The sequence below is a fragment of the Oxalicibacterium solurbis genome, assembly GCF_014635845.1.
Lineage (GTDB): Bacteria > Pseudomonadota > Gammaproteobacteria > Burkholderiales > Burkholderiaceae_D > Oxalicibacterium > Oxalicibacterium solurbis.
This window is the reverse complement of record NZ_BMDP01000001.1, coordinates 572,625-628,372: the sequence shown is the minus strand read 5'-3', so window position 1 is coordinate 628,372 and position 55,748 is coordinate 572,625. Positions and strand designations below refer to the sequence as shown.

57 protein-coding genes, 2 tRNA genes and 1 riboswitch (2 of these 60 cut by a window edge) are annotated in these 55,748 nt (G+C 59.1%); of the genes, 28 read left to right on the top strand and 31 right to left on the bottom strand.

The features are described from left to right. A protein-coding gene (gene clpA / locus IEV40_RS03035; protein WP_188419469.1) for an ATP-dependent Clp protease ATP-binding subunit ClpA crosses the window boundary here: on the top strand, nt 1-1,256 show its 3' portion. 1,048 nt of this gene lie to the left of the window's left edge; 1,256 of the gene's 2,304 nt are visible here — the last part of the coding sequence; the start codon falls outside the window, past its left edge; the stop codon is at nt 1,254-1,256. Between the two features lie 92 nt (nt 1,257-1,348). On the opposite strand, the gene IEV40_RS03030 is transcribed toward clpA, so the two are convergent. The 3 genes from IEV40_RS03030 to aat all read right to left on the bottom strand — a co-directional run bounded on the left by IEV40_RS03030 (nt 1,349) and on the right by aat (nt 3,962). Further along, the gene (locus IEV40_RS03030) at nt 1,349-2,389 is read right to left on the bottom strand and encodes a quinone-dependent dihydroorotate dehydrogenase (protein ID WP_188419468.1); all 1,041 of its coding nucleotides are present in this window, start codon (nt 2,387-2,389) and stop codon (nt 1,349-1,351) included. 83 nt (nt 2,390-2,472) lie between these two features. Continuing rightward, on the bottom strand, nt 2,473-3,207 hold the full coding sequence (locus tag IEV40_RS03025; RefSeq protein WP_188419467.1) for an arginyltransferase: 735 nt from the start codon (nt 3,205-3,207) through the stop codon (nt 2,473-2,475). Continuing rightward, nucleotides 3,204-3,962 (bottom strand): leucyl/phenylalanyl-tRNA--protein transferase, encoded by a 759-nt coding sequence (gene aat, locus IEV40_RS03020; protein ID WP_188419466.1) that lies wholly within the window; start codon nt 3,960-3,962, stop codon nt 3,204-3,206. The genes IEV40_RS03025 and aat overlap by 4 nt, the downstream gene beginning before the upstream one ends. 182 nt (nt 3,963-4,144) lie before the next feature. On the opposite strand from aat, the gene IEV40_RS03015 reads away from it, so the two are divergent. Continuing rightward, on the top strand, nt 4,145-5,347 hold the full coding sequence (locus tag IEV40_RS03015) for an ammonium transporter (RefSeq protein WP_188419465.1): 1,203 nt from the start codon (nt 4,145-4,147) through the stop codon (nt 5,345-5,347). Between the two features lie 86 nt (nt 5,348-5,433). On the opposite strand, the gene IEV40_RS03010 is transcribed toward IEV40_RS03015, so the two are convergent. Continuing rightward, a complete protein-coding gene (locus IEV40_RS03010) occupies nt 5,434-6,018 on the bottom strand; it encodes an NUDIX hydrolase (protein WP_188419464.1) in 585 nt (194 codons plus the stop codon). 161 nt (nt 6,019-6,179) lie between these two features. Here IEV40_RS03010 and IEV40_RS03005 point away from each other — a divergent pair. From IEV40_RS03005 to typA, 9 genes are all read left to right on the top strand, one after another. Further along, nucleotides 6,180-6,256 (top strand) — tRNA-Met (locus IEV40_RS03005). Nucleotides 6,257-6,411: 155 nt separating this feature from the next. Continuing rightward, nucleotides 6,412-7,323, top strand: a complete 912-nt coding sequence (scpB, locus tag IEV40_RS03000) for an SMC-Scp complex subunit ScpB (RefSeq protein ID WP_188419463.1) — start codon at nt 6,412-6,414, stop codon at nt 7,321-7,323. After that, nucleotides 7,301-8,869, top strand: a complete 1,569-nt coding sequence (gene rluB, locus IEV40_RS02995; RefSeq protein ID WP_188419985.1) for a 23S rRNA pseudouridine(2605) synthase RluB — start codon at nt 7,301-7,303, stop codon at nt 8,867-8,869. Before scpB ends, rluB begins: the two co-directional genes overlap by 23 nt. A 294-nt stretch (nt 8,870-9,163) precedes the next feature. Next, the gene (rimP, locus tag IEV40_RS02990; RefSeq protein WP_188419462.1) at nt 9,164-9,649 is read left to right on the top strand and encodes a ribosome maturation factor RimP; all 486 of its coding nucleotides are present in this window, start codon (nt 9,164-9,166) and stop codon (nt 9,647-9,649) included. After that, nucleotides 9,646-11,205, top strand: a complete 1,560-nt coding sequence (nusA, locus tag IEV40_RS02985; RefSeq protein ID WP_188419461.1) for a transcription termination factor NusA — start codon at nt 9,646-9,648, stop codon at nt 11,203-11,205. The genes rimP and nusA overlap by 4 nt, the downstream gene beginning before the upstream one ends. A gap of 46 nt (nt 11,206-11,251) precedes the next feature. Continuing rightward, nucleotides 11,252-14,032, top strand: a complete 2,781-nt coding sequence (gene infB, locus IEV40_RS02980) for a translation initiation factor IF-2 (RefSeq protein ID WP_188419460.1) — start codon at nt 11,252-11,254, stop codon at nt 14,030-14,032. 98 nt (nt 14,033-14,130) lie between these two features. After that, nucleotides 14,131-14,517 carry a 30S ribosome-binding factor RbfA gene (rbfA, locus tag IEV40_RS02975; RefSeq protein WP_188419459.1) on the top strand — a complete coding sequence of 129 codons (387 nt, stop codon included), beginning with the start codon at nt 14,131-14,133 and terminating at the stop codon, nt 14,515-14,517. Between the two features lie 76 nt (nt 14,518-14,593). Beyond that, nucleotides 14,594-15,526 (top strand): tRNA pseudouridine(55) synthase TruB, encoded by a 933-nt coding sequence (gene truB, locus IEV40_RS02970; RefSeq protein WP_188419458.1) that lies wholly within the window; start codon nt 14,594-14,596, stop codon nt 15,524-15,526. A 193-nt stretch (nt 15,527-15,719) separates the two neighbouring features. Then, complete coding sequence (gene typA, locus IEV40_RS02965) at nt 15,720-17,558, top strand: translational GTPase TypA (protein ID WP_188419457.1); 1,839 nt, start codon at nt 15,720-15,722, stop codon at nt 17,556-17,558. A 103-nt stretch (nt 17,559-17,661) separates the two neighbouring features. On the opposite strand, the gene aptA is transcribed toward typA, so the two are convergent. Further along, nucleotides 17,662-18,984, bottom strand: coding sequence for an omega-aminotransferase AptA (gene aptA / locus IEV40_RS02960; protein ID WP_188419456.1), 1,323 nt, complete (start codon nt 18,982-18,984; stop codon nt 17,662-17,664). 190 nt (nt 18,985-19,174) lie between these two features. Here aptA and dusA point away from each other — a divergent pair, with 190 nt between their 5' ends. From dusA to IEV40_RS14760, 3 genes are all read left to right on the top strand, one after another. Beyond that, nucleotides 19,175-20,191, top strand: a complete 1,017-nt coding sequence (dusA, locus tag IEV40_RS02955) for a tRNA dihydrouridine(20/20a) synthase DusA (protein WP_188419455.1) — start codon at nt 19,175-19,177, stop codon at nt 20,189-20,191. A gap of 254 nt (nt 20,192-20,445) precedes the next feature. After that, nucleotides 20,446-20,886, top strand: coding sequence for a BON domain-containing protein (locus IEV40_RS02950; protein WP_188419454.1), 441 nt, complete (start codon nt 20,446-20,448; stop codon nt 20,884-20,886). A 69-nt stretch (nt 20,887-20,955) separates the two neighbouring features. After that, nucleotides 20,956-21,273, top strand: a complete 318-nt coding sequence (locus IEV40_RS14760; RefSeq protein ID WP_443093932.1) for a hypothetical protein — start codon at nt 20,956-20,958, stop codon at nt 21,271-21,273. A gap of 25 nt (nt 21,274-21,298) precedes the next feature. Here the strand turns inward: IEV40_RS14760 and IEV40_RS02940 are convergent, their stop codons facing one another. The 12 genes from IEV40_RS02940 to IEV40_RS02885 form a co-directional block, all read right to left on the bottom strand. Continuing rightward, nucleotides 21,299-21,550 carry a hypothetical protein gene (locus IEV40_RS02940; protein WP_188419452.1) on the bottom strand — a complete coding sequence of 84 codons (252 nt, stop codon included), beginning with the start codon at nt 21,548-21,550 and terminating at the stop codon, nt 21,299-21,301. Between the two features lie 67 nt (nt 21,551-21,617). Next, nucleotides 21,618-21,833: a hypothetical protein gene (locus IEV40_RS02935; RefSeq protein WP_188419451.1), complete on the bottom strand. Its 216-nt coding sequence runs from the start codon at nt 21,831-21,833 to the stop codon at nt 21,618-21,620. 170 nt (nt 21,834-22,003) lie between these two features. Continuing rightward, a tRNA-Lys gene (locus IEV40_RS02930) sits at nt 22,004-22,079 on the bottom strand. A 233-nt stretch (nt 22,080-22,312) separates the two neighbouring features. Continuing rightward, nucleotides 22,313-23,032: a tol-pal system protein YbgF gene (gene ybgF, locus IEV40_RS02925; protein ID WP_188419450.1), complete on the bottom strand. Its 720-nt coding sequence runs from the start codon at nt 23,030-23,032 to the stop codon at nt 22,313-22,315. Nucleotides 23,033-23,044: 12 nt separating this feature from the next. Continuing rightward, on the bottom strand, nt 23,045-23,542 hold the full coding sequence (gene pal, locus IEV40_RS02920; protein WP_188419449.1) for a peptidoglycan-associated lipoprotein Pal: 498 nt from the start codon (nt 23,540-23,542) through the stop codon (nt 23,045-23,047). A 48-nt stretch (nt 23,543-23,590) separates the two neighbouring features. Next, nucleotides 23,591-24,886, bottom strand: a complete 1,296-nt coding sequence (gene tolB, locus IEV40_RS02915; protein WP_371870024.1) for a Tol-Pal system beta propeller repeat protein TolB — start codon at nt 24,884-24,886, stop codon at nt 23,591-23,593. A 5-nt stretch (nt 24,887-24,891) separates the two neighbouring features. Then, nucleotides 24,892-25,764, bottom strand: coding sequence for an energy transducer TonB (locus tag IEV40_RS02910; RefSeq protein WP_188419448.1), 873 nt, complete (start codon nt 25,762-25,764; stop codon nt 24,892-24,894). 22 nt (nt 25,765-25,786) lie between these two features. Beyond that, nucleotides 25,787-26,224, bottom strand: a complete 438-nt coding sequence (locus tag IEV40_RS02905; protein ID WP_188419447.1) for an ExbD/TolR family protein — start codon at nt 26,222-26,224, stop codon at nt 25,787-25,789. Between the two features lie 9 nt (nt 26,225-26,233). Next, nucleotides 26,234-26,920, bottom strand: a complete 687-nt coding sequence (tolQ, locus tag IEV40_RS02900; protein WP_188419446.1) for a protein TolQ — start codon at nt 26,918-26,920, stop codon at nt 26,234-26,236. A 206-nt stretch (nt 26,921-27,126) separates the two neighbouring features. Then, nucleotides 27,127-27,549 carry a tol-pal system-associated acyl-CoA thioesterase gene (gene ybgC, locus IEV40_RS02895; RefSeq protein WP_188419445.1) on the bottom strand — a complete coding sequence of 141 codons (423 nt, stop codon included), beginning with the start codon at nt 27,547-27,549 and terminating at the stop codon, nt 27,127-27,129. 23 nt (nt 27,550-27,572) lie between these two features. Next, nucleotides 27,573-28,328 carry an SDR family NAD(P)-dependent oxidoreductase gene (locus IEV40_RS02890; protein ID WP_188419444.1) on the bottom strand — a complete coding sequence of 252 codons (756 nt, stop codon included), beginning with the start codon at nt 28,326-28,328 and terminating at the stop codon, nt 27,573-27,575. Nucleotides 28,329-28,382: 54 nt separating this feature from the next. Continuing rightward, complete coding sequence (locus tag IEV40_RS02885; protein WP_188419443.1) at nt 28,383-29,906, bottom strand: leucyl aminopeptidase; 1,524 nt, start codon at nt 29,904-29,906, stop codon at nt 28,383-28,385. A gap of 40 nt (nt 29,907-29,946) precedes the next feature. On the opposite strand from IEV40_RS02885, the gene lptF reads away from it, so the two are divergent. From lptF to IEV40_RS02870, 3 genes are read left to right on the top strand one after another with little or no spacing between them, the layout of a single operon-like run. Further along, nucleotides 29,947-31,077, top strand: a complete 1,131-nt coding sequence (gene lptF / locus IEV40_RS02880) for an LPS export ABC transporter permease LptF (protein ID WP_188419442.1) — start codon at nt 29,947-29,949, stop codon at nt 31,075-31,077. Then, complete coding sequence (gene lptG / locus IEV40_RS02875) at nt 31,074-32,222, top strand: LPS export ABC transporter permease LptG (protein ID WP_188419441.1); 1,149 nt, start codon at nt 31,074-31,076, stop codon at nt 32,220-32,222. The genes lptF and lptG overlap by 4 nt, the downstream gene beginning before the upstream one ends. After that, complete coding sequence (locus tag IEV40_RS02870) at nt 32,222-32,599, top strand: sirohydrochlorin chelatase (protein ID WP_188419440.1); 378 nt, start codon at nt 32,222-32,224, stop codon at nt 32,597-32,599. Before lptG ends, IEV40_RS02870 begins: the two co-directional genes overlap by 1 nt. 31 nt (nt 32,600-32,630) lie before the next feature. On the opposite strand, the gene cobA is transcribed toward IEV40_RS02870, so the two are convergent. Genes cobA through IEV40_RS02835 form a run of 7 tightly spaced genes read right to left on the bottom strand, consistent with a single transcriptional unit; the run spans nt 32,631 to nt 39,439 of the window. Next, on the bottom strand, nt 32,631-33,386 hold the full coding sequence (cobA, locus tag IEV40_RS02865; protein ID WP_188419439.1) for a uroporphyrinogen-III C-methyltransferase: 756 nt from the start codon (nt 33,384-33,386) through the stop codon (nt 32,631-32,633). 30 nt (nt 33,387-33,416) lie between these two features. Next, nucleotides 33,417-34,736, bottom strand: a complete 1,320-nt coding sequence (locus tag IEV40_RS02860; RefSeq protein ID WP_188419438.1) for a sulfate adenylyltransferase subunit 1 — start codon at nt 34,734-34,736, stop codon at nt 33,417-33,419. Beyond that, the gene (gene cysD / locus IEV40_RS02855; RefSeq protein ID WP_188419437.1) at nt 34,736-35,671 is read right to left on the bottom strand and encodes a sulfate adenylyltransferase subunit CysD; all 936 of its coding nucleotides are present in this window, start codon (nt 35,669-35,671) and stop codon (nt 34,736-34,738) included. The genes IEV40_RS02860 and cysD overlap by 1 nt, the downstream gene beginning before the upstream one ends. Nucleotides 35,672-35,688: 17 nt before the next feature. Then, a complete protein-coding gene (locus IEV40_RS02850) occupies nt 35,689-36,447 on the bottom strand; it encodes a phosphoadenylyl-sulfate reductase (protein WP_188419436.1) in 759 nt (252 codons plus the stop codon). Beyond that, nucleotides 36,444-36,968, bottom strand: coding sequence for a DUF934 domain-containing protein (locus IEV40_RS02845; protein ID WP_188419435.1), 525 nt, complete (start codon nt 36,966-36,968; stop codon nt 36,444-36,446). The genes IEV40_RS02850 and IEV40_RS02845 overlap by 4 nt, the downstream gene beginning before the upstream one ends. After that, nucleotides 36,961-38,655, bottom strand: coding sequence for a nitrite/sulfite reductase (locus IEV40_RS02840; RefSeq protein WP_188419434.1), 1,695 nt, complete (start codon nt 38,653-38,655; stop codon nt 36,961-36,963). The genes IEV40_RS02845 and IEV40_RS02840 overlap by 8 nt, the downstream gene beginning before the upstream one ends. A gap of 10 nt (nt 38,656-38,665) precedes the next feature. Next, nucleotides 38,666-39,439 (bottom strand): sulfite exporter TauE/SafE family protein, encoded by a 774-nt coding sequence (locus IEV40_RS02835; RefSeq protein ID WP_188419433.1) that lies wholly within the window; start codon nt 39,437-39,439, stop codon nt 38,666-38,668. A gap of 138 nt (nt 39,440-39,577) precedes the next feature. On the opposite strand from IEV40_RS02835, the gene IEV40_RS02830 reads away from it, so the two are divergent. The 5 genes from IEV40_RS02830 to IEV40_RS02810 all read left to right on the top strand — a co-directional run bounded on the left by IEV40_RS02830 (nt 39,578) and on the right by IEV40_RS02810 (nt 42,943). Beyond that, complete coding sequence (locus IEV40_RS02830; protein WP_188419432.1) at nt 39,578-40,519, top strand: CysB family HTH-type transcriptional regulator; 942 nt, start codon at nt 39,578-39,580, stop codon at nt 40,517-40,519. A gap of 24 nt (nt 40,520-40,543) precedes the next feature. After that, on the top strand, nt 40,544-41,197 hold the full coding sequence (locus IEV40_RS02825) for a class I SAM-dependent methyltransferase (protein WP_188419431.1): 654 nt from the start codon (nt 40,544-40,546) through the stop codon (nt 41,195-41,197). Between the two features lie 17 nt (nt 41,198-41,214). Further along, the gene (locus IEV40_RS02820; RefSeq protein WP_188419430.1) at nt 41,215-41,481 is read left to right on the top strand and encodes a hypothetical protein; all 267 of its coding nucleotides are present in this window, start codon (nt 41,215-41,217) and stop codon (nt 41,479-41,481) included. A 7-nt stretch (nt 41,482-41,488) separates the two neighbouring features. Next, entirely contained in the window at nt 41,489-41,821 is a 333-nt protein-coding gene (locus IEV40_RS02815; RefSeq protein WP_188419429.1) for a DUF6572 domain-containing protein, read from the top strand. A gap of 141 nt (nt 41,822-41,962) precedes the next feature. Continuing rightward, nucleotides 41,963-42,943, top strand: a complete 981-nt coding sequence (locus IEV40_RS02810; protein WP_188419428.1) for a Bug family tripartite tricarboxylate transporter substrate binding protein — start codon at nt 41,963-41,965, stop codon at nt 42,941-42,943. A 209-nt stretch (nt 42,944-43,152) separates the two neighbouring features. On the opposite strand, the gene IEV40_RS02805 is transcribed toward IEV40_RS02810, so the two are convergent. From IEV40_RS02805 to IEV40_RS02780, 6 genes are all read right to left on the bottom strand, one after another. Next, complete coding sequence (locus IEV40_RS02805; protein WP_188419427.1) at nt 43,153-43,821, bottom strand: PqiC family protein; 669 nt, start codon at nt 43,819-43,821, stop codon at nt 43,153-43,155. Next, a complete protein-coding gene (locus tag IEV40_RS02800) occupies nt 43,818-45,476 on the bottom strand; it encodes a PqiB family protein (protein ID WP_188419426.1) in 1,659 nt (552 codons plus the stop codon). Before IEV40_RS02800 ends, IEV40_RS02805 begins: the two co-directional genes overlap by 4 nt. Then, a complete protein-coding gene (locus IEV40_RS02795; RefSeq protein WP_188419425.1) occupies nt 45,473-46,096 on the bottom strand; it encodes a paraquat-inducible protein A in 624 nt (207 codons plus the stop codon). Before IEV40_RS02795 ends, IEV40_RS02800 begins: the two co-directional genes overlap by 4 nt. Further along, nucleotides 46,093-46,722 (bottom strand): paraquat-inducible protein A, encoded by a 630-nt coding sequence (locus IEV40_RS02790; protein WP_188419424.1) that lies wholly within the window; start codon nt 46,720-46,722, stop codon nt 46,093-46,095. Before IEV40_RS02790 ends, IEV40_RS02795 begins: the two co-directional genes overlap by 4 nt. 25 nt (nt 46,723-46,747) lie before the next feature. Further along, the gene (gene xth, locus IEV40_RS02785; protein WP_188419423.1) at nt 46,748-47,512 is read right to left on the bottom strand and encodes an exodeoxyribonuclease III; all 765 of its coding nucleotides are present in this window, start codon (nt 47,510-47,512) and stop codon (nt 46,748-46,750) included. Between the two features lie 136 nt (nt 47,513-47,648). Further along, a complete protein-coding gene (locus IEV40_RS02780; RefSeq protein ID WP_188419422.1) occupies nt 47,649-48,053 on the bottom strand; it encodes a group III truncated hemoglobin in 405 nt (134 codons plus the stop codon). A 104-nt stretch (nt 48,054-48,157) separates the two neighbouring features. Continuing rightward, a riboswitch (ZMP/ZTP riboswitch) is annotated at nt 48,158-48,281 on the top strand. Between the two features lie 126 nt (nt 48,282-48,407). Between IEV40_RS02780 and glyA the strand changes: the two genes are divergently transcribed. Both glyA and nrdR read left to right on the top strand, forming a co-directional pair. Continuing rightward, a complete protein-coding gene (gene glyA, locus IEV40_RS02775; protein WP_188419421.1) occupies nt 48,408-49,652 on the top strand; it encodes a serine hydroxymethyltransferase in 1,245 nt (414 codons plus the stop codon). A gap of 144 nt (nt 49,653-49,796) precedes the next feature. After that, on the top strand, nt 49,797-50,270 hold the full coding sequence (nrdR, locus tag IEV40_RS02770) for a transcriptional regulator NrdR (RefSeq protein ID WP_188419420.1): 474 nt from the start codon (nt 49,797-49,799) through the stop codon (nt 50,268-50,270). Between the two features lie 87 nt (nt 50,271-50,357). Here nrdR and IEV40_RS02765 read toward each other — a convergent pair whose 3' ends face one another. Continuing rightward, nucleotides 50,358-51,335, bottom strand: a complete 978-nt coding sequence (locus tag IEV40_RS02765) for a DUF72 domain-containing protein (protein ID WP_188419419.1) — start codon at nt 51,333-51,335, stop codon at nt 50,358-50,360. Nucleotides 51,336-51,549: 214 nt separating this feature from the next. Between IEV40_RS02765 and IEV40_RS02760 the strand changes: the two genes are divergently transcribed. The 4 genes in view from IEV40_RS02760 to IEV40_RS02745 are tightly spaced (at most 19 nt apart) and all read left to right on the top strand, a layout consistent with a single transcriptional unit that may run on beyond the window. Beyond that, a complete protein-coding gene (locus IEV40_RS02760; protein WP_188419418.1) occupies nt 51,550-52,032 on the top strand; it encodes a MarR family winged helix-turn-helix transcriptional regulator in 483 nt (160 codons plus the stop codon). Nucleotides 52,033-52,051: 19 nt separating this feature from the next. Beyond that, nucleotides 52,052-53,581, top strand: a complete 1,530-nt coding sequence (locus IEV40_RS02755; protein WP_188419417.1) for an efflux transporter outer membrane subunit — start codon at nt 52,052-52,054, stop codon at nt 53,579-53,581. Continuing rightward, on the top strand, nt 53,578-54,870 hold the full coding sequence (locus IEV40_RS02750) for an HlyD family secretion protein (RefSeq protein ID WP_188419416.1): 1,293 nt from the start codon (nt 53,578-53,580) through the stop codon (nt 54,868-54,870). Before IEV40_RS02755 ends, IEV40_RS02750 begins: the two co-directional genes overlap by 4 nt. A gap of 2 nt (nt 54,871-54,872) precedes the next feature. After that, nucleotides 54,873-55,748: the 5' portion of a DHA2 family efflux MFS transporter permease subunit gene (locus IEV40_RS02745; RefSeq protein WP_188419415.1), read on the top strand. Its footprint extends 684 nt past the window's final position; 876 of the gene's 1,560 nt are visible here — the first part of the coding sequence; the start codon lies at nt 54,873-54,875; its stop codon lies off the right edge, out of view.

Here is a 55,748-nt window from a genome sequence, read left to right as displayed (position 1 = left end):
TCAACGAGCCGAGCGTCGAGCAGACCGTGCAGATCCTGCGCGGTCTGAAGTCGCGCTTCGAGGAGCATCACGGCGTCAAGTATTCGTCGTCTGCGCTGACGTCTGCGGCGGAACTGGCTGCGCGCTATATCAATGATCGGCATCTGCCTGACAAGGCGATCGACGTGATCGACGAAGCCGGTGCGGCGCAGCGCATCCTGCCGAAGTCCAAGCAGAAGAAGACGATCGGCAAATCCGAGATTGAGGAAATCATCTCGAAGATTGCGCGTATTCCGCCACAGACCGTCAATCAGGACGACCGCTCGAAGCTGCAGACGATCGAGCGCGACTTGAAGAATGTCGTGTTTGGCCAGGATCCGGCGCTGGAAGCACTGGCGTCGGCGATCAAGGTCGCGCGTGCGGGTCTGGGCAAGGCGGACAAGCCGATCGGTGCTTTCCTGTTTTCCGGGCCGACGGGTGTCGGCAAGACCGAGGCTGCCAAGCAACTAGCCTTCATCATGGGTATCGAGTTGATCCGCTTCGACATGTCGGAATACATGGAACGTCATGCGGTAAGCCGCTTGATCGGTGCGCCGCCGGGATATGTTGGTTTTGACCAGGGCGGCCTGCTGACCGAAGCGATCACGAAGAAGCCGCATGCAGTGCTGCTGCTCGACGAGATCGAAAAGGCGCATCCGGATATCTTCAATATCCTGCTGCAGGTGATGGATCACGGCACGCTGACTGACAACAACGGTCGCAAGGCGGATTTCCGTAACGTGATCATAGTCATGACGACCAATGCCGGTGCGGAAAGCCTGCAAAAGCGTTCGATCGGCTTTACCGAGAAGAAGGAAGCCGGCGACGAGATGGCCGACATCAAGCGGATGTTTACGCCGGAGTTCCGCAATCGTCTGGATGCGATCATCAGCTTCCGTGCGCTGGACGAGGAAATCATCCTGCGTGTGGTCGACAAGTTCCTGATGCAACTGGAAGAGCAGTTGCATGAGAAGAAGGTCGAGGCGATCTTCAGCGAGAACCTGCGCAAGTTCCTGGCGCGCAAGGGTTTCGATCCGCTGATGGGCGCGCGGCCGATGTCACGCCTGATCCAGGACATGATCCGCAAGGCGCTGGCCGACGAACTGTTGTTCGGCCGTCTGGTTTCCGGCGGCAAGGTGACGGTCGATCTCGACGACAAGGAGCAGATCAAGCTGGATTTCAGCGAGAGCGATACGGCACCGCCGACCGCGGCACCGGAAACGGTGGAAGTGGAATAAGTCGGACGAGCAAACTGCTTGCATGCAAAAAAGCCCAAACAGATGTTTGGGCTTTTTTATTGTTGCCGTCGAAGGCAGCGATTCGAAAACGGTTACATGCCGTGCAAGGCCGCCGCACATTCGCGCACCAGTGCAGGTCCCTGATAGATCAATCCCGTATAAAGCTGGACCAATGAAGCACCGGCTTCGATTTTCGCCTTGGCATCGGCACCGGACAGAATGCCGCCGACGCCGATGATCGGCAATGCATCACCCACTTCCTGTTTCAGCGCGCGAATCACGGCATTCGAGGATTCGAAGACCGGCGCGCCTGAGAGACCGCCGGTTTCTTCGGCATGTTTCAATCCCTGCACGGCTTCACGGCTGATGGTGGTATTGGTCGCGATGACGGCATCCATCTTGTGATGCAGCAGCGCTTGCGCGATCGTCTGAATCTGTTCCTGATCGATATCCGGTGCAATCTTCAGCGCGATCGGCACGTAACGTTTGTGCTGATCGGCCAGGCGCTGTTGTGCATCCTTCAGGCGGGAGAGCAGACCGTCGAGTTCGGATGCGCCTTGCAGTTGCCGCAGGTTTTTCGTGTTCGGCGACGAAATGTTGACGGTCACATAGCTTGCATACGGATAGACCTTCTGCAGGCAGATCAGGTAATCGTCGACTGCGCGTTCGATGGGCGTATCGGCATTCTTGCCGATGTTTAAACCGAGCACGCCTTCCTTGTTCTGATAGAAGCGCGAAGCCTGAACGTTGGCGACGAAGGCATCGACACCGCCATTGTTGAAGCCCATGCGATTGATGACCGCTTTTGCCGCCGGCAGACGAAACATGCGTGGCATCGGATTGCCCGGCTGTGGGCGTGGGGTCACGGTACCGACTTCGATGAAGCCGAAGCCCAGCGTCGCCAGTCCGTCGATGTAGGCGCCATCCTTGTCGAGTCCCGCGGCCAGGCCGACCGGATTCGGGAAGGTGATGCCCATCATGGTGCGTGGATCGTCGGTCGGGCGCGTGAATGATGATGTCAGCCCCCATGATGCGGCGCGGCGCAGGGCAGGCAAGGTCAGGTTGTGTGCAGCTTCCGGATCGATGGAAAACAGGAAGGGGCGAGCAAGAGAGTAGAGAAATTTTTCGGACACGATATATGCGCTGTCTAGCAATGAGCGGATCAGCTGCCGGGCGGCAGCCGCAAAGCATGCATTTTAGCGCGGACGGCCCAGGCTTAGTCAGGCAGCAACGGTCGCCATTCTCCATGTCGCAGCGCCTCCAGAGGCTGGAAGTTGATCTTGTACGACATCTTGGGGCTTTCCGCGATCCAGTAACCGAGGTAGATGTAAGGCATGTTCAGCAGACGGGCCTGTTCGATCTGCCACAGGACATTGTAGGTGCCGTACGAGGCGCCAGCAGAATCGGGATCGTAAAACGTGTAGACGGACGACAGACCGTCGCCGAGCACGTCGATGATGCTGATCATGCGCAAGGTGTCGTCTTCTATATCGCGAAATTCGACAAGGCGTGTATTGACCTTGCTCTGCAAAAGAAACTGCGCATACTGCTCGCGGCTGTCCTGATCCATGCCGCCGCCGGCATGGCGTGCCGTCTGATAACGCAGATACAAGTCGTAATGTTCGGGCAGATAAAGCAGCTTGGTAACGGAAGCTTGCAAATCGCCATGCTTGATCCATGCGCGCCGCTGGCTGCGGTTTGGCGTGAAGTCATCGACGCGGATGCGAACGGGCGTGCATGCCTGGCAGCCGTCGCAGTAGGGGCGGTAGGTGAAGATGCCGCTGCGCCGGAAACCGTTTCTCACCAGTTCGGCATAGACATCCGCATTGATCAGATGCGAGGGCGTGGCAACCTGCGAGCGCGCCTGTCTGCCATCCAGATAACTGCATGGATAAGGTGCGGTCGCGTAAAACTGCAGCGTCGAGAACGGTAATTCCTTGGGATGCGTCATGATTGCTTGCGCGAGGAGTATGTCCAGTTGACCGGCAGCGGCGCAATTGGTTTCCAGTCTTCTATCTGCGGCGCATCGACCAGATGTCGCAGCAACGAAACGAATTCGGCGCGCGGAATCGGCCGCGCGCCGAGTGAAGCCAGATGCGCAGTTTGCTGCTGGCAGTCTATCATTGAAACGCCGCGACTTTGCAGGAAGCGAACCAGGTAAGCCAGCGCAATCTTGGAGGCGTCGCTGACGCGTGCGAACATCGATTCGCCGTAAAACATCCGTCCAATACTGACACCGTAAGCACCGCCGACCAGTTTGCCGTCGAGCCAGACTTCTGCCGAATGGGCGTGGCCGCTACGATGCAAGGCGCTGTAGCCAGCGATGATCTCGTCAGATATCCAGGTTCCCGCTTCACTGCGCCGAGGTTCTGCGCAATTGCGCATTACATCTTCGAACGCATGATCGAAGCGCACCTGCCATGGTCCTGCATTCGTCATGCTTTGCTCCACCTTGCGCAAAACCTTGCGCAGGCTGTCGGAAATCCTGAACTCGTTGACGAACAACACCATGCGCGGGTCCGTGCTCCACCACAGGATTGGTTGGCCTTCCGAAAACCACGGGAAGATACCGGCGCGATAGGCCATCAACAGGCGTTGCGGTGACAGGTCGGCACCGGCGGCCAGGAGGCCCGCCGCGCCGTCTGCTTCGGTCAGGGCGGTGGAAACGTCCGGAAAAGAGTCTTCTGCTTCCAGCCAGGGAATCATGCGTACTCCCCAAGTTGGTACGCTATTTTGCCCGGCTGTGGTGCGTCCGCTGAAAATTTGAGAAGGGCGGAAAAATAATCCTTATTAATCATGTGCTTGTAAACGTCACCAAAAAGGAACGATTTTTGCTTTTATGGTGCGTCATTTTGTTTGCGATGCACATTAATTGGGAGATTTTCCGCATGGATGCACTTAAAAACGGCACCGATGCCCTGTTCATCATGCTCGGCGCCATCATGGTGTTGGCGATGCATGCCGGGTTTGCTTTTCTGGAACTGGGCACGGTACGCAAGAAAAACCAGGTCAACGCACTGGTCAAAATATTAGTCGATTTTGCCGTGTCGACCATCGCCTATTTCTTCGTCGGTTACGCGATTGCCTACGGCACCAGCTTTTTCAGCAATGCGGAGGTGCTGTCGCAACGCAACGGGTTTGAGTTGGTGAAGTTCTTTTTCCTGCTGACTTTTGCTGCGGCGATCCCGGCGATCATTTCTGGCGGGATCGCCGAACGTTCACGCTTTCATCCGCAATTGCTGGCGACGGCGCTGATCGTCGGATTCGTCTATCCGTTTTTCGAAGGCATTGCATGGAACCAGCATTTCGGCATTCAGGCGTGGTTACATGCGACGTTCTCGGAAGACTTCCATGATTTCGCCGGTTCGGTAGTCGTGCATGCGGTCGGCGGCTGGATCGCGTTGCCGGCTGTGCTGTTCCTCGGCGCGCGCCGCGGGCGCTACACGAAGGAGGGCGCCATCGCCGCGCATCCACCATCAAGTATTCCCTTTCTGGCACTGGGTGCATGGATTCTGACGGTCGGCTGGTTCGGCTTCAACGTGATGAGTGCACAGACGATGGAGCAGATGAACGGCTTGGTCGCTGTCAATTCGCTGATGGCCATGGTCGGCGGCACACTGGCGGCTTTTCTGGCGGGCAAGAACGATCCGGGCTACGTGCACAACGGGCCGCTGGCCGGTCTGGTGGCGGTGTGTGCCGGCTCAAATTTGATGCATCCGCTGGGCGCGCTGGTGACTGGCGCGATCGGCGGCTTTATCTTTGTCCGTATGTTCGCGTTGACGCAGAACAAATGGAAAATCGACGACGTGTTGGGCGTGTGGCCTCTGCATGGATTGTGCGGTACATGGGGCGGCCTCGCAGCCGGAATTTTTGGAACGAAGGCGTTGGGCGGTTTGGGCGGCGTCTCTTTCATGTCGCAATTGATCGGCACGGCCCTGGGCATTGCGATTGCATTGATTGGTGGCACAGTGATTTATGGCGTGCTGAAGGCGACAATGGGTATTCGCCTGGATCCGGAGCAGGAGTTCGATGGCGCGGATCTGTCGATCCACAAGATCAGTGCAACGCCTGAACGGGAAACGTATTGGTGATATTGGTGATGTAAAGGAAGAGATGAAGAAAAGGAAAACGGCAGCGCATGGGCTGCCGTTTTTCGTAAGCTGTGCGATATGGGTTTTCAGCTTGCAGCGGTCGATTCGGCACGCGGCATCGGTTTCAGAATGTCCATTGTATGGAATCGGTAGCCGCCTTTCTGTCGTGCGGCATGGTCTTCCAGGAAAAATTTCAGTGTATTGCCGACTGTCTGGAAGGCGATCTCGTTCCACGGAATATCTTTCGGCGCGAACAATTTCACTTCCAGGCTTTCCGGTCCGGCTGCATAGTTCAAATCAAGCAAGGTTGCACGGTAGAACATGTGTACCTGATGTACATGCGGTACGTTGAGCAACGAGAACAGCTCGTGCAACTGGATGTTGGCGCCGGCTTCTTCGATGGTTTCGCGCATGGCGGCTTCGGTCGTCGTCTCATTGTTTTCCATGAAGCCGGCGGGAAGCGTCCAGTAACCGTAGCGCGGTTCGATCGCGCGTTTGCACAGCAGAATGCGCATGTCGCCATCTTCGTCCCAGACGGGAATGGAGCCGAGCACCATTTTCGGATTCTGATAATGAATGGCACCGCAATTGCCGCATACATAACGCGGGCGATTGTCGCCATCGGGAATCGTCAGCGAAACCGGGTGCGCGCATTCGGAACAAAAATTCATGGGATGCAAATGTCGAAGAAGCTTATTGAAGAAGTAATGCCGGCATAGAAGTTCGTTGTATCTGCAGGAAGTTTAGCATCGCAGCGAAGAACTTCTGCAGAAAGAAAATGCAATGATGTTTGCGTTGTCAGTCGATACCATGTATAGTTCTAATCTTCAGACGCGGGGTGGAGCAGTCTGGCAGCTCGTCGGGCTCATAACCCGAAGGTCGTAGGTTCAAATCCTGCCCCCGCAACCAAAGTCTTCGAAGTCTTGAATCCCGCCCATCTCAATCTCCTCTAAACGGGCGTCGGAATAAGCAGTATCAACGGGTATCCATACCGGGCATCATCGATGATGATTGTCGTTGAATATAAGCTCTGCAATTACAACCTATAGCCGTCCATATCGTAAATGAACATCGCTGAGGCCAAGAAAGTCCTCGAGACAGCGCTGCTTTGCGCGCACGAGCCATTATCCATCAACGACATGAAGAAGCTTTATGTCGAGGTCGAAGGCGGGGAAGGCGCCGAAGGCGTGATCGGCGCCGAGGATATCCGCCAGATGCTGGATGAATTGCACAACGATTGGGCAGGCAAGGGTATCGAAGTAGTCAATCTGTCTACCGGCTGGCGTTTTCAGAGCCGCCCGGAAATGAAGATCTATCTGGAGCGTCTGAATCCGGAGAAACCGCCAAAGTATTCGCGCGCCACGCTGGAAACGCTGGCTATCATCGCTTATCGCCAACCGGTCACCCGTGGTGACATCGAGGAAATCCGCGGCGTCACCGTCAATTCGCAGACCATCAAGATGCTCGAGGATCGTGGCTGGATCGAAAGCATCGGTCATCGCGATGTGCCTGGACGCCCGTCATTGTTTGCCACGACCAAGCAGTTCCTGGACGATCTGGGACTGACGTCGCTGGATCAATTGCCGCCGTTGCAGCAAGTCGAAAAAGGCGAGATGCAGGGCGATGCGCTTCTGGAAATCCAGGGACTTGAAGCGGGTTTCGCTGCCGCCCAGTTGGGACAGGAAGTCATGGATTTGGCAGAGGCAGGCGAAGAACAAGACAGTGACGAATCTGCAGAACGGTCCGCTGATATGGCGGCAGCCGATGAGGTTGCTGTCGCGATTGGCGTCGCCGAAGAACTTTCCATGACTGGCGACGGTCTGGACCAGGAACAACACCAACAAGACAATGCGGTAATCGAAGAGGCACTGCCTGCCGATGCCGAAGAGACCGCCAGCGTGGTGGCCGACACGATCATTGACGTACAAGGTCAATACAACGAAGAACCGAATGATGAATCGCCCAACGAAAAATAATCCGTCCGATGCGCCTTCCGATGACACCTTTTCGTCGGAAGGTCAGGGCCGAGGCGAAAACGCACAAACCATGACGACAGACGAAGCCGGCGCAAAGCCGGCAAAACGTGGCTTGCGCGGTCCGCGCAGTTTGCGTCGTGCGCGTCATGCGTCACGTAAGAACAACGCAGAGAAAGACCAGAGTATCGATGCCGCGCCGCCCGTTGAAGGTGGTGATGGTGCGCGTAGCGATGCGCAAGGCGAGGCGCCACAGAAGCGTGCAGGTCGTCAGGAACAGAGTAAATCCGCCAAGCAAGGACGTCAGAATCAGAACGCCGGTAGCGGCAGGCATGCGAAAAAGAGCGATGCCGACGATGTATTTTCCTTCGTGACATCCGAGGCCTTCGATGCGATGGCCGGTGGCGACGAACATGGCAGCAAGCGTCGTCATGAGCAGAAAAATGTCCGCCGCGATTTGACGGCAGAAGACGATGCACCGAAATTGCACAAGGTGCTGGCTGAGGCCGGATTGGGATCGCGTCGCGACATGGAAGAGTTGATCATTGCCGGTCGCGTATCGGTCAATGGCGAGCCTGCGCATATCGGTCAGCGCATTTTGCCGACCGATCAGGTGCGCATCAACGGCAAGCTGATTCAGCGCAAGATCAGCAAGCGCCCGCCGCGCGTGCTGGTTTATCACAAGCCGGCCGGCGAGATCGTCAGCACCAATGATCCGGAAGGCCGTCCGTCGGTATTCGATCGGCTGCCGACAATGAAGACCGGAAAATGGCTGGCCGTAGGACGTCTGGATTTCAATACCGAGGGATTGTTGCTGTTCACGACTTCCGGTGATCTGGCGAATCGACTGATGCATCCGCGTTACGGTATCGATCGCGAATACGCGGTGCGTACGCTGGGCGAATTGGAAGAAGGCATGCGGCAGAAACTGCTGGCGGGTGTCGAGCTGGAAGACGGCCTTGCACAATTTTCGCGTATCGCGGACGGCGGTGGCGAAGGCGTCAATAAATGGTATCGCGTGACGATCGGCGAAGGTCGCAATCGCGAAGTGCGCCGCATGTTCGAGGCGATCGGCCTGACCGTGTCGCGGCTGATCCGTACGCGTTACGGCTCGATGACGTTGCCGAGCAGTTTGAAGCGCGGCCGCTGGGAAGAAATGGACGAGCATGGCGTGCGTGCGCTGATGACAATGAGCGGACTGGAAAAGCAGGCAGGCGATAGCGGCAAGAAACGTAATGCTGCATCCGGTGGGCGCCAGAACGGCAACCGTGCACCCCGTTTCGATAACGGACTCGGTCAGCCGCAAAGCCCAAGCCAGTGGCAGAACATGGGCCAGGGGCAGGGGCGTTCGCAAGGACAGAATTCCGGCAAGACGGGGCGCCCGCAACAATCTCGTAGCCGCCAGCCGGATCCGTTGCAGACGGCACTTGGTTTCCCGGGCATGGGACAGCCCCGCCGGAACGGCGGTGGTCAAGGACGGTCAGGCGGGGGCGGCCCGGCACGAGGAAATGGCATGGGCGGCGGAATGCGCCGGCGTTCGAAGGTCTGATTTCCTTGTTTTGCTAGCCGAAGCGGCCTAAGTGAATGTTTTTCTAGGCTTTTTCGTTGTTTCTACCTGCTTCGCCAGTCTCTCGACATTGCGGTGACTGCGGTAATCGACTATAATTTGACAGTTGATAAAGATCGGCCACCCGGGACGCATATATTCTTGGTGGCGATCCGGTTGTCAGAACGATAAAAAAGATGGGCAGATGCCCATTTTTTTTTTGTTAAACAGTTTGTGTACTGTATTGCGATCAGGTTTTCTGTGCGAAGCCGTGATCGTTGTTTTCGGAGAGCTTCCTTGCAGTTGTCGGCACTGATTGAAAAAACCCTGGAAGGAATGGGGTACGAACTGGTCAATTTCGAACAGGCCGCGCGCGGCTTGCTGCGCGTGTACATCGATTTTGCACCTGAAAACGCCGACAACGGAAACATCACGGTGGAAGACTGCGAGAAAGTCACGCATCAGTTGCTGCATGTGTTGACCGTCGAAAACGCCGCTTACGAGCGGCTGGAAGTGTCCTCGCCGGGACTTGATCGCCCTTTGAAAAAAATGTCGCACTATGTACGGTTTGTCGGCGCCGAAGTGTTGGTGAAGCTGCGCATGCCGATGGCGGCTGCAGCAAATCGCAAGTCCTTTCAGGGCATATTGCTGGAGCCGGTTGGCGAGACATTGGCACTGGAGTTTGAAGGAAAAGACGGGCCGGCGAAGCTGGAATTTACGCTTGCCGATGTAGACAAGGCGCATTTGGTGCCAAAAGTGGATTTTAGGAGCCGCAAAGCATGAGTCGCGAAATTTTGTTGCTGGTCGATGCACTGGCGCGCGAAAAAAACGTCGATAAGGACATCGTCTTCGGGGCGCTCGAGCATGCGCTCGCACAGGCGACCAAGAAGCGTTATGAAGGCGACGTCGATATTCGCGTTTCCATCGACCGTGAAACCGGCGAATTCGAATCCTTCCGCCGCTGGCATGTGGTGCCCGACGAAGCTGGCCTGCAATTGCCCGATCAGGAGATCCTCCACTTCGAAGCCAAGGAACAGATCGCGGATATCGAAGTCGACGAATACATCGAAGAGCCGATCGAATCGGTCGAATTCGGTCGCCGTTTTGCACAAGATACCAAACAGGTCGTGCTGCAGCGCATCCGCGATGCGGAGCGCGAGCAGATCCTGGCCGACTTCCTGGAACGCGGCGATTCGCTGGTGACGGGAACGATCAAGCGCATGGAGCGTGGCGATGCCATCGTCGAATCCGGTCGCATCGAAGCACGTCTGCCGCGCGACCAGATGATTCCGAAGGAAAATCTGCGTATCGGTGATCGTGTCCGCGCCTACATCCTGCGCATCGATCGCAACGCACGCGGCCCGCAAGTGATTCTGTCGCGTACGGCACCGGAATTCATCATGAAGCTGTTCGAACTGGAAGTGCCGGAAATCGAACAGGGTCTCTTGGAAATCAAATCGGCGGCGCGTGATGCAGGCGTCCGCGCCAAGATCGCCGTCTTCACCAGCGACAAGCGCATCGATCCGATCGGTACCTGCGTCGGCATGCGCGGTTCGCGTGTGCAGGCTGTCACCGGCGAACTGGGCGGCGAGCGTGTCGATATCGTGCTGTGGTCCGACGATCCGGCGCAGTTTGTCATCGGTGCACTGGCGCCGGCCAATGTGTCGTCCATCGTTGTGGACGAGGAAAAGCATGCGATGGACGTCGTCGTCGACGAGGAAAATCTCGCGATCGCAATCGGTCGCGGCGGCCAGAACGTACGTTTGGCATCCGAACTGACCGGCTGGCAGATCAATATCATGACGGCTGAGGAATCCGCGGACAAATCGCAAGCCGAAACGGCGGCGATCCGCACGCTGTTCATGGCAAAACTCGACGTCGATCAGGAAGTGGCCGACATTCTGGTGGAAGAAGGCTTCGCCACGCTGGAAGAAATCGCCTATGTGCCGATCAGCGAAATGATGGAGATCGAAGCGTTCGACGAAGATACCGTCAACGAACTGCGCAGCCGTGCGCGCGATGCACTGTTGACCGAAGCGATCGCGTCGGAAGAAGGCATGGAAGGCATGGACGATGCGCTGGCCAATCTGGAAGGAATGGATCGCACGATCGCTGGCAAGTTGGGCCTGGCCGGTATCAAATCGCTGGATGCCTTTGCGGGACTGGCGTATGACGAATTCGGTGCGATCCTCGCGCTGTCCGGCGACCGCGCGCGGCAATTGATTGAAAATGAATTTGAAGATGTGACCGACGATGAAATGAAGCTCATCGATGCCAAATACGATGAGCATGCGAAGGCCCTGCAGGCCAAGGCGTGGAGCCTCGTGGAAGCGAAGTAATCCGCGGCGATTTTCATCCAACGTGTCACATAGAAAAGAGGACTGAATGGCGAGTAACAACGTAGCCCAATTTGCCACCGAGCTCAAAATGCCTGCAGACGTGCTGTTGACGCAATTGCGCGATGCTGGCGTGGAGAAGAGCTCGGCGTCCGATGAATTGTCCAAGGCGGACAAGGACAAGCTCCTTGATCATCTGCGTCGCGCGCATGGCGCTGCGCCTGAAGGCGAGAAAAGAAAGATCACGCTGACCCGCAAGGAAACGACCGAGATCAAGCAGGCGGATGCCACCGGTAAATCGCGCACGATCCAGGTCGAGGTGCGCAAGAAGCGCACTTTCGTCAAACGCGACGATATCGCCGAGGAAACGGCCAAGCCGGCAGCGGCTCCGGTCATCGATGAGGCCGAACAGGAACGCCGCGCCGAAGAGGCGCGCCGTCAGGCTGAACTGATCGCGCGCCAGGAAGCCGATCTGCGCGAGAAGCAGGATCGGCTTGCCAAGCTGGAAGCCGAGAAGGAAGAGCAGGCCAAAGCCTTGAAAGTAGCCGAAGAGGCAGAGAAGGCAGCCGAGCAGTCGGCCAAGGTGAAGGCGGACGAAACCGCGCAGGAAGAAAAGAAACGTCTGGAAGAGGAAGAGGCCAGCAAGAAGGCCGCCAAGGATGCTGCGCGCGAAGCGAGCGAACGCGCAGCGGCAGCTGAAGCCGCGCGCAAAGCGGTTGCCGACGAAGTTGCCCAGATCAAGGCCATGATGAATGCGCCGCGCCGCGCGATCAAGGCGCCGGAGCCGGCAGCGCCTGCCGCCAAATCGGCGGAAGGAACGTTGCACAAACCGGCTGACAAGAAGCCGGGTGAGAAGAAGGACGACAAGAAACCGGGCGACAAGAAATCGATCAAGTCGGCCAATGTGTCGTCGACCTGGCAAGACGATGCAAAGAAGCGCAGCGGTGGCCTGAAGACACGTGGTGGTCCGGCCGGTGGTGGTCGTGACGGCTGGCGTGCGGGTCCGAAAGGACGTCGTCACTCGCATTCGGACGACCGTGAAAGCAACTTCCAAGTGCCGACCGAAGCGATCGTACGCGACATCTACGTGCCGGAAACTATTACGGTGGCCGAGCTTGCACACCAGATGGCCGTCAAGGCTTCCGAAGTAATCAAGCAATTGATGAAGCTCGGACAGATGGTCACAATCAACCAGGTGCTGGATCAGGAAACCGCGATGATCGTGGTGGAAGAAATGGGCCACACCGCACATGCGGCCAAGCTGGATGATCCGGAAGCGCTGCTCGTTGCCGGCGGCGAAGAGCATACCGATGCCGAACAACTGCCGCGTGCGCCGGTGGTGACCGTGATGGGCCACGTCGACCACGGCAAGACCTCGTTGCTCGACTATATCCGTCGTGCCAAGGTGGCGTCCGGCGAAGCGGGCGGCATTACGCAGCATATCGGCGCCTATCACGTCGAAACGCCGCGCGGCATGATCACCTTCCTCGATACGCCGGGCCACGAAGCGTTTACCGCGATGCGTGCACGTGGCGCGAAGGCAACCGATATCGTGATTCTGGTGGTCGCTGCTGACGATGGCGTGATGCCGCAGACGAAGGAAGCGATCGCGCATGCGAAAGCTGCCGGTGTGCCACTCGTCGTTGCAATCAACAAGATCGACAAACCTGGCGCCAACATGGACCGCGTCAAGCAGGAGTTGATTGCAGAGCAAGTTGTGCCGGAAGAATACGGCGGTGAATCGCCATTCGTGCCGGTATCGGCGAAAACCGGTGAAGGTATCGATGCCTTGCTCGAACAGGTGTTGTTGCAGGCAGAGGTGCTGGAATTGAAAGCGCCGGTCGAAGCGCCTGCCCGCGGTCTTGTTGTCGAGGCCAAGCTCGACAAGGGGCGTGGCCCGGTTGCCACGATCCTGGTTCAATCCGGTACGTTGAAACGCGGCGACGTCGTGTTGGCAGGTTCTGCCTACGGTCGCGTGCGTGCAATGCTGGATGAGAACGGCAAGAATATTGCAGAAGCCGGTCCATCGATTCCAGTCGAGATTCAAGGTTTGACCGAAGTGCCGAATGCTGGTGAAGAAGTCATGGTCATGGCAGACGAACGCAAGGCGCGTGAGATCGGCCTGTTCCGTCAGGGTAAATTCCGTGACGTGAAGCTTGCAAAACAACAGGCGGCCAAGCTGGAAAACATGTTCGAAAACATGGGTGAAGGCGAAGTCAAGAACCTGCCGATGATCATCAAGACCGATGTGCAGGGTTCGCAGGAAGCACTGGTCGGTTCGCTGCAGAAACTGTCGACCAGCGAAGTGCGCGTGCAGGTTGTGCATGCTGCGGTCGGTGGCATCAGCGAGTCGGACGTCAATCTGGCAGTTGCATCGAAAGCCGTCATCATCGGCTTCAATGCGCGCGCCGACGCTTCGGCACGCAAGCTGGCGGAAGCCAACGGCGTCGACATCCGTTACTACAACATCATTTACGATGCAGTAGACGAGATCAAGGCGGCGATGTCCGGCATGCTGGCACCGGAGAAACGCGAACAGGCATTGGGCCTGGTCGAGATTCGCCAGGTTATCCTGGTCAGCAAGGTCGGTGCGATCGCAGGTTGCTACGTGCTGGAAGGTCTGGTGCGTCGTGGCGCATCGGTCCGCCTGCTACGCGACAACGTCGTGGTCTGGACCGGCGAGCTCGATTCGCTGAAGCGCTTCAAGGATGACGTGAAAGAAGTGAAGTCCGGCTTCGAATGCGGTCTGACGTTGAAGAACTTCAACGACATCAAGGAAGGCGATCAGCTGGAAGTGTTCGAAGTGCAGGAAGTGGCACGGACGCTGTAAGCATTCTGATCGGCAAGCGATTCGTTTCGCTTGCCGATCAGCGATTATTTTTCACAAGGGCGGCGCATTGATGCGCCGCTTTGCTTCTGGGGCATATCATGGCCAGACACAGCAAATCCATTCCCGGACGCGGCTTGCGCGTCGCCGATCAGATTCAGCGCGACCTGGCCGAACTGATTGCCTTCGAGTTGAAGGATCCTCGCGTCGGCATGGTCACACTCACCGAAGTGCAGGTGACGCCGGACTATGCGCATGCGAAAATTTTCTTCACGACGCTGGTCGACGACAAGGAAGCAATTCGCAATACGATCGCCGGCCTGTCCGCGGCATCCGGTTTCCTGCGCAATCAGCTTGGCCGTCGCCTGACGATCCATACCTTGCCGGAGCTGCATTTCGTGCACGACACGTCGACGGCGCGCGGCATCGAAATGTCAAAGCTGATCGACGAGGCTAACGCAACGCGTGCGCGCGACGCGGAAGACTAACTGTTTTTCATTCACTCCTGTCGTTTCGCATCGAGCGTGATGCCGACGGCGGTGCGTCGTTTTTTACATTCATTCCATGTCTTCCTCTCCCAAACGCAAGCGGGTGCCGGTGCACGGCGTATTGTTGCTGGACAAGCCGGCCGGCCTGTCTAGCAACGATGCGCTGATTAAGGCGAAACGCCTGTTGAATGCGGAAAAAGCCGGCCATACCGGTACGCTCGATCCGTTTGCCACTGGCTTGTTGCCACTGTGTTTCGGCGAGGCGACCAAATTCGCGCAGGATCTGCTCGATGCGGACAAGACCTACGAGACAGTCGTTCATCTTGGCGTGACGACGACGACCGGAGATACGGAAGGCGAAGTGATCGAGACGCGCAACGTCGATGTCGATCGCGAACGTATCGCGGAAGTGCTTTCGCGTTTTGTCGGCAACATCGAGCAAGTGCCTCCCATGCACTCGGCGCTCAAGCGCGACGGTAAACCCTTGTACGAATATGCACGGGCCGGTATCACGCTGGAACGCGAAGCGCGCGCCGTCACGATTCATGAACTGCAATTGCTCGATTGGCAAACGCCGTATCTGAAGCTGCGCGTGTGCTGCAGCAAGGGCACGTATATTCGCGTGCTGGGCGAAGACATCGGCGCGGCATTGGGTTGCGGCGCGCATTTGCAGGCCTTGAGGCGCATACAGGTCGGTAACCTGACGATCGATACGGCGATGACGCTGGACGGTCTTGCGGAGAAATCGGAGCAGGAAAGAACGACAACACTGGCACCGGTCGATGCCTTGTTGACATCGTTTCCTTCAGTGCAATTACCGGAGGCGCTCGCCAAGCGCTTCCTGCACGGACAGCGTCTGGCGCTCGGCAAGGAAAACGTTGCCTATCCGGAAGGCGGTGGCCGGGTGCGTGTCTATCGGCAGCAGGACAATGCACTGTTGGGGACTGGCCTGATGCAGACGTGGGGTGTGCTGGCGCCGGAACGGCTGATTGCTACTGCGGGCATCTGAACCGCCGATTTTCCCATTGTCATCGTTGCATTTTTGTCCGCAAGCCGGCCGGGTTTGCAGAATGTCATCGACATGTCACCAAGTTGGCATTCAATGCATGGCAAGCCTTTGAAATTCCAAGGATTTTCTTAATTCAAACAGGCGGGCATGCTATAATTTTCGGTTTCCCGCATTCAGGCTTCACGAACCAATCATGTCCAATTCCAAACGCGCCATCCGCAACATTGCCATCATCGCTCACGTCGACCATGGCAAGACCACACTCGTCGATCAACTGCTGCGCCAGTCGGGTACCTTCCGCGAAAACCAGCAGGTCGATACGCGCGTGATGGATTCGAACGACATTGAAAAGGAACGTGGCATCACGATTCTTTCCAAGAACTGTGCGGTCGAGTACAAGGGTACGCACATCAACATCGTCGATACCCCGGGCCACGCGGATTTCGGTGGCGAAGTGGAGCGTGTGCTGTCGATGGTCGACAGCGTGCTGCTGCTGGTCGATGCGCAGGAAGGTCCGATGCCGCAAACGCGTTTCGTGACACGTAAAGCACTGGCACTGGGTTTGAAGCCGATCGTTGTCGTCAACAAGATCGATCGTGAAAACGCCGATCCGCAAAAAGCGGTCAACGCGACTTTCGAGCTGTTCGACAAGCTCGGCGCAACCGACGAACAACTGGATTTTCCGATTGTGTACGCATCGGGTTTCAAAGGCTATGCAGGTCTGGAAGATTCCGTGCGCGAAGGCAACATGGAGCCGCTGTTTGACGCGATTCTGGAACACGTTCCTGCACGTGAAGATGATCCGGATGGTCCCCTGCAATTGCAGATCACATCGCTGGAATATTCGTCGTATGTCGGCAAGATCGGTGTTGGTCGTATCCTGCGCGGTCGTATAAAGGCGCTGCAAGACGTCGTCTGGATGAACGGCCCTGAAGACAAACCGACCAAGGCGCGTATCAATCAGGTTTTGACTTTCAAAGGTCTGGATCGCGTCGTTGTCGACGAAGCCTTGGCTGGTGACATCGTGCTGATCAACGGTATCGAAGACATTGGCATCGGCAGCACGATTTGCGCACCGGACACGCCCGAAGGCTTGCCGATGCTCAAGATCGACGAACCGACGCTGACCATGAATTTCATGGTGAACAGCTCACCGCTGGCTGGCCGCGAAGGCAAGTTCGTGACGACGCGCCAGATCCGCGATCGTCTGGAAAAGGAATTGAAATCGAACATGGCGTTGCGCGTGCTGCAATCGCCGGACGACGACTCGACGTATGAAGTATCGGGCCGTGGTGAATTGCATTTGACGATCCTGATCGAAAACATGCGCCGTGAAGGTTTCGAGATGGCTGTTTCGCGTCCGCGCGTGGTCTTCAAGATGGTCGATGGCGTGCGTCATGAGCCATACGAAAACCTGACCGTTGACGTCGAAGAAGCCAACCAGGGCGGCGTGATGGAAGAACTCGGTCGTCGTCGTGGCGATCTGCAAAACATGGAGTCGGACGGCAAGGGACGTGTTCGCCTCGAATATCGTATTCCGGCGCGTGGCCTGATCGGTTTCCAGGGTGAGTTCATGACGCTGACGCGCGGCACCGGCTTGATGAGCCACGTGTTCGATACATACGCACCGGTCGATAACAGCAAAGGCGAATTGGGCGGTCGTCGCAACGGCGTGCTGATTTCACAGGATGACGGCACTGCTGTTGCCTACGCGATCTGGAAACTGCAGGATCGCGGCCGCATGTTCGTCAACCACAACGATCCGGTCTACGAAGGCATGATCATCGGCATTCACTCGCGCGAGAACGATCTGGTCGTCAATCCGATCAAGGGCAAGCAATTGACCAACGTCCGTGCATCCGGTACCGATGAAGCCGTGCGCCTGGTGCCGCCGATCGAGCTGTCGCTGGAATACGCGGTCGAGTTCATCGACGATGACGAACTGGTGGAAGTCACGCCGAAGAGCATTCGTTTGCGCAAGCGCTTCCTGAAAGAGCACGAACGCAAGAAGGCAAGCCGCGACGCAGCGTAAGCCGTCATAGCCATGAGCGGCGGCGAGATACCGTCGCCCCCGATAAGAAAAGACCGCTGGCAGCAGCGGTCTTTTTCATTCAGGCAGGCAGTAGTGCATCGAATTACTTCAGCGTCTTCAGAATATCGGCCAGACTGCCGAACAGTTCGGCTATCTGTTCCTTGCTGATGATCAACGGTGGCGATAGGGCGATGATGTCGCCCGTCGTGCGAATCAGCAGACCTTTTTCCCAGAATGCCTTGCTGAAGACTTCATAGGCGCGCGCGCCGGGCTTGCCTGCGATGCTTTCCAGTTCGATGCCGCACACTAAGCCCAGGTTGCGGATGTCCTTGACGAAGGGCAGGCCTTTCAGGCTGTGCGCGGCGTCTTCGAAGTGAGATGCCATTTCAGCGGCGCGCTGGAACAGGCTTTCTTCCCGGTAGACTTGCAGTGTTGCCAGCAGGGCGGCCGCGGCGAGCGGATGGCCGGAATAGGTATAACCGTGCGCGAATTCGATCGCGTTTTCCGGCGCGGCATGCATGAAGGTATCGTGGATGTCCTGGCGGATGACGACGGCACCCATCGGAACGGCAGCGTTCGTCATTCCCTTGGCGCAGACGATCATGTCCGGCTCGATACCGAAATACTGTGCGGCGAAAGGCGCACCGAGGCGGCCGAAGCCGGTGATGACTTCGTCGAAGATCAGCAGGATGCCGTATTTGTCGCAGGTGGCGCGAATTTTTTCCAGATAGCCGCGCGGCGGCATGATAGCGCCGGTGGAGCCTTGTACCGGTTCGACGATGACAGCGGCGACGGTTGACGGGTCATGCAGCGTCAGCAGACGCTGTTCCAGCTCATCGGCCATCTCGGCACCATATGGCGGCAGCCCGCGCGAAAAGGCATTGCGAGAAAGATCGAGCGGATGACGCAGATGATCCGCCGTCGCCAGCGACGCACCGAATTGTTTGCGATTGCCGGCGATGCCGCCTACCGCGATGCCGCCGAAGCCGACGCCGTGGTAGGCGCGTTCGCGGCCGATCAGGCGCGTGCGGCCGGCTTCGCCGCGCGCACGGTGGTAGGCGAGTGCAATCTTCAGTGCCGTATCGACGCCTTCGGAGCCATCATTGCAGAAAAACACGCGATTCAGTGCCGGCGGTGTGATGGCCGTCAATGCGCTGGCTGCAGCAAAGGCGTCCGGATGACCCATCTGGAATAGCGGAGCGTAATCCAGTTTGGCAGCTTGCTGCTGTATTGCCTGTACGATTTTCGGGTGGCAATGCCCGGCATTGACGCACCACAGCCCGGCAGTACCGTCGAGGATCTTGCGGCCGTCATCCGTCGTGTAATACATGCCGGACGCAGAAACCAGTTGGCGGGGTTTGTCCTTGAACTGGCGATTGGCGGTGAACGGCATCCACAGATGATCGGTGTTGATGGGTTGGGTCATTGCATGGGCCGCAAAGTGGAAAGATGAACAATCTTATTATGATTTGACGGCCTCCGGGACTGTTGCAGAGTTTGCAATTACAGGGTTGAAATTGCAGCGGGCAGGCGACATCGATGGGCCATCTTGCGTATACTTCGGCCTGTACTCGAGCCGTCTGGTTCATGGTGTTTTATCGAATGGAATCTGTTGCATGAAACAAGAAAAGAAATTGTCGCGCCGCCTTTCCGTCGCTCCGATGATGGATTGGACGGATCGGCATTGCCGCATGTTTCATCGGCAGATTACGCGCCATACCTGGCTCTACACCGAAATGGTGACGACCGGTGCGCTGCTGCACGGCGACGTACCACGCCATCTGGATTTCAGCGACGAAGAACATCCGGTTGCATTGCAGCTTGGCGGCAGCGAACCGGCCGATCTGGCAAAGAGCGCAAAGCTGGGCGAGCAGTGGGGCTACGATGAGATCAATCTGAACTGCGGCTGTCCGTCGGAGCGTGTGCAGAAGGGCGCATTCGGCGCCTGTCTGATGAAAGAGTCGACGCTGGTGGCGGATTGCGTGAAGGCGATGCGTGATGCGGTGCAGGTCGATGTCACTGTCAAGCATCGTATCGGCGTGGATGATGTGACGTCCTACGATTTCATGCGTGATTTCGTCGGTACGGTAGCGGATGCCGGTTGCGAAACCTTTATCGTCCATGCGCGCAATGCGATCCTGCAAGGTTTGAGCCCGAAAGAAAATCGCGAAATTCCTCCGCTGCGTTACGAATTCGCCTATCGGCTGAAACAGGATTTTCCTGAACTGGAAATCATCGTCAACGGCGGCATCAAGACATTGCAGGAAGTCGACACGCATTTGGCGCATGTAGATGGTGTGATGTTGGGCCGTGAGGCCTATCACAACCCTTACCTGATGGCGGAATTCGACGCACGTTATTACGGTGACGACGCATCGCCACGTTCGCGTAGCGATGTGATTCAGGCCATGATTCCTTATATTCGCGAGCAACTGGCTCGATACGGAAGCAAAGGCGAAAAGGGCGGTGGATTGAAACTCAATAGCATCACGCGCCATATGTTGGGCTTGATGTCCGGTTTGCCGCATGCACGTGGTTTCCGCCAGACCTTATCCGATTCCAGGCAGCTTGCGCTGGGCGATCCGGATTTATTGCTGCAAGCCCTACAGAGAATGCAGCCGCTGGCGGCCTGATGCCAAGTATTCCTGCCGTATACGGTGTTTCCTGACTGTAAAATTTTCCGCGCCATGTAAGTTTTACCGCCGGCATGTCAAATGTTTCTCCGTGCGGAATTTCCTTTCGAACCTTCTGAAAAAAGTGTGGTCAAGAAGATAACCGATTTGATTTTGGGCATGTTGCATCAGGCCAAATCGGATTGCGATTCAATGTGCGGGCCGGGTATTTCGGTTCGGGCTTGAGAATCCTCTTTGCCAAGAAAGGAAAAATCATGATCAAAACATTGCCGAACAATTCGAAGATCGCCATCGGTGCTGCGTTGCTGGCTGTGTTGTTTGCAAGCGGTTGCGAACGCCGTACGGAAGCGCCGGCAGACACCATGGGCAGCAGCAGTCCGGCTGCGCCTGCCGCGACACCGGAAACCGCACCGGCTGCGCCATCTCCGATGCCGGCTGATACGGCTCCTGCAGGAGAGGAAAGCAAGTCTGCCGGCGCCGTTATCGACGACACGGTGATCACGACCAAGGTAAAAACGGCGTTGCTGGCCGACTCCGACATCAAGGGGTTGGATGTGAACGTCGATACTTCGCAAGGCGTGGTGACGTTGAAGGGCGAAGTCTCCAACCAAGCGCAGATCGATCGTGCGGGCAAGATCGCAGGTGAAGTGGCAGACGTCAAATCCGTCGTCAACAACCTGTCGATCAAGAAGTAAAAATCGAAAGCAGAGCTAGCTGCGCATCGGCCATATGAGGTCTGATGCGCCTGGCTCTACAAGCGAGCTGTGAAACTGCAGAAATTAAAAGGGCGTGACCATGTCACGCCCTTTTTACATTCGGCTGGCTTAATTACCGTTGGCGGCATCCTGCACTTTTTCACCGCCCCGTTCCACATCCTTGCCGAAACCATGAACGGTGTTGCAGGCAGTGAGCGTAAAACCCATTGCAAGAACGCACATGAGGGAAATGATTTTTTTCATGATGATTTTCCTTTCAAGTTGAACGAAGTGTGCGGTGGCCTCTCTTTGATCCCGACGGGGAGTGTGCTGCCGTTCGGATTGGAATCGGGCAACAGCATTCCTTTAGGGCATTTTCTTGCCTAAAAGTTCACTTTTGTGGGGGCAGGGATTAGGGCCAAGGGGCGGGATTGCTGTTGACGTATTGCGGGCCGTTTTCCGATGGTTCGGGAATTTCGGCATTGCGTTCGCCGATGTCGGCGTCACCTTCCGCCAGCGCTGCCAGGTCCTTCCGGATCTTGTCGAAATCGGAGTGGGCGAGCGGGCGTGTCTTGTCCGGCCAGTTCTCCAACGCCCATGCGACCAGCGCTTCGAAACGCTGCTGCATTTCGGCTTCGAACGGTGTGATTTTCCTGTTTGCCATGGAGCCCTCCGTTTGTCATAGTCGGACAACGGAAAGGAGGAATGATTCCTGAGCGGCTGGAGCGTTGCTATTGCACGACTGCGTGGGTTTTGCCGTGCGCTTCTTCCGTGTTCAGTGCATTTGCCAGTCTGGCCTGCTTGATGTGCACATCGTTGAGCAGCACCATGTAATCGCCGCGGCGCGACTCGGGAATTTCCTCGGCCAGATAGTTCAGACATCGAACGATGGCGCGATTCATTCGCGTGACTTCCTGTGCCAGTTCTTCCACGGTAGCTGCGCTCATTGCGATTCTCCGACCGAAGTGTGGGAAAAACATTCTAATCCTGATTCCGGGGATTGAGAATAATTCTCTTCGGAAAGCGCAGGAGCACGATCTGGAGGAAATGCGGCATGCACGAACGGCATGCGTGAAAACAAAAAGGGCCTGGACTTGTGATCCAGACCCTCTGTATTTGGTAGGCCGTGCGTGGCTCGAACACGCGACCAACGGATTAAAAGTCCGCTGCTCTACCAACTGAGCTAACGACCCGAAAGACAGCTATTATAGAGAAGCAATATCCTTGGTGTCAATCACCTCCCCACTTTTTCTTCAAAACTTTTTCGGTCCTTTGTGCTGCCTTCTCTGTGTAGCGGAAAAATGCTGGCCAAAACAAAATCGCCCGGCAAAGGGCGATTTATTTATTTTGCTGTCATCCATTTCGCCAGGAATTCCGTTGCGATTTTACGAACCCTGTTGTGACTCGATAGCGAGGAAGTCCACGCTTACTTGAGCAGATCCAGCCGTTCCTTTGCAGTCTGTGCGGACGGTGCATTCGGATACTTCGATACCAGCGATTGCAAAGTCTTTTTCGCTGCGGCGCGGTCCTTCAGTTCCATGTAGGAGCTGGCGATGTTCAGCATCGCATCGGCGGCCTTCGGATTGTCCGGATATTTTTTTAGCAGCGTCTGTTGTGCCGAAATCGCATCACGATAATCGCGTTGTGCATACAGCGCATTGCCGATCCAGTACTGGGCAGACGGCGCATAGGCCGATTGCGGATAGCGCTGGATGAAATCGGAGAAGGCAGCACCGGACTTCTTGTAGTCGCCGCCCTTGAACAGCGTGAGCGCAGCGTCGTAATCCTTCTGTTCGGACTGGCCGACCAGCGCATCCTGACCGTCGACGGTCACGGTTTGCGGTTCGAGCTTGCGCAGACGATTGTCGAGATCGGTATAGAAGTCCTTTTGCCGTTGCTGTGCAGTGGACAATTCATTGGTCAGCACTTCGATCTGTCCGTTCAGTCGCGCAATTTCGCGGCGCAACTGTTCGTTCTGATTGGCGAGATCGAGCAGGGCGGAAGCATCTGCCTTGGTATCCAGCTTGGTACGGACTTCGAGGATGGCACGACGTGCCTCGTCGTCGCCGAACAGCGCTGCATGCGCTGACAGCGACGCCAAAGAAAATGCGGCCACGAAGGCCGCAGAAAGGATGTTTTTAATCATCGGAAACAGAGATTAATAAACGATGTCGGCACGACGGTTTTCAGCCCACGAGGATTCGTCGTGGCCCAGTGCCTTCGGCTTTTCCTTGCCCAGCGAAACGGCTTCCATCTGCGACTCCGCTACGCCCAGCAGCGACATCGATTTGCGTACGGCTTCTGCACGCTTCTGACCGAGTGCCAGGTTGTATTCCGCACCGCCGCGTTCGTCGGTGTTGCCTTGGATGATGACCTTGCGATCCTTGTGCGATTTCAGGTAGGACGCGTGGTTCTCGACGACCGGCTGATATTCGCCCTTGACCGAGTAGCTGTCGAAGTCGAAGTAGACGCTGCGTTTGGCCAGGACGCCTTGCGGATCGTTCAGCGGATCGGCGGAAGCGTTGACGGTGCCGACCGATCGGGCATCCGCGCCGGCGCGGTCCTCGACAGGGGCTTTGTCGTCCAGTTTGGTGGACGAGCAGGCTGCCAGCAGCATAGCGCTGGACAGGATCAGAACGGAAGAAATTGCGCGCATGGTGTACCCCTTAAATGGAAGTGTTTGTGTGTAAGAAAAACAATCGCATTATTTCATAAACGGGCCCCAAGTGGGCTCCTGGATGTCGCCTGCCTGCATCGTTAGCGTCTGTTTGACACGGCCATCCACAGAGACCACGCCCAGGGTGCCGCGGCCGCCGGATTTGGTAGCGTACAGCAGGTATTTTCCGTTCGGCGCGAAACTTGGCGATTCATCCTGGACGGTATCGGACAGGCGCTGTTCCTGGCCGTTGGTCAGGTCCAGAAGATAGAGCTGGAACTTGCCGTCGCGGCGGGAAATGTAAGCCAGCGACTTGCCGTCGGACGAGATGCGCGGGCTGATGTTGTAGTTGCCGTTGAAGGTGACGCGACGGGCATCGCCGCCGCTGGCGCTCATGCGGTAGATCTGCGGGCCGCCGCTGCGGTCGCTGGTGAAGTAGATGCTCTGGCCGTCCGCCGAGAATTGCGGCTCGGTATCGATACCGGACGAATTGCTGAGGCGGCGCAGCCCGGTACCGTCGGTGTTGACCACGTAGATTTGCGTCAGGCCGCCGCGCGACAGGGCGACTGCCAGCTTGCTGCCGTCGGGCGACCAGGCCGGTGCCGAATTGCTGCCCTTGTAGTTGGCGGCGACGCTGCGCTGGCGCGTGACCAGATTCTGCACATAGACGACCGGCTTGCGGTTTTCGAACGATACGTAGGCGACCTTGGTGCCGTCAGGCGACCAGGCCGGCGAGATGATCGGCTCGTTCGAGCGCAGGGCGACCTGCATGCCCTGACCGTCGGAATCCGCGACTTCCAGATGATATTCGCGGCCGTTGCGCGAAACGTAAGCGATGCGAGTCGCGAAGATGCCGGGAATGCCGGTCAGCTTTTCATAGATGTCGTCGGCGACCTTGTGGGCGGAGACGCGCAGGAATTGCGACGGTGCAGCCAGCGCCAGCGAAGACAGTTGCGCAGCCTTGACCGTGTCGAACAGGCGATAGCGGACATCGAAGCGGCCGTCGGCCAGTTTCTGCACGCTGCCGACCACCACGGCATCCGCGCCGCGCGATTTCCAGTCGGCAAGATCGACCTGCGAATTTTCGGTCAGCACCGCATTCGTATCGATGATGCGGAAATAGCCGCTGCGTTGCAGATCGGCCTTGATGATGGCGCTGACCTGTTGCGGTGCGATCGATTCGTTGCCGAAGGCGGCGATGGCGATCGGAATCTGGTTGGCGCCCACGCCAGCGATTTCCACACGCAGTTGTGCATGCGCAAGATTGCCGGCGAGCAGGCCGGCCAGGACAGCCATGATGGCGAACAGGCGAGGGAACATGCGTGTGATGGAGAGATGTGTCATGGGTCTCACTGGTCTTTGGGTTTGTGAACAACGGTCAGACGGCTGGGTCTGTTGCCCGACTGGTCTTTAGGGAAAGGTTGCGAACGTTCGATTGCGCGCTTGACCGCCTCGTCGAAACCGGGAATGCCGGACGATTTGCGCATGGTAAGGCCGCGCAGCGAACCGTCGGGCAGCAGTTCGACATCGAATTCCACCGCAGGATTCCCGTTCAGGTTTTCCGGCACGTTGAATGTCGTGTTGTTGCGAATTATCGCAGCGATCTTTTGCATGTAGCTGGCGTCGGCGCGGCCGCTGCCGGTCGACTTCGCGGCCTGGCCGGTGCCGCCGCTGCCGACGGCGCCACTCAGACGCTTCATTTCCTCGGCGCGCGCCTGCTCGCGCAGCTTGGCGTCAATCGCGTCCTGCTTTTTCTTTTTCTCCAGCTCGGCTTTTTTCTTTTCGTCAGCCTTTTTCTTTTCCTCGGCCAGCTTGCGCTCCTGCTCTTCCTTCTGTTTCTTCTCTTTTTCGAGTTTTTCCTGCTTGGCGAGCTGATCCTTGCGTTCCTGTTCCTTGCGCTTTTTTTCCTGTTCCAGCGCGATATCGACTTTCGGTGGAGGCGGCGTCACCGGCTTGGGTTCCGGTTTCGGCGTTTCCTTCACGACCGGTTTCGGTTCGGGTTTGGGTTCCGGCTTTGGTTCCGGTGCGGGCGGCAGCGGCGCGGCTTCGCGCGCCTGCATGTCCCAGATCTCGGCCTTGATGGCTTGCGGCGTTTCGCTCTGCCAGTCGATGCCGATCCAGAAGAACAGCAGCAATGCGAAATGGACGGCGGCGGCCAGCGTGATGGCACGCCAGCGGCCGGGTTCTTTCGGTACGGAGTAAGGCTTGTCGCGGTCAGTCATGAAGGCAGTTCATCGAGTCAGTTCATCGGGTAGCGAGTCCGACACGATCGATTCCAATTTTTTTTGCTTCCGAGATGGCCTGGATCACTTCGTCGTACTTGATCTCCTTGTCGGCGGCGATCATGACGGGCATCTCGGGATGGTCGGCGTGCAGTGCCTGCAGTTTTTGCGCAAGCTCGGCACGGTTGGAGGCGGTTTCCTTGCGTGGCGCGCCCTTGCCGCCGGCGATCACCATGGTTGCCGATGCATCCGGCTTCAGGTCGATGCGGATGTATTCGGTCGGCGGCTGCGTCGATTGTGCGGCGTTCGGCAGCTGGATCTCGCCCGGATCCTTCATTGGGGCGGAGACCATGAAGATGATCAGCAGCACCAGCATCACGTCGATGTAGGGGACGACGTTGATTTCCGACTTGAATTTGCGTGTGCGTCCGCCGCGCAGGCCTCCGGAGGAAAGTGACATGGCCGCTCCTTACCGCGCCTGCCGCTGCAGGATGTTCAGGAATTCCTCGACGAAGGTCTCGAAGCGGATCGAGAGCCGGTCGATGTCGTGCGAATAGCGGTTGTAGGCGACTACGGCCGGGATCGCGGCGAACAGGCCGATCGCGGTGGCGATCAGCGCTTCGGCGATGCCGGGTGCGACGGCCGCCAGCGTGGCCGACTGCACGTTGGCCAGGCCGCGGAAGGCGTTCATGATGCCCCAGACCGTACCGAACAGGCCGACATAAGGCGAGACCGAACCGACCGAGGCCAGAAAGGCAAGGTGCGATTCCAGCGCATCCATTTCGCGCTGGTAGGCGGCGCGCATCGCGCGGCGGGCGCCGTCGAGGCGGGCGCTGGCATTGAGCGTATCGGTCGAGGCGCGCGCCTTGTTGAATTCGCTCATGCCGGATTCGAAGATGCGCTCCAGTGCACCATTGTCGCTGCGGCGGCGCGATGACGTGGCTTCGGCATATAGCGCGTTCAGGTTGCCGCCGGACCAGAAGGCGCGTTCGAATTCCTCGGTCTGCGCTTGTGCATTCTTGATCGTGAACATCTTGCGGAAGATGTAGGTCCAGCTCATGACGGAGACGCCGAGCAGAAGCACCATGACGAGCTGCACGAGCACCGAGGCGTTGGTGATGAGATGGACGAAGGAGAGGTCTTGGGTGACGGTCATGTTGTGCTTGCGAGGTCGATGTTGGTCGTCAATGATGTTGTACTGCGCGTGTTGTACTGTGTATCGTGATGCCTGTCGTGGCCGATGCCGGCCGGATGCGGTCAAACCGCCATTCTACGCGTTGCCGGCAACGTATTCGCATGCGTACTGGTTGACAGGCGTGATTTTGTCTTGCGCCATGCCGGTGCGTACCGTGGCAATGCTTCTTACGGACGGTCAAGCTGTTGGATGGCTGCGAGTACCTCCGCCGGAATTTCGCTGGGCCGGAAGCGCTGCGCATCCACACAGCCCACTTTGATGCGTCCGGTGGCAAGCAGTTCTTCGCGGCCGTCCACAAGGCGAAAAGCCTGCTGGACGAACTGCACCGAGGCGCGACCCATCTTTTCGACTACGACAGTCAATTTCAGTTCATCGTCCAGCCGCGCCGGCGCGTGATAATCGAGCGCGGTGCTCTTGACGACGAACATCGCGCCGTGGGTCGCGGTCATGATCTGCTGGCTGATGCCGGCGGCGCGCAGCCATTCGGTGCGCGCACGTTCGAAGAATTTCAGGTAGTTGGCGTAGAAGACGACGCCGCCGGCGTCGGTATCTTCATAGTAGACGCGGATGGTCCACGTGAAATCGGGCATGGTATTAGGTGCAGGAGTCAGGTTCAGTTCGCCGAAGGCGTACGTTTGATGTTCATCGGCCCGAAGCCCTGGCAGGTCGGCATCACCTCGATGTGATTGACGTTGACGTGCGACGGCAGCGTGGCGATCCAATAGGCGGTTTCGGCGATGTCGGCGGCCGACAGCGGTGTCGTGCCTTCATAGACCTTGGCGGCAGCCGCGTCGTCTTTCAGGCGCACGTTCGAAAATTCGGTGCCGCCGGCCAGACCCGGCGCGATATTCGACGAGCGTACCGGCGTGCCGACCAGATCGGCGCGCAGGTTGCGCGAAAACTGGTCGACGAAAGCCTTGGTTGCGCCGTAGACGTTGCCGCCGGGGTAAGGGTGCGCGCCGGCGCCCGAGCTGATGTTGATGATGTGGCCGCGGCCGCGTTCCAGCATGCCGGGCAGCAGGAAGCGTGTGATCGTGACCAGCCCCTTGCAGTTGGTGGCGATCATGGTTTCCCATTCTTCCAGCGAAGCCTGCTGTGCCGGCGCCACACCGAGCGCGAGGCCGGCATTGTTGATCAGCACGTCGATCTCTTTCCAGTCGGCCGGCAGCTTGTCGAGCGCGGACTGGATGGACGTGCGATCGGTGACGTCCATGACAACCGGCAGCAGCGCTGGACCGATTTCGGCGGCCAGCGCATCCAGCCTGTCCTTGCGGCGGCCAGCAGCGATCACGCGGTGGCCGTGACGGGCGAATTTGCGCGCCATTTCGGCGCCGAAACCGGAGGTGGCGCCGGTGACGAGAACGATCATGGTTTTCCCCTGCAAAATGAAACCGGCCGCGTCTGGCGCGGCCGTTGTGTCGGATCAGCGTGTCGGTTTGTTATCCGATTGCGCGCGGTTGATCAGGAAGGTCGTCAGCAGCGGCACCGGACGGCCGGTCGAGCCTTTTGCAGCGCCGCTCTTCCATGCGGTGCCGGCGATGTCCAGATGCGCCCACGTGTATTTCTTCGTGTAACGCTCGAGGAAGCAGGCCGCAGTGACGGCACCGGCTGGCGGGCCGCCGATGTTGGCCATGTCGGCGAAGTTGGATTTCAGCTGTTCCTGATAGCTGTCCTCGATCGGCATGCGCCATGCGGTGTCGCCCGCCTGCTTGCCGGCGGCCAGCAGTTCGTTCGCCAATGCATCGTGCGCGTCGTCGCTGCGCGTGAACAGGCCGGAATTGTGATGGCCGAGCGCGGTGATGCAGGCGCCGGTCAGCGTGGCGACGTCGATCACGGCGGCCGGCTTGAAGCGTTCCGCATAGGTCAGCGCGTCGCACAGCACGAGGCGGCCTTCGGCGTCGGTGTTCAGGATCTCGATGGTCTGGCCGGACATCGAGGTGACGATGTCGCCCGGCTTGGTGGCGCTGCCGGACGGCAGGTTTTCGCAGGACGGGATCAGCATGAAGACGTTCAGCTTCAGCTTCATCTCGGCGATCGTGCGCATCGTGCCGAGCACGGAAGCGGCGCCGCCCATGTCGTATTTCATCTCGTCCATCGCCGCACCCGGCTTCAGCGAAATGCCGCCGGAATCGAAGGTGATGCCCTTGCCGACCAGCACGATGGGCGCATCCTTGGATTTGCCACCCTTGTGCTTCAGCACGATGAACTTCGGCGGCTGCACGCTGCCGTTGGTGACGGACAGGAAGCTGCCCATCTTCAGTGCTTCGAGCTGTTTGCGATCGAGGATTTCGACTTCCAGCTTGAATTCCTTGGCGATCTTTTTCGCTGTATTCGCCAGATAGGTCGGCGTGCAGACGTTGGCCGGCAGGTTGCCGAGATCCTTCGTCAGATCCATGCCGTTGGCGACGGCGGTGGCTTGCGCGATGGCTGCCTTGGCGGCATCGGCCTGCGCTGCCGGCACGGCGAAGGCAACCTTGCCGACGCCGGCCGGCGCAGGTTCCTTCTTGCTCTTCAGCGTATCGAAGCGGTAGGCGGCTTCGCGTGCGGCCAGTACGTAGCTGCGCACGGCCCATGCCGTGTCGCGCGTCTTGACGACGTCGAACGGCAGCGCCAGCGTCGCATCGCCGGCGCCCAGCGCGGAAAACGTACGCGCAACGGCTTGCAGCGATGACAGAAAATCCTTTTCCGTCACGCCGTCTTCCTTGCCGAGGCCGACCAGCAGCACGCGTTCGGCATTCGCACCTGAGAGGTTGCGTAGAAGCAGGGTGGAACCGGCCTTGCCGGTGATGTCGCCGGACTTCAGCGCGGCGCTGATTTCACCCTTGCCGTCGAGGGCACGGGCAGCGGAAGAGATGATCTTGTTTTCGAAGACGGCAACGGCGATGCAGCCCGTTTTCAGACTGGCGAAGCCGCTTTTTGCGTCCAATGGTTTTATGCTAAAGTCCATGCGTTGCTCTCCTTGACGATACCTCGATTATAGCCTTCCGATGATTTTTCAGCGCGCGCTCCGACGCGACTTGCTTAGTACCGCTGGCGCCGTCTTCACCACACTCTTCACGATCACGATCACGATCACGCTGATCCGGATTCTGGGCCAGGCCGCGGGCGGCAAGATTGCATCGGGAGACGTCGTCGCGCTGCTCGGTTTCTCCGCACTCAACTATCTGCCCATCATCCTGAACCTGACCGGCTTCGTCGCCGTGTTGCTGGTCGTCACGCGCAGCTACCAGGATTCGGAAATGGTGGTCTGGTTCGCTTCCGGCCTCAGCCTGTCGCGCTGGATCAAGCCGGTGCTGATGTTTTCTCTGCCGCTGGTGGCGACGACTGCCGCACTCAGTTTTTTCCTCACGCCATGGTCCAACCAGCAGAGCGCGATCTACAAGGAACGCTATGCGAATCGTGAAGACATCGCGCGCGTGTCGCCCGGCAAGTTTCAGGAATCGTCGTCGGCCGATCGCGTGTTCTTCGTCGAAGGCGTGACCGGCGATTCGACGCGCGTCAAGAATGTCTTCGTCAGCAGCCAGCGCAACGGCAAGACCAGCGTGGTGGTGGCGAAGGAAGGCACGGTCGAGGTCGACAAGAACGGCGACAAGTTTCTAGTCATGAGCAAGGGCCGCCGCTACGACGGCGTGCCGACGCAATCCGATTTCGAATTGATGGAGTTCGACCGCTACGGCGTGCTGGTCGGCCGTCAGTCGCAGGCTACGGTCGGCGATACGTCGGCACGTGCACTGCCGACCATCGAGCTGATCCGCAATCGTTCCAACTTCAACGACGGCGAACTGCTGTGGCGCATGTCGCTGCCGCTGATGGGCGCGTTGCTGATGCTGCTGGCGATTCCGCTGGGTTTCGTCAATCCTCGCGGCGGGCGTTCCGCCAACCTGCTGATTGCGCTGTTCCTGTTCGTCTTCTACAGCAACATGCTGAACTATGCGCAGGCAACCGTGGTGCAGCAGAAATCGACCTTCCTGTTTGCATGGTGGCCGGTGCATCTGGTCGCCGGCATCGTGATCACGGTGTTCTTCCTCTGGCGTCTGAAGGTCAATAGCCGCTGGCATCCGCTTGCGGTCTGGTCGAAGTTCAAGCGTGCGTTGCTCGGCCGGAGGATGGCGGCATGAAGATACTGCAGCGTTACTTTGCGCAAGAGATCGGCCGCAACGTCCTGTTCGTGCTGATCGCCTTCCTCGCGCTGTTCGCCTTCTTCGACATGGTCAACGAACTGAAGTCGATCGGGCGCGGCGGTTACACCTTGCAGCAGGCGACTTTTTACGTGTTGCTGGGATTGCCCGGTTACGCCTACGAATTGATGCCGATTGCTGCGTTGATCGGTTCGATCTGGGCGCTGTCGCAGTTCGCGGCGCGTTCCGAATTCACGATCATGCGCGCCTCCAGCATGTCGACCGGCATGGCCGGCATGATCCTGGTGAAGATCGGCGTAGTGTTCGCGCTGGCGACATTCGTGCTGGGCGAGTTTGTCGTTCCCTATACAGCGACGGCAGCAGAAAGAGTGCGTCTGGAAGGAATGGGACGGTCGGTGTCGCAGGAATTCCGTTCCGGTCTGTGGACCAAGGACGTGATCCGCACCGACGGGCTTACCGGAGAACAGATCGGCTCGCGTTTCCTGAACATCCGCACGGTGAAGCCGAACGGCCAGATGAGCGGCATCAAGATCTACGAATTCAACAACAATTTCCATCTGCTTTCGCTGATCACCGCCGCGCAGGCCGAATATCGGGGCAACAACACGTGGGAGTTGTTGAACGGCGCCGAGGCACGGTTCGCCGAAAACGAATTACAGAACGTGACGACCGCAGCCGAGCTGACGACAGCCATCTCGACATCCAAATTCGACAGCAGGAAGATGGTTTCGGAAGTCACGCCGGAAATCCTGTCGGTGGGCTTTTCCGACCCGGAACGCATGTCGGCAATCGATCTGGTCAGCTATACGAAATACCTTTCCGAGAACAAGCGCGATACGGTGCGTTACGAAATAGCCTTCTGGAAAAAAATCGTCTACCCATTTGCGGCATTCGTGATGATGGCGCTGGCGCTGCCGTTCGCCTATCTGCATTTCCGTTCGGGCGGTGTCAGCCTGAAGATTTTTACCGGCATCATGATTGGTGTCAGCTTCCAGATGATCAACAGCTTGTTCTCGCATCTTGGCTTGCTGAATACCTGGCCGCCATTCGCGACGGCGATCATCCCCAGTTTGCTGTTCATGCTGACGGCGATTGCGGCATTGATGTGGGTGGAGCGTCACTGATGGACGGCCGGCGCGCGCTGGTGCTGTTTGCGCATGGTGCGCGCGATCAGCGCTGGGCGGAGCCTTTTCGCCGTCTGCAGAATATCGTACAGGCGCATTCGCCGAAACTGGTCGTCGAACTGGCTTTTCTCGAATTGATGTCACCGCGTTTGCCGGAACTGACGATGGCGCTGGCGGGGCAGGGCGTGACAGATGTGACGATCGTGCCCGTCTTCCTCGGTCAGGGCGGTCATGTGATGCGGGATTTGCCGGGCATCGTCGAGGAGCTGCAACGTACGCATGCCGGCATGCAATTCCACGTGGCAGGCGCCGTCGGCGAGGACGACAGCGTGCTGCAGGCGATGGCAGCTTACTGCCTGCAGTCGATCCAGGACTGAAGATACTTTTTGCAGGAAGCCAACCGACTTCTCAGGATTGCCGGGACTTTTTGTACGGTGACGTTTCGCGTTCTGCCATCGCTGCACCTATCATCACCAGCACCGGCCCCTGTCTTTCTCCCAATCCCTGTTCCAGATCGTGCAAGGTCATGCGCGAAATGCGTTCGTTCGGCAGGCTGCAGTTCTCGACGATGACGACCGGCAGCATTGGTGAACGTCCCTGTTCCAATAATTTCTTTGCAGTGACGACAGCCTCACGGCCCCCCATGTATTGAATCAGCGTGTCGGTGCTCGGCAGCGTCAGCAGATCGGGTTCGCCCGGTGCCGTGGCGGAGGTAAAGAAGGCGATGCTGCGAGCGATGCCGCGTTTGGTCAGCGGCTGCAGCGTGGAAGCGGCAGCGGCGAATGCTGTGGTGATGCCGGGAATCACTTCGATGGCGATGCCGTGCGATTCAAGCGCCGTCAGTTCTTCATCGGCGCGGCCGAACAGCATGGGATCGCCGCCTTTCAATCGCACGATCAGTTTGTATTTGCGTGCGCAGTCGATCAGCAATTCGTTGATGGCAATCTGTGCCGTCGAACGCTGTCCGCTGCGCTTGCCGACGGCAATCTGTTCCGCCTGCGCGCATAGTGCAAGTACCTCTTGCGTGACGAGTGCGTCGTACAGAACGACATCGGCTTGCGCCAGGATGCGTACTGCGCGTACCGTCAAAAGATCGGCGGCGCCGGGACCGGCGCCGATAAGATAGACCTTGCCGGTTTCGGGCGCCGCCGTGTGCTGCGTCATGATGTGCTGCCGATGGCGATCAGCGATCGATCAGAGGCGGATCATGCCTGCTGCCACCGTCTGATGCGTGACTTCATCGATCAGGATGAAGGCGCCGGTCGAACGGCTGGCATCGTAGGCATCGGCTGCCAGCGGCTGCTGCACGTTGATCGAGACGGTTGCGATACCGTTCAGCTTGACTTCGTCGGCAGCGTGGCGCTGCTGCGTATTGATGTCGAGCAGCGATTCGATCTTCGATACGCGTGCGGCGACCTGGCGCGTCGTGTGCTTGAGCCAGTACTTGCGACGCAGGTCCAGCGGTTCTTCGGACAGCCAGCAGATTTCCGCAGTGACGTTCTTCAGCAGTGTGGCCGGACGTGCGGCTTCTGCCAGCATGTCGCCACGCGAGATGTCCACGTATTCGTCCAGCAGCAGCGTGACCGATTGACCGGCGGTCGCTTCGTTCAGCGTGCCGTCGAAGCTCTGGATTTCCTTGACCGTGGCGCTCTGGCCGCCCGGCTGCACGACGATCTTGTTGCCCTTGGCGATGCGGCCGGCTTCGATGCGGCCCATGTAGCCGCGGAAGTCGTTGGCTTCATGGCCGTTGTGGCGCGCGACCAGTTGCACCGGGAAGCGGAACGGCTCACCGCAGTCTTCGTCGTAGACGGACAGCGATTCCAGCAGCTCGATCAGTGTCGGGCCCTTGTACCACGGCAGGTTGTCGCCGCTGACGACGACGTTGTCGCCGGCCAGGGCCGACAGCGGAATCGGGCGGATGTCCTTCAGGCCCAGCGTGTTGGCGAATTCCGTGTAGGCGGCAACGATACGGTCGTAAACGCTCTGATCGTAGTTGACCAGATCCATCTTGTTGACGGCGACGATCACGTGCTCGATCTGCAGCAGGTGCGCAATGGTCGAGTGGCGCTTGGTCTGGATCAGCAGGTCCACGCTGCCGTCGTCATTCAGCTTCACCTTCGACACGTCGATCAGGATGATGACGGCGTCGGCGGTCGAGGCCCCGGTCACCATGTTGCGCGTGTACTGCTCGTGTCCCGGCGTGTCGGCGATGATGAACTTGCGCTTCGGCGTGGCGAAATAGCGATAGGCGACGTCGATCGTGATGCCTTGCTCGCGCTCCGCTTCCAGGCCGTCGGTCAAGAGCGACAAGTCGATCGTGTCGCCGACGGTGCGTTTGTTCTTGGCACGCGAAACAGCGGCCAACTGGTCGGCGAAGATACCCTTGCTGTCGAACAGCAGGCGGCCGATCAGCGTGCTCTTGCCGTCGTCGACGGAGCCGGCGGTGATGAAGCGCAGCAGGCCGCGCTCGGCCGATTGGTGTTCCGCCACGGCGGTGTTCAATTGGGCGCTCATCAGAAATATCCTTCTTTTTTACGTTTTTCCATCGATGCTTCGGAAGTCTGGTCGTCCATGCGGGTTGCGCCGCGCTCGGTGATTTGCGTGACGGCGGTTTCGGCGATGATGGCCGAGACCGAATCCGCATCCGACGAAACCGGGCAGGTGCACGAGATGTCGCCGACAGTACGGAAACGCACGGTTTGCGTCTCGACCGTTTCGCCTTCTCTGGCTGGCGTCAGCGGTGTCAGCGGTACCAGCAGGCCGTTGCGCGGAATCACCTGACGCTGATGCGCGAAGTAGATCGACGGCAGTTCCAGTTTTTCGCGGGCGATGTATTGCCAGACGTCGAGTTCGGTCCAGTTCGAGATCGGGAACACGCGCATGTTTTCGCCCGGATGGACGCGGGTGTTATACAGATCCCACAGTTCGGGACGTTGTGCCTTCGGATTCCATTGGCCGAATTCGTCGCGGAACGAGAAGATGCGTTCCTTCGCGCGTGCCTTCTCTTCATCGCGGCGTGCGCCGCCGATGCAGGCATCGAACTTGTGTTCGGCGATGGTTTCCAGCAGCGTGACGGCCTGCGCCGCATTGCGCGAATCGGTCTGCGGATTGCGCAGGCGCACGGTGCCGCGCTTCATCGAATCCTCGACATGACCGACGATCAGGCGCTCGCCGAGTTCTGCCACGCGCTTGTCACGGAACTGGATCACTTCGTCGAAGTTGTGGCCGGTATCGATGTGCACCAGCGGGAACGGGAATTTGCCCGGACGGAAAGCCTTTTCGGCCAGACGCAGCAGGACGACCGAATCCTTGCCGCCGGAAAACAGCAGCGCAGGGTTCGAGCATTCAGCGGCGACCTCGCGCATGATGTGGATCGCTTCCGACTCCAGCCAGTCCAGATGCTTGCTGCTGGCGGCGTCGAGAAAGTGTTTGTCGACTGCAGTGTTCATGAGATTCTCAACAAAAATTAAGCAGAGGGTGAAACCGATTTAATGCGGATCAGCTTGCCGTCGACGACGTGCAGGCCGCATTCTTTCGAGTCCGCGTTTTCCCACCACCAGCGGCCGGCGCGAACATCCTCGCCGGGCTGGATGGCGCGTGTGCAGGGTTCGCAACCGATCGACGGATAGCCGCGATCGTGCAGAGCGTTGTACGGCACGTTGTTGCTGCGGATGTAATGCCAGACGTCTTCTTCCGACCAGTCCGCCAGCGGGTTGAATTTTTCCATCGCGTGCGCATCGTCATGCTCCTGCACGTTCAGTTCCGCACGTGTCGTCGATTGCGCGCGGCGCTGACCGGTGATCCAGGCGCGCTTGCCTTGCAATGCGCGGTTCAGCGGCTCGACCTTGCGGATGTGGCAGCATTCCTTGCGCAGTTCCACGCTGTCGTAGAAGGCGTTCAGGCCTTTGTTCTTGACATACGCGTCGACGGCTTCCGGCTGCGGACGATACAGTTCGACGTCGTAACCGTAGGTTTCCTTGATCTTGTCGATCACGGCGAGCGTTTCCGCGTGCAGGCGGCCGGTTTCCAGCGTGAAGATGCCGATGCGGTCCTGCAGGTTGTGACGCAGCACGATATCGGTCAGCACCTGGTCTTCCGCGGCCAGGCTGGATGCCAGCACGGCCGGCGCGAATTGATCGGCGACGCGTTGCAGCGTCTCGACGGTTTTCGCTACCAGGGCATCGAAATCGACGCTGTGCGCGGCAGTGGATGCGTCGTTTATCATTTCGGTGCCACAGCCTGGCGATCGACGCGGCGGAACAAGGGCGACTTCCGATCCACCGAGATCTGGTAAGCCTCGGAAAAATCGGTCAGCGCTTTCAGCGCGTCGTGAATGTTACGGTCCGGGCGCGTTGCGAAGGCATTGAAGCCGACGCGCTGCATGTAGAACATCTGGTCGCGCAGCACATCGCCGATCGCGCGCAGTTCGCCTTCGTAACCGAGGCGCGTGCGCAGGTTGTAGGCGATCGAATAGCCGCGGCCGTCCGAGAATTTCGGGAAATCGACAGCGATCACCGCGAATTTTTCGACTTCGCCTTTCAATTCTTCCGGACGTTCGTCGCTGGCGATCCACACACCGATTTCAGCGCGGCCCTGCAGCGCCTCGCGCTGCGTCTGCCATACCACCAGCGGCACGATGATCTTTCCGTTCGGGACGCTTACGCCTTCCGGCGTTTCGCCTTCGGCCAGACGCAGTACTTGCCAATCGTCATTGACGATGACCTTGTCCTTGATGATTTCACGCATATGCATCCTCGCCGGCGTTCTGTTGAATATTGATCGGGGTGGCGTAGACGTGCGTCTTGAACGGTTCGACGCCGACGCGGCGCACGGTGTCGATGAAGCGTTCGCCGTCGACACGGTTCGTCACATAGGTCTGCAGCAGGCGGCCGATGACTTCCGGCACCTGTTGCGCCGAGAACGACGGGCCGATGATCTTGCCGATCGCGCTTTCATTGCCTTGCGCGCCGCCCAGCGAAATCTGGTACCACTCGGAACCGTCTTTGTCGACGCCGAGAATGCCGATATTGCCGATATGGTGATGGCCGCAGGCATTGATGCAGCCTGACATGTTCAGTTCGATTTCGCCGATGTCGTGCTGGAAGTCGATGTTCTCGAAGCGTTCGGTAATCGCTGCAGCGATCGGCAGCGACTTGGCATTCGCCAGCGAGCAGAAATCGCCGCCAGGGCAGCAGATGATGTCGGTCAGCAGGCCGATGTTCGGCGTGGCGAGCTGGTGCGACTTCGCTTCCTGCCACACGGTAAACAGGTCGGCCTGGCGCACGTCGGCCAGCACCAGGTTCTGCTCGTGCGTGACGCGCAGTTCGCCGAAGCTGTAACGGTCAGCCAGATCGGCGACGAAGTCCATCTGCTCGGCGGTGGCATCGCCCGGCGGCACGCCCGGTTTTTTCAGCGACAGCACGACGGCTGCATAGCCTGGCACCTTGTGGGGCTTGACGTTGCGCTTCATCCAGTTGTCAAAGCCCTTGTGCTCGCTGCGCTGTTGCTGCAGCAAGGCGTCTTCGTTTGCCAGTACGGCATACGATGGCGGTGCGAAGTAGGTAGAGATACGCGCGACTTCGTCTGCCGTCAGCGTGCCCGGACCATCGGCCAGATCGGCCCATTCGGCTTCGACCTTGCTGGCGAATTCTTCCGGTCCGATTGCCTTGACGAGGATCTTGATACGCGCCTTGTATTTGTTGTCGCGGCGGCCGTACTGGTTGTAGACGCGCAGGACAGCTTCGATATAGGTCAGCAGGTGCTGCCACGGCAGGAATTCGCGGATCACGCTGCCCAGAATCGGAGTGCGACCGAGACCGCCGCCGACCATCACGCGGAAACCGAGTTCACCCTGTTCGTTCTTGACGACGGTGATACCGATGTCATGCATCGCAGTCGCGGCACGGTCTTCGGCAGCGGCGTTGAAGGCGATCTTGAACTTGCGCGGCAGGTAGGCGAATTCCGGATGGAAGGTGCTCCACTGACGTACCAGCTCGGCATATGGACGCGGATCGACCAGTTCGTCCGGCGCCACGCCGCAGAATTCGTCGGCGGTGGTGTTGCGCACGTCGTTACCCGAAGTCTGGATCGCGTGCATCTCGACGGAGGCGAGATGTTCGAGGATATCCGGTGTCTTTTCCAGCTCGATCCAGTTGAACTGGATGTTCTGGCGCGTCGTGAAATGGCCGTAGCCGCGGTCGTAGGCGCGTGCGATATGCGCGAACATGCGCATCTGCTTCGATGCCAGCAGGCCGTACGGCACTGCGATGCGCAGCATGTACGCATGGCGTTGCATGTACAGGCCGTTCTGCAGGCGTAGCGGCAGGAATTCCTCTTCCGTCAATTCATCCGCAATGCGGCGGCGCACCTGATCGCGAAACTGCGCGACGCGCTCCTTGACGATTTGATGGTCGTATTGGTCGTAGCGATACATCTTGATGTCCTCAAAAAACGAGCTTGATAGCGACGGTCGTCAGCGTGGTGGCCAACAGGACGCGCAGGATTTTTTCCGGTATCGCCCGCGATACCAGCGAACCCAGCGTAATGCCCGGCACCGAGCCCACGAGCAGGGTTGCCAGCAATACCCAATCGATGGATCCGAGCCACCAGTGGCCCAGCGCCGCAATGGCGGTCAAGGGCACGGCATACGCGATATCGGTACCGGCGATTTCTGCCGGTGTCAGGCGGGGATAAAGCAGAACCAGAATCGTCGCGCCGATGGCACCGGCGCCGATCGACGAGATTGTAACCAATGTGCCGAGAATCGCGCCAGAAAGAATCGTCGCGAACACCAGTTTGCCGCCGTGCAGCTGGCGATTCGGATGCTGCGCCATCCAGTTCTGCAGGCGCGTGCGGAAGATCAGCGCGATCACGGTCAGGAATACCGAGCCGGCGATCGAGTAGCGGATGATATGCGCGGCTTCGTCGCCGAGGCCGCCGAAATGCTTGAGCGCGAAGGTGGTCACGACGGCGGCCGGCAGCGCGCCCAGGCACAGCAGCTTGACGATGTTCCAGTGCACATTGCCCTTGGAACGGTGCGCGGCGGTGCCGGCGATCTTGGTCACGGATGCGAAGGCGAGGTCGGTACCGACCGCGACCGACGGCGAAACGCCGAACAGCAGCGTCAGCAGCGGCGTCATCAGCGACCCGCCGCCCACGCCCGTCAGACCGACCAGCAGGCCGACGGCGAATCCGGAAACCATATAAGAAACAGACATAAGACCTCGCGCAAAGTAGGGCGAATGGTAATAAACTTATGTCTTATTCCAAACTACATACTAATTATTTGCTTATATGCGATTTGTTTATAAGCAACCACGGAAAACGACGATGCGGAAGATGCCGGGAGGAAAATCGTGAATCTTCATCAACTACGTTTCGTCCGCGAGGCGGTGCGCCAGAATTTCAACCTGACCGAAGCCGCCAAGGCGCTGTTTACATCGCAGCCGGGCGTGTCCAAGGCCATCATCGAACTCGAAGAAGAGCTCGGTGTTGATATTTTTACACGTCACGGCAAACGTATTCGTGGCTTGACCGAGCCTGGCCGCGCGGTGTTGAAATCGGTCGAGACCATCATGCAGGAAGTCGACGGCCTGAAGCGCATCGGCAACGAATTCGCTGCGCACGACAGCGGCAGCTTCACGATCGCCACCACGCATACCCAGGCGCGCTACTCGCTGCCCAAGGTGGTGCAGGCTTTTTCGCAGAAATTCCCGAAAGTGCGGTTGTCGCTGTTGCAAGGCAATCCGAAACAGGTGGCCGACATGGTGCTGATGGATCAGGCCGATCTGGCAATCGCGACCGAATCGATCGCCGATGTCGACGGGCTGATTTCGCTGCCGTGCTATCAGTGGGAGCATCTGGTCGTCGTGCCGCCCGATCATCCGCTGCTGAAATCGAAATCGGTGACGCTGGAGGAAATCGCCGCCTATCCGCTGATCACCTACGACAATGCCTTCACCGGCCGCAACAAGATCGACCATGCGTTCCAGTTGCGCGGCCTGAAACCGGACATTCTGCTGGAAGCGATCGACGCTGACGTCATCAAGACCTATGTGGAATTGAATCTGGGCGTCGGCATCATCGCCGGCATGGCCTTCGATGCGGAACGCGACAAGAACCTGTGTGCAATCCCGGTCGGCCATCTGTTCGGTACCAACGTATCGCGGCTGGCGTTGAAGCAGGGCGCCTACTTGCGCGGCTATGTATTTACTTTCATCGAATTGCTGGCGCCGACATTGAATCGCAAGCTGGTGGAGCAGGTGTTGAGCGGGAAAAAGGATGTATATGAGCTTTAACCACGACCGTTGTGAAGGAAAGAGATGAGCGAGACGGTCAAGACCGATATGGCCGAGTACTACGCGCGGCGCGACAACTTCGATGAAGAGGATGTCGAGAATCCCGACGCGATGGATGCGCTGGACGAAATCATGGAACGCCTGCGCGAACTGATGACCGGCCAACGCGTGCTGGAACTGGCTTGCGGCGACGGCTACTGGACAGACGAACTGGCCGAATATGCGGAATCGGTGCTGGCGACCGACATCAATCCGAATTTGCTGGAACTGGCGAAGACGCGCGAACTTCCCGAGGAAGTCGTGCAGTTCGCCGTCGCCGATGCGCGCGATCCGCAGGTGGATGGCAGCTTTACTGCGTGCTTTGCCGGCTTCTGGTGGTCGCACGTGCGGCGGCAGGATCAGGCCGATGTGATTGCATGCTTGACCAAGGTCGTCGGCAAGGGAGGCTTGCTGGTACTGGTCGACAATTCTTTCATCGAAGGCGAAACCGTGATCGCGCGCACCGATGCGGAAGGCAATACCTACCAGATCCATACCGTGCCGGGCGGCGAACGCTACGAGATCGTCAAGAATTATCATACCGACAGTACGCTGCGCAAACGGCTGGGGCCGTTGCTGCGCGATATGCGCGTGCATCGTTACGATCATTACTGGATGTTGACCGCCAGACTGAAATAGGCGGCAAAGGAGCAGGCATGAGATCCACCAAGGCCACGGCCGCCGTCGAGCGGTTGAAGGAACGCAGCGGCAACGAACACTATGCGATGGTGATGACCGGCGACAGCCTGTTCTATCTGGTCGATCGTTCGGCAGAACAGGAACAGGTTGTGAGCGAGCGGTTGCCGCTCGAAGAATTCGTCACCTTCGTCAAAACGTTCGGCCCGCAGAAACCGCGCAAGGCGACGAAGTCCGACCTCGCTTTCGAAAAACAGCTGGTCAAGAAGCAGGTGGCCGATAAGTAAGCAATCGATGGAACAGCAGGGTTTCGATACGATTGCCCTTGATCGCGCATCCGGCGAATGTGTGCTGACGCTGATCGACCATCTGCCCTGGGATGCGCAGCATCTGTACGATTTGCAGCAGCGCATCAATCTCTGCCTGCGGACGATCGAAAGCGGCGAACTGTTTCTTTCCCATCCCGATGCTGCCGATGGCGAGTTCGCCATCGTGCTGCGCTGCATCCACGAACCCGATACAGAGGCGCGTGCCTTCCTGGAGCAGGCGCGCGAAATGCTGGACGAGGCAGGCTACCGGCTGCGTTTCGGGCCGCTCGGTTCAGCGTATGCGGACACCTCAGCGTAACGCGCTGCCGACATCGGCTGCCGGATACGGTATGCTTCAGCCACGGTCACATCGCCGCACTTCGGTGCCGTGTACGTGTCCTGAATGTATCTTTGAATATTCCGAAGCCTGAAGAGTGATTCACTTTTACAAGGACAGAACATGAGACAAGCATCCCGCGGCAGCAAACTTCTTCTTTGTGCCCTGGCGGCAGCCAGTTTTTCCGCCAGTGCCCTGGCGCAGAGCTGGCCGCATTCCACCGTTACCGTCGTCGTTCCCTGGCCGCCGGGCGGCCCGTCGGACATCGCAGCACGTCCGATCGCCAAGCGCCTGACGGAAGATCTGGGCCAGCCGTTCGTCATCGACAACCGCGGCGGCGGCGGCGGCAATATCGGCAGTGCCGTCGTGGCACGCGCCCATCCGGATGGCAACACGCTGCTGATCACGTCCAGTGCGCCTATCGTCATCAATCCGAGCCTGTACAAGAAGATGCCGTTCGATCCGGCGAAGGAGCTGACGCCGATCACCAACCTGCTGCGCGTGCCGCTGGTGCTGGTGGCCAATCCGGCAGTGCCGGCCAACAACCTGAAGGAACTGATGGCCTACATCCAGTCGAAGAAGGGCGATTTCTCGTACGCTTCGGCCGGCTCGGGCACGCCGCAGCACATGACGGGCGAACTGTTCAAGAGCGTCACGCATCTCGACATGACGCACGTGCCGTACAAGGGTTCGGCGCCGGCGATTTCCGATCTGCTGGGCGGCCATGTGCCCATCATGTTCGACAGCATGATTGCCATCATGCCGCACATCAAGAGCGGCAAGGTGAAGGCAATCGCGATTTCCGGCGACAAGCGTTCGCCGCTGCTGCCTGACGTGCCGACCTTCGCCGAATCGGGACTGCCGCAGGTGGTGTCGTATGCCTGGTACGGCTTCTTTGCGCCAGCCGGCACGCCGAAGCCCATCATCGACAAGATCAATGCCGAAACGCTGAAGGCGATGAAAGCACCGGAATTCCAGCGCATCCTGGCCGATACCGGCTCGGACTATGTCGGAGATACGCCGGAAAATTTCGCCAAGTTCGTCAAGGAAGAGTCGGTGAAGTGGTCGAAGGTCGTCAAGGAAAGCGGTGCGACGGTCGACTGATCCAACTGCTCCAAAAGCAAATAAAAAGCCCGTCTTCGTGACGGGCTTTTTTATTGGCAACGCGGAAGGGCTAGATTGAAAACGGCGCGATGACATGCCGTCGGCTTTTTGCATCCTTGTAACGTTGAATCATCCTTCTACCATTGCGCGATATCCATGCAGGCCGGTACGGAGCAGCTTGTGCCAATCCGTTCTGCATGATCCCGGCGTTATGGAGTCGTGCGGCTGTTGAGTGTGTCTTTTGATGTAACGGCGCCGGTCGTCGTGCAATCCGATTGGCGCGAACCCATCCAGCTTCTGGCATCGGTGGCTATTCTGTCGGCCAGTGCTGCCAGCGCGCGCTGCTGGGCCTGCACCAGTTCCGGATAGTTGCCCGATACGGGTTCATCGAATTGGCCGTGGCATATCAAGCGCGCGTTTCCTGTTTCATCCGCCAATCCCAGGCTCCAGTCGGCATCGAGACGCACGCGTTGTCCGGGCCATGCATCGAAGCGGCGAACCTGCAGTTTTATTCTCAGCACGGGTTTGTCCGTCGATCGGGGTAGACCGGCGATATCCAGCGTGTCCAGTTTGCGCGTCAGCTGGGCCGACAACGCATTGCGCAATTCGTCGCTCAGCGGTCCGGCCCAGCGTTCGCCGTCGAGCAGGGCCAGGCTGCTGTCGCCTGCGCGCACAACCAGTTGCGGCTGGTCGAGCTGGGCCGGAATGCCTACCGGCAGTACGTCGATCAGGAACGCTGCCGGCTCTCCATGCGCAATCGTTTGCGCGGCGGGAGCAAGCAGCGTGTGATAGCGGACCGGTGGCGCGGAAGAGCAGGCGGTCAATCCGGCGATCAGCACGATGGTTGCGGCCAGGCCGGGGCGAATGGAAAGCTTCATCGCGAAGACTCCTGCGAAGTGATTGGCGTGGAAGGTTCGATTGCAGGTGCAGCATCGTCCGGACGTCCGCGCAGCAGCGCTTCCGGATGGCGTCCGAGCATATCGGTCAGTGTACGCAACGAGCGGGCGGCACGCTGCACTTCCTGAAGCGTCTGCCCCAGGTTTTCCTGCAATGGCGCATCTGTCGCCAGCGCGCCTTGCGCGGTCCCGAGTGTCTGTCGCGCCTGTTGCAGGGTTTGCGTGGTTTCGGGCAGCACCTGCCCATTGATCTGCTTCAAGGTCTGGTTCAGGTCCGTCAGCGTGGTGTCGAGATTGCGTCCAATGGAGTCGAGCGGCATCTTCTCGATCTTGCTGACGATGCTGGCCACCTGTTCCTGCAATTGGTCGAAGCTGCCGTTGACGGTGGGGATCGTAATCGGCCGTGCGGACAGGTCGAACGCCACTTCCGGCGCATGGGGCACGAAATCCAGCGAGATATAGAGTTGCCTGGTCAGCAGATTGCCTGAGCGGGCTTGCGCGCGCAGGCCGTGTTTGACCATGCCGCGCAGGAAGCGGGCCGCCTGTTGCTGCTGGTCGCCTTCGAGCTTGGGCAGTTTGTCCAGCACCCGGCCGAGGCGCTGCGGATACACGACGATGCCGACCACGGTGGGAAAGCGGCGTCGGACCGGATCGTAGTCCAGATTTATCGATACGACCTTGCCCAGATCCACGCCGGAGAATTGCACCGGCGCCCCGATGGACAGGCCGCGCAGCGATTGATCGAAGCGCAACTGGATGTACTGCGCCGGACCGTCCGGCGGCGCCATGGCGCTTGCCTGATCCTGCATCAGGGTGAATTGCGCATGTTCGGGAGCGGCTTCGCCCCGGCTGCGTACGGGCGTGGCGAAGGCGATGCCTCCCGCGACGATCGTGGTCATGGATTGCGTCTTCAGCTTGAGCCCGTCTGCACCCAGCGAGACGTCCACGCCGCTGGCATTCCAGAATCGCGTGTCGGCGGTGACGAAGCGGTCATAGGGGGCGTTGATGAAGATTTGCACGTTGACGCGTTTGCCGTCTTCGTCGAGCTTGTAGGCCGTCACGCGGCCAACCTGGATGCGCCGGTAGTAAATCGGCGAACCGATGTCCAGCGATCCCAGGTCTTCGGTATGCAGGACGAAAGACTTGCCGGGCGTGCCGCTGATGACCGTGGGCGGTGTTTCGAGTCCGGTGAACGATCTGGCCGATTCCTTGGCGGTGCCGGCGTCCACCGCGATATAGGCGCCGGAGAGCAGCGTATCGACACCCGATACGCCGCCGATGCCGATGCGCGGACGCACGACCCAGAAGCGCGTGTCCTTGCGTGTCAGGCTCGCTGAACTCTTGGCCAGCGACACCGTGACGATCACGTGAGAGCCATCGTCGCTCAGCGCGATATCGGATACCGCGCCTACCGTTACGTCCTTGTACTTGACCGGTGTCTTGCCGGCTTCCAGCCCGGTGGCGGTGCGGAACGCGATGGTGATCTCCGGTCCTGCCGACAGCCACGCGTGCAGCAGCATCGACAGCCCGATCAGGGCGGCCACGGCCGGCACCAGCCATACCAGCGATATTCTCCAGCGGTGGCGGGTGACCAGCGGATCGCCGGGAGTGGATACGTGTTCGGGTGTGTCGCTCATTGTTCCTCACTGTCCCAGATCAGGCGGGGATCAAAATGCATGGCCGAGAGCATGGTGAGAATGACCACCATGCCGAAGAAAAGGATGCCGATGCGCGGCTCGATGTCGCTCAGCAACTGGAACTTGACCAGCGCCGCGACGACCGCCACCACCAGCACATCGAGCATCGACCAGTAGCCGATCAGTTCGACCAGCCGGTAAAGTCTGGCGCGTTCGCGCATGGCCCAGCGGCTGCGGCGTCCGACAGTCGTCAGCAGCAGGCCGAGAACCAGGAATTTGGTGCATGGTACTGCCACGCTGGCGATGAAAATCACCAGGGCGATGCCGTACGAACCGGTTTTCCAGAACTCGATGACACCGCGCATGATGGTACTGTCGCTGCCGCTGCCGAGCAAACTGGTGTACATGACCGGCAATACGTTGGCCGGAATGTAAAAGATTATGCCGGCGATCAGCAAGGCCCAGGCGCGTGCGAGGCTGTTGCGGCGGCGGCGATGCAGCATCGTTCCGCAACGCGGGCAGCGGGCGTGTCCGGTTTCGGCGAGCGTATCCTCGCAGGCCAGCCCGCAGGCATGGCAGCCGACGATGCCCAATTCGCGTGCACGGGGCGGGCCGTTCATGCGCGAGCCTCATGGCGGAAAGGCTTGTGTTCGGTCAATTCCCACAGCCAGTGGATATCGCGGTTGGCGATCAGCGTGATGAGTATCATCAGCCCGGCCGTGGCCCAGATGCCGGCGCCCGGCGCCACTTGCAGAAAACTGGAAAGCTTGATGATGGCCACCAGGATGCCGAGCAGGCCGACTTCGATCATGCTCCACGGCCGCAGCGTAACCAGCATCCGCATCGCCTGCGCAAAGCCCGGTGCACGGCGGCCAATGCGGGCATAGCCCAGCACCCATGCCAGCAGGCTTATCTGCATGAACGGCACCACGATAATGGATAGCGCGGTCGGCACGGCAATGAGGGCAATTGGCCCGTGCGCCAGCGCGGCGGCCGACTGCCACAGTGTGGCTTCGTTGTGCTGTCCTTGCAGGCTGATGCGGACCACCGGGTATGCATTGGCGATCACGAATACGATGGCTGCGGCGACGGTAAGCGCCAGCCACCGGTCGACGGTGAGACGGTTCGCGCGATAGAGCACCGCCGCGCACCGCGCACAACGAGCGACCTCCGTCGGCGCCAGATGTCTGCGCCGGTACACGCTATCGCAATGTTCGCAAACGATCAGGTCGGGAAAGCTTTTCATGATGCCGTTGCGGAGCGGTGCCTGTTTATTGAATGGTTGCGATCACCGGTGCATGGTCGGAAGGCTGTTCCCATTTGCGGGGTACCTTGTCGATTACGCAGGCGGTACAGCGTGCCGCCAGCGGCTGCGTCAGCAGAATGTGATCGATGCGCAAGCCCATGTTGCGGCGGAAGGCCATCTGGCGGTAGTCCCACCAGCTGTAGAGCTTTTCCGGCTGCTCGAACATGCGGAAGGCATCCTTCATCTCCAGCGACAGCAGATCGCGGAAGGCGTTGCGTTCCGGTTCGGATACGTGCGTCTGTCCTTCCCATGCTGCAGGATCGCAGACGTCGCGATCTTCCGGCGCGATGTTGTAGTCGCCCAGCAGCGCCAGTTGCGGATGCTTCTCGCATTCGACTTTCAGCCAGTCGTGCAACGCCTTCAGCCATTGCATCTTGTAGGTGAATTTTTCCGAATCCAGCGACTGGCCGTTCGGGATGTAGACGCAAACGATGCGCATCCCTTCGATGGTCGCGGCGATGATGCGTTGATGATCGTCCGGGAACAGCGGGTTGTTCTTCACCACGTCGGCAATCGGATGACGCGACAGGATGGCAACACCGTTATAGGTCTTCTGGCCGGAGAAGACAGCGTGATAGCCGGCAGCCTCGATTTCGGCGAGCGGGAATTTGTCGTCGGTGAGCTTGAGTTCCTGCAGGCACAGGATGTCGACCGGATTTTCTTCCAGCCATTTGAGGACGTGCGGCAGGCGGACCTTGAGGGAGTTGACGTTCCAGGTGGCAATCTTCATGTGATGGAGAATTCCTTGTTTTTCAAATGCTTGCGGATGCGTATCGTGTGTGTCGTATCGTCCGGTTATCCGGGGCCGACGGGCAGTTGCCGATTTTATTGGAATGCGGGGCGATCCGGCGTTGCAGAGCGCGGTTTCAGGTGCGCGGCAGATCGGTAGGCAGTTTGTCCGGACGATTGCCCATCTGCCACGCGTACCACAGGCTTTGCGCAATGCGTTGTGCCGCTCCTTTGGCGCGTTCGCGCAGCGCTGCATTGGGTTGTGCCGCCAGCGTTTCGTCGAACAGCGACAGCCAGCGCTCGAACATCGCGGGGCTCAGCTCGGGCAATGCGACGTGCTTCTGCATCGGCGTGCCCGAATAGCGGCCGGTGCCGCGCAGGATGGAAGTCCAGAAATCGGTCAGCAGCGCGAGGTGATGGTCCCAATCCTCGATGCGCGCATTGAAGATCGGGCCGATCAGGTCGTCGCGCCGGACCTTGGCGTAAAACTTGCGGACGAAATCGGCGACTTCCTCGTCCGTGCAGAGTTCAGGTGAAATCATTTTGCATCTCTCGAAACGCTATTTGCCGACGGCCGTCCAGGCCTGGTTTCCGGCGGGCGGCGACTTGCTGAACGGACGGCCTTCCCGTAGAATCCTTGCACCATTTCGTCTCACGTAACTGGCGAAAATCGGTCGATTTTCCCGAATGTTGCCGGAAGATCGCACCGAAAAGGTGGAAGCACACCGTGAAGCGTGAGATCAGATCCGCCGTGCGCCTGGGCAGCCGAATGGCAGGCAAGACTGAGGCTGTCGCATGTTGTCCGTCCCTCACTCGATCCGTCAGCATTGTGTCGCTGTCCATTGTACGCGCCCTCGGTCGCGTCTCGGACCATTTTGAACGATTGGAGTCATTGCATGTTTTCGAAAGACCAAACCCTCGCGAAAGTCGATGCGGAATTGTGGGATGCGATCCAGAAGGAAAATACCCGCCAGCAGCAGCACATCGAACTGATTGCGTCGGAGAACTATACGTCGCCGGCCGTGATGGAGGCGCAAGGTTCGCAGTTGACCAACAAGTATGCGGAAGGTTATCCGGGCAAGCGCTACTACGGCGGTTGCGAATACGTGGACATCGTCGAGCAGCTGGCGATCGATCGCGTCAAGCAACTCTATGGCGCAGAAGCTGCCAACGTGCAACCGAACTCGGGTTCGCAGGCGAACCAGGGTGTGTTCCTCGCTGTGCTGAAGCCGGGCGATACCATCATGGGCATGTCGCTGGCCGAAGGCGGCCACCTGACGCACGGCATGGCACTGAACATGTCGGGCAAGTGGTTCAACGTCGTCTCCTACGGCTTGAACGACAAGGAAGAAATCGATTACGAGCAGATGGAACGTCTGGCGCGCGAGCACAAGCCGAAGCTGATCATCGCCGGTGCATCGGCTTACGCGCTGCGCATCGACTTCGAGCGCTTCGCGAAGGTTGCCAAGGAAATCGGCGCCTACTTCATGGTCGACATGGCGCACTATGCCGGCCTGATCGCCGCCGGCGAATATCCGAACCCGGTGCCGTTCGCCGACTTCGTCACGTCGACTACGCACAAATCGCTGCGCGGCCCGCGCGGCGGCTTCATCCTGATGAAGGCCGAGCACGAGAAGATCATCAATTCGGCGATCTTCCCCGGCCTGCAGGGCGGTCCGCTGATGCACGTGATCGCCGGCAAGGCGACTGCGTTCAAGGAAGCGCTGGCGCCGGAATTCAAGACGTACCAGCAGCAAGTCGTGAAGAATGCAGATGCGTTGGCGAAGGCATTGATCGCGCGCGGTTTGCGCATCGTGTCACATCGCACCGAAGCGCACGTGATGCTGGTCGACCTGCGCGCGAAGAAGATCACCGGCAAGGATGCGGAAGCCTTGCTCGGTCGTGCGCACATCACCTGCAACAAGAATGCGATCCCGAACGATCCGGAAAAACCGTTCGTTACTTCCGGCATCCGCCTCGGCAGCCCCGCGATGACGACGCGTGGCTTCAAGGAAGCGGAAGCGACCAAGGTCGGCGACCTGATCGCCGATGTGCTGGACAATCCGAACGACGAAGCGACGATCGCACGTGTGAAAGCCGAGGTCCAGAAGCTGACCGACGCTTTCCCGGTGTACGGTTGACGAAGCAGTACGCGATGCCTGGCGCATCGCATCAGCAGCAGTAAGGAATGGCCTTGTGCGAACGGTGTTCGGCAAGGCCATTTTGGGATGGTCGAGGGAGTACGCCCTCGTCGATCGTGGTGTGATACCTCAAGGTGGGTTGCCATGAAGTGCCCTTTTTGCCAGAGCGAAGATACCCAGGTTCTCGATACGCGCGTATCGGAGGAGGGCGACAGCATTCGCCGCCGCCGCCGTTGCGCACAGTGCGACAAGCGTTTCACGACTTACGAGCGCGTCGAGCTGACGATGCCGGTGGTCGTCAAGAAAAACGGCAGCCGCATCGATTTCGATCCGGGAAAGTTGCGCGGAAGCCTGCAGCTGGCATTGCGCAAGCGGCCGGTGCCGGCCGAGGCGGTCGATGCCGCCATTCATCGCATCGAGCAGAAGCTGCTGTCCAGCGGCGCGCGCGAGGTGTTGTCCGGCCAGATCGGCGAACTGGTGATGCGCGAACTGCAGCGATTGGACAAAGTGGCCTACATCCGCTTTGCATCGGTCTACAAGAGCTTCGAGGACGTGGCCGAATTCCAGGATGCAATTGCCGAGATCGGCAGCGAACGCAAGCCGAAGTCGCCGTCCTGACGGGAGCGTTCGGAACCTGCGAAACGGTTTCAATCAACAACGGTTTCAATCAACAACGGTTTCAATCAACGATGATCGGCTCTGTCTTCAGCGCCGTTTCTTTGTCAGCAGGTCGCTGACTTCGGCGGCATTCCACAGCGAATGCTGCAATCCCTTCATGTCGTTTTCCACCGCGCTGCCGCGCAGGCGGCTTGCCAGTCGTGCGGCATCGAAAGGAGCGCGTACCTTCTGGTCGTTATCGAAGTAGCAGAAGACGTCGCGCGGTTTCTTTGCTGCCTTTCTGCATGACGGTGCGCCTGCGATGCGCTGTGCATCGCGCGGTTCGCTGCCGTTTTCCCATGTCCTGATGCGTTTGGCCCAGCAATCGAGTGCGTTGTCGGAATAGGCGCCGCTGTACAGCGTTTCGGTGCCGTGCAGCCGCATGTAGATGAAATCGGCGGTGACGTCTTCGGCATAAGGCCAGTTCGCCGTCGAATCGGAAAACACCAATGCGGCGCGGTATTTGCGCAGCATCTGAATGAACGTTTCGTCGCAAAAACTCGGATGGCGGATTTCGATGGCGTGATGCAGCGGGCGCTTGCGATCGGTTTTCAGGCAGACATGCTTGATGTGTGCGTCGTGATGCTTCGCGACTTCGACGGCGGTTTCGGTGTCGTGCGGCAATCCTTGCAGGAAGGCTTCGAACAAGTCGGGATCGAAGCGCAGGCTGGGCGGAAACTGCCACAGGATGGGGCCCAGCTTCTCGCGCAGGTTGAAAAGGCCGGAAGCGAGGAAGTTGGCGATCGCCGTCGCCGACCGTTCGCCGCGCAGCCGCAGGATATGCGTCACGAAGCGCGGCGCCTTCACGCTGAACATGAAATGCGGCGGTGTGACCGCATACCAGGACTGATAGCTGGCCGGCGTCTGCAATGCGTAGTGGGAGCCGTTGATTTCTATCGTCTGCAATGCGCGCGATGCAAAGGCGAGTTCATGCGCTTGCGGCAATTGCGGCGGATAGAAGGCATTGCGCCAGCCGGCGTAGCGCCAGCCCGAAATGCCGGTACGTGTCGACGTAGGTGATGCCATGGCGGTCTCCGTGTGTTCTGCAGCGCGTCGATTGCGGTTCTCTTTTTGTTGAGGGCAGGTGAACGGAAATGTTCCTGCGGCTGTCCGGTCGTAGCGAAATTGCCGCACTTTTCGGCATCGGCCTGTGCAAATCCGGAAAAGCTGCTATATTGCTGCCTAAGCAGTAATTGCTCAGGTAATTACTGGCATGGTAGTTATTGATAAGGCAAATATCATGACCGATTTCAAGAAAATGTTTCCCTCCGGGGCCTGGTGCGTGGATGAAAGCGTCGGCTACCTGCTGAAGCGCTCGCAGATCAAGCTGGCCAAGGCCGTCGATATCGTGCTGGCGTCGCATGACATCACGCATGCGCAAGGCAGCATCGTCCTGATGTTGCATTCCGGACATTATTCGACCGCAGCCGAACTGGCGCGCGAGCTTTACATCGATTCCGCATCGATCACACGCATGCTGGACCGGCTGGAAAAGCGCGGCCTGATCGTGCGCATGCCGTGCAGCGACGATCGCCGCGTCATCAATCTGAAGCTGTCGGACGAGGGCAACAAGCTGGCCGATCAACTGCCGAATCTGTACGGCGCGGTGCTGAGCAGGAATTTCGTCGATTTCAGCGCCGAGGAAGTGGCCTTGTTGAAGACCTTGCTGCGCAAGTTTCTGGCGACGGAAGTGCCGGCCGAGGCTGGCAAGGACGTGAAGTAATCACAGGCGGGAACGCAAGATGAACCATTCTTTATCCAATCCAGTGCCGGGCCCGGCCCGTTCTTTCCGCGGCCTGCTGACAGCCAGTTGCGCTGCCGTGCTGCTGACGGCCTGCGCCAGCTTCGACGGTATTGCGCCGTCGTCGCAACTGCAGCAGCCGGCGAACTATGCAGCGGCCGAATCGCTGCCGGGGCAACATGGCCAATGGCCGGATGCATCGTGGGCGCGTGCGCTCGGCGGCGAGCCTCTGCAGTCGCTGATCGATGAAGCGCTGGCGGGCAATCCGGGCCTGCAGGTGGCGCAGGCGCGCGTGGCGGCTGCCAAGGCGGCGGCAGAAGTGGCTGGCGCCAACGGCGATCCGGTGTGGTCGGCGACCTTCGATGCGACTTACCAGCGCTATACCGAAAACGGCATCATTCCGCCGCCGCTGGCCGGTTCGTACAAGACCGACAGCCAGCTTGCGCTGAATTTCTCCTACGACTTCGATTTCTGGGGGCGGCATGCTGCCGAGTTCCGCAGTGCCATTTCGCAGGACAAGGCGGCGCAGGCCGAACAGTACAACGCACGTCTGGTGATTTCGACGGCGGTGGCGCGTGCCTGGGTGCAACTGGCGCAGCAATACGAACAGCGTGATCTGAACCAGCAGCAGCTGGAAGTAGGCGAGAAACTGCAGAAGCTGGCACGCCTGCGCTACGACGCCGGACTGGATGCGAAGAGCGACGAAGAACAGATCAAGCAATTGATAGCCAGCCTGCGCGCCACACAGGCGCAACTGGATGAAGCGATCGTGCTGACGCGCAATCAGCTGGCTGCGTTGATGGGCCAGGGACCGGATCGCGGCTTGCGTATTCCACGGCCGACGTTACCGGTGGAAGAGGCGATTGCGTTGCCGGACGAGTTGCCGCTGACGTTGCTGGGCCGCCGTCCCGACATCACTGCCGCGCGCTGGCGCGTGGAGGCCGCGCAGGGCGATATCGATGCGGCCAAGACGGCTTTTTATCCGAATGTGAATCTGGTGGCTTTCGCCGGTTTTTCCGCAATCGGTCTCGACAACCTGCTGGAAAGCGGCAGCCGCGTTGCCGGCATCGGTCCTGCGATCAGCGTGCCGATTCTCGACAGTACGCGCTTGCGCGGCGGCTTGAAGCAACGCGTTGCGACCTACGACGCGCAGGTCGCGACCTACAACCAGACGCTGACAGAAGCGCTGCACGATGTGGCGGATCAGGTGAAATCGCTGCAGTCGGCAATTGCACAGAGTCGTCAGCAGGAACTGGCGACGCAAGCCGCTGCCAACACGCTGCAACTGGCGCGCGATCGCGAACGCGTCGGCACCACCAACATGCTGCCGGTGCTGCAATCGCAGCTGTTCTACCTGTTCCAGAAACGTATCGATCTCGATTCGCAGGCGCGCCGCAGCGAAATGCACATCGCGCTGATCAAGGCGCTGGGCGGCGGTTTCGACTCACAGGCGCAGGGCTTGATACATGACGCGCATGACAACAATTCTTCTTCGAACAATGATTCTCCCTCAGTGAGCAATGCATCATGAATACGACCAATCAGGAAGCCCAAAAAGTCGATAGCCAAAGTGGAAATGGCAGCGGCAGCGAAAATGGAAACGGCAAGCGTCGCCGCCAGCTGATCATTGTGACGGTTGTGCTGGCGCTATTGGCAATTGCCTACGGCGCATGGTGGTTCCTTTATGCGCGCCATTTCGAGGATACCGACGATGCGTATGTCGCCGGCAACATCGTGCAGGTAACGCCGCAGGTCGGCGGCACTGTTGTTGCGATTCATGCCGACGACACCGAGCTGGTGCAGGCGGGCAAGCCGCTGGTCGATCTGGATCGCAGCGATGCCAGGGTGGCGCTGGAACAGGCCGAGGCACAACTGGGACAGACCGTGCGCGAAGTGCGCAAGCTGTTCGTCGACAATGCCACGCTGAACGCCAACATCGCGCAGCGCAGCACTGAAGTCGAACGTGCGCGTGCCGACCTGACGCGCCGCCAGCAACTGGCCGGCACCGGAGCTGTTTCGAAGGAAGAACTCGAGCACGCGCGCGCCGCGCTGGAAGCTGCTGAATCCTCGCTGCAGGCCACGCGCAAGCAACTGGCATCGAACCAGGCGTTGACCGATCACACGACGGTTGCCCAGCATCCAAATGTCCAGGCCGCAGCAGCGCAGGTGCAGGCTGCCTATCTGGCTTATGCGCGCACCACATTGCCGGCGCCGATCACCGGCTATGTCGCCAAGCGTTCGGTGCAGGTCGGCCAGCGTGTAGCGCCCGGTACGCCGCTGTTGGCGATCGTGCCGCTGAATTCGCTGTGGGTCGATGCCAACTTCAAGGAAGTGCAGGTGGCGAAGATGCGTATCGGCCAGCCGGTGACGCTGGAATCCGACGTCTATGGCGGCAAGGTGGAATACCACGGCAAGGTGGTCGGCCTGTCGGCCGGCACCGGTGCGGCGTTTGCGTTGCTGCCGACGCAGAATGCCAGCGGCAACTGGATCAAGGTCGTGCAGCGCATCCCGGTGCGTATCGCGCTCGATCCGAAGGAGTTGCAGGACAAGCCGTTGCGCGTGGGCCTGTCGATGCTGGTGACGGTGGATGTCTCGCATTCGGAAGGCACGTCGCTGACTTCGACCGAACCGGTGCGCAGTGAGCCGGCATATGAAACCGCCGTGTTCGACAATCTCGGCAAGGAAGCCGAAGCGCGCGTGGCGCAAATCATCGCCGCCAATGCAAACGGCGAGGCGGGTGCAAGTGCCGCGAGCGCCACGAATGCAGCCAAGCCTGCGCCTGCCGCAAAATCCAACGAGACCAATCAAGCCGCACACTGACCATGAGCGCCACACCCAATAAAACCGGCGGCTTGCCGCCGCTTTCCGGCACGCCGCTGGTACTGGGCACGCTGGCGCTGTCGCTGGCAGTGTTCATGAACGTGCTCGATTCGTCGATCGCCAACGTGTCGATCCCGGCAATTTCCGGCGACCTCGGCGTGTCGCCGCAGCAGGGTACGTGGGTCATCACATCGTTTGCGGTGTCGAATGCGATCTCGGTACCGCTGACCGGCTGGCTGACGATGCGTTTCGGCCCGGTGAAGCTGTTCGTGTCGTCGATCATCCTGTTCATCATTGCATCGGCATTGTGCGGACTGGCGCCCAGCATCGGCATCCTGATCGCTGCGCGCGTGCTGCAGGGCGCGGTTGCAGGTCCGATGATCCCGCTGTCGCAGGCTTTGCTGCTGGCCAGCTATCCGCCGGCCAAGAGCGGGATGGCGCTGGCGTTCTGGGGGATGACCACGCTGGTCGCGCCGGTCGCCGGGCCGCTGCTTGGTGGCTGGATCTCGGACAATTACACGTGGCCGTGGATCTTTTACATCAACATCCCGATCGGCCTGTTTGCGGCCTGGGCCACGTGGTCGATCTACAAGCATCGCGAAGGCAAGACGGTCAAGCTGCCAATCGATAAGGTTGGCCTGGGCCTGCTGGTGATATGGGTCGGTTCGCTGCAAGTCATGCTCGATAAAGGCAAGGAACTCGACTGGTTCAACTCCGGTATCGTGATTGCGCTGGCGGTGATCGCCGTCGTCGCCTTCATCTACTTCGTGATCTGGGAACTGGGCGAGAAGCATCCGGTGGTCGATCTGTCGCTGTTCGCCGGCCGCAATTTCAGCGGCGGCGTGGTGGCGATCTCGGTCGGCTATGGCCTGTTCTTC

Coding starts and splice junctions, on each gene's coding strand:
- IEV40_RS03025 (WP_188419467.1), bottom strand. CDS start 3,207: ATGACGCATCCCAAGGAATTACCGTTCTCGACGCTGCAGTTTTACGCG.
- aat (WP_188419466.1), bottom strand. CDS start 3,962: ATGATTCCCTGGCTGGAAGCAGAAGACTCTTTTCCGGACGTTTCCACC.
- IEV40_RS03015 (WP_188419465.1), top strand. CDS start 4,145: ATGGATGCACTTAAAAACGGCACCGATGCCCTGTTCATCATGCTCGGC.
- IEV40_RS03010 (WP_188419464.1), bottom strand. CDS start 6,018: ATGAATTTTTGTTCCGAATGCGCGCACCCGGTTTCGCTGACGATTCCC.
- scpB (WP_188419463.1), top strand. CDS start 6,412: ATGAACATCGCTGAGGCCAAGAAAGTCCTCGAGACAGCGCTGCTTTGC.
- rluB (WP_188419985.1), top strand. CDS start 7,301: ATGAATCGCCCAACGAAAAATAATCCGTCCGATGCGCCTTCCGATGAC.
- nusA (WP_188419461.1), top strand. CDS start 9,646: ATGAGTCGCGAAATTTTGTTGCTGGTCGATGCACTGGCGCGCGAAAAA.
- infB (WP_188419460.1), top strand. CDS start 11,252: ATGGCGAGTAACAACGTAGCCCAATTTGCCACCGAGCTCAAAATGCCT.
- rbfA (WP_188419459.1), top strand. CDS start 14,131: ATGGCCAGACACAGCAAATCCATTCCCGGACGCGGCTTGCGCGTCGCC.
- truB (WP_188419458.1), top strand. CDS start 14,594: ATGTCTTCCTCTCCCAAACGCAAGCGGGTGCCGGTGCACGGCGTATTG.
- typA (WP_188419457.1), top strand. CDS start 15,720: ATGTCCAATTCCAAACGCGCCATCCGCAACATTGCCATCATCGCTCAC.
- aptA (WP_188419456.1), bottom strand. CDS start 18,984: ATGACCCAACCCATCAACACCGATCATCTGTGGATGCCGTTCACCGCC.
- dusA (WP_188419455.1), top strand. CDS start 19,175: ATGAAACAAGAAAAGAAATTGTCGCGCCGCCTTTCCGTCGCTCCGATG.
- IEV40_RS02950 (WP_188419454.1), top strand. CDS start 20,446: ATGATCAAAACATTGCCGAACAATTCGAAGATCGCCATCGGTGCTGCG.
- IEV40_RS02940 (WP_188419452.1), bottom strand. CDS start 21,550: ATGGCAAACAGGAAAATCACACCGTTCGAAGCCGAAATGCAGCAGCGT.
- IEV40_RS02935 (WP_188419451.1), bottom strand. CDS start 21,833: ATGAGCGCAGCTACCGTGGAAGAACTGGCACAGGAAGTCACGCGAATG.
- ybgF (WP_188419450.1), bottom strand. CDS start 23,032: ATGATTAAAAACATCCTTTCTGCGGCCTTCGTGGCCGCATTTTCTTTG.
- pal (WP_188419449.1), bottom strand. CDS start 23,542: ATGCGCGCAATTTCTTCCGTTCTGATCCTGTCCAGCGCTATGCTGCTG.
- tolB (WP_371870024.1), bottom strand. CDS start 24,886: ATGACACATCTCTCCATCACACGCATGTTCCCTCGCCTGTTCGCCATC.
- IEV40_RS02910 (WP_188419448.1), bottom strand. CDS start 25,764: ATGACTGACCGCGACAAGCCTTACTCCGTACCGAAAGAACCCGGCCGC.
- IEV40_RS02905 (WP_188419447.1), bottom strand. CDS start 26,224: ATGTCACTTTCCTCCGGAGGCCTGCGCGGCGGACGCACACGCAAATTC.
- tolQ (WP_188419446.1), bottom strand. CDS start 26,920: ATGACCGTCACCCAAGACCTCTCCTTCGTCCATCTCATCACCAACGCC.
- ybgC (WP_188419445.1), bottom strand. CDS start 27,549: ATGCCCGATTTCACGTGGACCATCCGCGTCTACTATGAAGATACCGAC.
- IEV40_RS02890 (WP_188419444.1), bottom strand. CDS start 28,328: ATGATCGTTCTCGTCACCGGCGCCACCTCCGGTTTCGGCGCCGAAATG.
- IEV40_RS02885 (WP_188419443.1), bottom strand. CDS start 29,906: ATGGACTTTAGCATAAAACCATTGGACGCAAAAAGCGGCTTCGCCAGT.
- lptF (WP_188419442.1), top strand. CDS start 29,947: ATGATTTTTCAGCGCGCGCTCCGACGCGACTTGCTTAGTACCGCTGGC.
- lptG (WP_188419441.1), top strand. CDS start 31,074: ATGAAGATACTGCAGCGTTACTTTGCGCAAGAGATCGGCCGCAACGTC.
- IEV40_RS02870 (WP_188419440.1), top strand. CDS start 32,222: ATGGACGGCCGGCGCGCGCTGGTGCTGTTTGCGCATGGTGCGCGCGAT.
- cobA (WP_188419439.1), bottom strand. CDS start 33,386: ATGACGCAGCACACGGCGGCGCCCGAAACCGGCAAGGTCTATCTTATC.
- IEV40_RS02860 (WP_188419438.1), bottom strand. CDS start 34,736: ATGAGCGCCCAATTGAACACCGCCGTGGCGGAACACCAATCGGCCGAG.
- cysD (WP_188419437.1), bottom strand. CDS start 35,671: ATGAACACTGCAGTCGACAAACACTTTCTCGACGCCGCCAGCAGCAAG.
- IEV40_RS02850 (WP_188419436.1), bottom strand. CDS start 36,447: ATGATAAACGACGCATCCACTGCCGCGCACAGCGTCGATTTCGATGCC.
- IEV40_RS02845 (WP_188419435.1), bottom strand. CDS start 36,968: ATGCGTGAAATCATCAAGGACAAGGTCATCGTCAATGACGATTGGCAA.
- IEV40_RS02840 (WP_188419434.1), bottom strand. CDS start 38,655: ATGTATCGCTACGACCAATACGACCATCAAATCGTCAAGGAGCGCGTC.
- IEV40_RS02835 (WP_188419433.1), bottom strand. CDS start 39,439: ATGTCTGTTTCTTATATGGTTTCCGGATTCGCCGTCGGCCTGCTGGTC.
- IEV40_RS02825 (WP_188419431.1), top strand. CDS start 40,544: ATGAGCGAGACGGTCAAGACCGATATGGCCGAGTACTACGCGCGGCGC.
- IEV40_RS02820 (WP_188419430.1), top strand. CDS start 41,215: ATGAGATCCACCAAGGCCACGGCCGCCGTCGAGCGGTTGAAGGAACGC.
- IEV40_RS02815 (WP_188419429.1), top strand. CDS start 41,489: ATGGAACAGCAGGGTTTCGATACGATTGCCCTTGATCGCGCATCCGGC.
- IEV40_RS02810 (WP_188419428.1), top strand. CDS start 41,963: ATGAGACAAGCATCCCGCGGCAGCAAACTTCTTCTTTGTGCCCTGGCG.
- IEV40_RS02805 (WP_188419427.1), bottom strand. CDS start 43,821: ATGAAGCTTTCCATTCGCCCCGGCCTGGCCGCAACCATCGTGCTGATC.
- IEV40_RS02800 (WP_188419426.1), bottom strand. CDS start 45,476: ATGAGCGACACACCCGAACACGTATCCACTCCCGGCGATCCGCTGGTC.
- IEV40_RS02795 (WP_188419425.1), bottom strand. CDS start 46,096: ATGAACGGCCCGCCCCGTGCACGCGAATTGGGCATCGTCGGCTGCCAT.
- IEV40_RS02790 (WP_188419424.1), bottom strand. CDS start 46,722: ATGAAAAGCTTTCCCGACCTGATCGTTTGCGAACATTGCGATAGCGTG.
- xth (WP_188419423.1), bottom strand. CDS start 47,512: ATGAAGATTGCCACCTGGAACGTCAACTCCCTCAAGGTCCGCCTGCCG.
- IEV40_RS02780 (WP_188419422.1), bottom strand. CDS start 48,053: ATGATTTCACCTGAACTCTGCACGGACGAGGAAGTCGCCGATTTCGTC.
- glyA (WP_188419421.1), top strand. CDS start 48,408: ATGTTTTCGAAAGACCAAACCCTCGCGAAAGTCGATGCGGAATTGTGG.
- nrdR (WP_188419420.1), top strand. CDS start 49,797: ATGAAGTGCCCTTTTTGCCAGAGCGAAGATACCCAGGTTCTCGATACG.
- IEV40_RS02765 (WP_188419419.1), bottom strand. CDS start 51,335: ATGGCATCACCTACGTCGACACGTACCGGCATTTCGGGCTGGCGCTAC.
- IEV40_RS02760 (WP_188419418.1), top strand. CDS start 51,550: ATGACCGATTTCAAGAAAATGTTTCCCTCCGGGGCCTGGTGCGTGGAT.
- IEV40_RS02755 (WP_188419417.1), top strand. CDS start 52,052: ATGAACCATTCTTTATCCAATCCAGTGCCGGGCCCGGCCCGTTCTTTC.
- IEV40_RS02750 (WP_188419416.1), top strand. CDS start 53,578: ATGAATACGACCAATCAGGAAGCCCAAAAAGTCGATAGCCAAAGTGGA.